This is a genomic window from Acinetobacter sp. CS-2, from assembly GCF_016599715.1.
Taxonomy (GTDB): domain Bacteria; phylum Pseudomonadota; class Gammaproteobacteria; order Pseudomonadales; family Moraxellaceae; genus Acinetobacter.
Window position 1 is genome coordinate 173,014 of sequence record NZ_CP067019.1, and the last position, 57,671, is coordinate 230,684.

At 43.2% G+C, this 57,671-nt stretch carries 52 protein-coding genes and 1 pseudogene (2 of these 53 only partly in view); 33 read left to right on the forward strand and 20 right to left on the reverse strand.

Annotated features, from left to right (window positions below):
• Together JFY49_RS00795 and JFY49_RS00800 are read left to right on the forward strand one after the other, a co-directional pair.
• On the forward strand, positions 1–99 hold the 3' end of the coding sequence (locus tag JFY49_RS00795; protein ID WP_200223470.1) for a pirin family protein. The gene continues 849 nt to the left of window position 1, outside the view; only the last 99 of its 948 coding nucleotides appear in the window; its start codon lies off the left edge, out of view; the stop codon is at positions 97–99.
• Between the two features lie 24 nt (positions 100–123).
• A complete protein-coding gene (locus JFY49_RS00800; protein WP_086196673.1) occupies positions 124–522 on the forward strand; it encodes an OsmC family protein in 399 nt (132 codons plus the stop codon).
• Positions 523–786: 264 nt separating this feature from the next.
• On the opposite strand, the gene JFY49_RS00805 is transcribed toward JFY49_RS00800, so the two are convergent.
• From JFY49_RS00805 to JFY49_RS00825, 5 genes are all read right to left on the reverse strand, one after another.
• Positions 787–924, reverse strand: a complete 138-nt coding sequence (locus JFY49_RS00805) for a hypothetical protein (RefSeq protein WP_158660382.1) — start codon at positions 922–924, stop codon at positions 787–789.
• A gap of 43 nt (positions 925–967) precedes the next feature.
• A complete protein-coding gene (locus tag JFY49_RS00810) occupies positions 968–1,417 on the reverse strand; it encodes a hypothetical protein (RefSeq protein ID WP_096901592.1) in 450 nt (149 codons plus the stop codon).
• On the reverse strand, positions 1,414–8,418 hold the full coding sequence (locus JFY49_RS00815; protein WP_200223471.1) for a hemagglutinin repeat-containing protein: 7,005 nt from the start codon (positions 8,416–8,418) through the stop codon (positions 1,414–1,416). Before JFY49_RS00815 ends, JFY49_RS00810 begins: the two co-directional genes overlap by 4 nt.
• A gap of 72 nt (positions 8,419–8,490) precedes the next feature.
• Positions 8,491–10,248 carry a ShlB/FhaC/HecB family hemolysin secretion/activation protein gene (locus JFY49_RS00820; RefSeq protein ID WP_200223472.1) on the reverse strand — a complete coding sequence of 586 codons (1,758 nt, stop codon included), beginning with the start codon at positions 10,246–10,248 and terminating at the stop codon, positions 8,491–8,493.
• 117 nt (positions 10,249–10,365) lie between these two features.
• A complete protein-coding gene (locus tag JFY49_RS00825) occupies positions 10,366–11,316 on the reverse strand; it encodes an Arc family DNA-binding protein (protein ID WP_200223473.1) in 951 nt (316 codons plus the stop codon).
• A 415-nt stretch (positions 11,317–11,731) separates the two neighbouring features.
• Here JFY49_RS00825 and istA point away from each other — a divergent pair, with 415 nt between their 5' ends.
• From istA to JFY49_RS00840, 3 genes are all read left to right on the forward strand, one after another.
• Complete coding sequence (gene istA / locus JFY49_RS00830) at positions 11,732–13,294, forward strand: IS21 family transposase (protein ID WP_200223474.1); 1,563 nt, start codon at positions 11,732–11,734, stop codon at positions 13,292–13,294.
• On the forward strand, positions 13,287–14,027 hold the full coding sequence (gene istB, locus JFY49_RS00835; protein ID WP_200223475.1) for an IS21-like element helper ATPase IstB: 741 nt from the start codon (positions 13,287–13,289) through the stop codon (positions 14,025–14,027). The genes istA and istB overlap by 8 nt, the downstream gene beginning before the upstream one ends.
• A 158-nt stretch (positions 14,028–14,185) precedes the next feature.
• Positions 14,186–14,833, forward strand: coding sequence for a glutathione S-transferase (locus tag JFY49_RS00840; RefSeq protein ID WP_200223477.1), 648 nt, complete (start codon positions 14,186–14,188; stop codon positions 14,831–14,833).
• Between the two features lie 45 nt (positions 14,834–14,878).
• Here the strand turns inward: JFY49_RS00840 and phoR are convergent, their stop codons facing one another.
• The 3 genes from phoR to JFY49_RS00855 form a co-directional block, all read right to left on the reverse strand.
• Positions 14,879–16,237, reverse strand: a complete 1,359-nt coding sequence (gene phoR, locus JFY49_RS00845) for a phosphate regulon sensor histidine kinase PhoR (protein ID WP_166169827.1) — start codon at positions 16,235–16,237, stop codon at positions 14,879–14,881.
• Positions 16,238–16,262: 25 nt separating this feature from the next.
• Positions 16,263–16,973, reverse strand: a complete 711-nt coding sequence (gene phoB, locus JFY49_RS00850) for a phosphate regulon transcriptional regulator PhoB (protein ID WP_086196670.1) — start codon at positions 16,971–16,973, stop codon at positions 16,263–16,265.
• A gap of 240 nt (positions 16,974–17,213) precedes the next feature.
• On the reverse strand, positions 17,214–17,903 hold the full coding sequence (locus JFY49_RS00855) for a TetR/AcrR family transcriptional regulator (RefSeq protein ID WP_200223478.1): 690 nt from the start codon (positions 17,901–17,903) through the stop codon (positions 17,214–17,216).
• A 236-nt stretch (positions 17,904–18,139) separates the two neighbouring features.
• Between JFY49_RS00855 and JFY49_RS00860 the strand changes: the two genes are divergently transcribed.
• From JFY49_RS00860 to JFY49_RS00910, 11 genes are all read left to right on the forward strand, one after another.
• Positions 18,140–18,988, forward strand: coding sequence for an SDR family NAD(P)-dependent oxidoreductase (locus JFY49_RS00860; protein ID WP_200223479.1), 849 nt, complete (start codon positions 18,140–18,142; stop codon positions 18,986–18,988).
• A 341-nt stretch (positions 18,989–19,329) separates the two neighbouring features.
• Positions 19,330–20,838 carry an amidohydrolase family protein gene (locus JFY49_RS00865; RefSeq protein WP_200223480.1) on the forward strand — a complete coding sequence of 503 codons (1,509 nt, stop codon included), beginning with the start codon at positions 19,330–19,332 and terminating at the stop codon, positions 20,836–20,838.
• A gap of 86 nt (positions 20,839–20,924) precedes the next feature.
• Complete coding sequence (locus JFY49_RS00870) at positions 20,925–22,403, forward strand: OprO/OprP family phosphate-selective porin (RefSeq protein ID WP_227609511.1); 1,479 nt, start codon at positions 20,925–20,927, stop codon at positions 22,401–22,403.
• A 26-nt stretch (positions 22,404–22,429) separates the two neighbouring features.
• Positions 22,430–23,485: an ABC transporter substrate-binding protein gene (locus JFY49_RS00875; protein ID WP_200223482.1), complete on the forward strand. Its 1,056-nt coding sequence runs from the start codon at positions 22,430–22,432 to the stop codon at positions 23,483–23,485.
• Positions 23,486–23,495: 10 nt separating this feature from the next.
• Complete coding sequence (locus tag JFY49_RS00880) at positions 23,496–24,068, forward strand: MFS transporter (RefSeq protein WP_200223483.1); 573 nt, start codon at positions 23,496–23,498, stop codon at positions 24,066–24,068.
• Positions 23,968–24,747 carry an MFS transporter gene (locus tag JFY49_RS00885; RefSeq protein WP_265092680.1) on the forward strand — a complete coding sequence of 260 codons (780 nt, stop codon included), beginning with the start codon at positions 23,968–23,970 and terminating at the stop codon, positions 24,745–24,747. The genes JFY49_RS00880 and JFY49_RS00885 overlap by 101 nt, the downstream gene beginning before the upstream one ends.
• Positions 24,744–25,586 carry an ABC transporter permease gene (locus JFY49_RS00890; RefSeq protein WP_180042896.1) on the forward strand — a complete coding sequence of 281 codons (843 nt, stop codon included), beginning with the start codon at positions 24,744–24,746 and terminating at the stop codon, positions 25,584–25,586. The genes JFY49_RS00885 and JFY49_RS00890 overlap by 4 nt, the downstream gene beginning before the upstream one ends.
• A gap of 3 nt (positions 25,587–25,589) precedes the next feature.
• Positions 25,590–26,420: an ABC transporter permease gene (locus JFY49_RS00895; RefSeq protein ID WP_180042897.1), complete on the forward strand. Its 831-nt coding sequence runs from the start codon at positions 25,590–25,592 to the stop codon at positions 26,418–26,420.
• Between the two features lie 11 nt (positions 26,421–26,431).
• Positions 26,432–27,463 carry an ABC transporter substrate-binding protein gene (locus JFY49_RS00900; RefSeq protein ID WP_227609513.1) on the forward strand — a complete coding sequence of 344 codons (1,032 nt, stop codon included), beginning with the start codon at positions 26,432–26,434 and terminating at the stop codon, positions 27,461–27,463.
• 2 nt (positions 27,464–27,465) lie between these two features.
• The gene (locus tag JFY49_RS00905; RefSeq protein WP_180042899.1) at positions 27,466–28,296 is read left to right on the forward strand and encodes an ABC transporter ATP-binding protein; all 831 of its coding nucleotides are present in this window, start codon (positions 27,466–27,468) and stop codon (positions 28,294–28,296) included.
• 27 nt (positions 28,297–28,323) lie between these two features.
• Positions 28,324–29,160, forward strand: coding sequence for an ABC transporter permease (locus tag JFY49_RS00910; protein ID WP_180042900.1), 837 nt, complete (start codon positions 28,324–28,326; stop codon positions 29,158–29,160).
• A 102-nt stretch (positions 29,161–29,262) separates the two neighbouring features.
• Here the strand turns inward: JFY49_RS00910 and JFY49_RS00915 are convergent, their stop codons facing one another.
• Positions 29,263–30,351, reverse strand: a complete 1,089-nt coding sequence (locus tag JFY49_RS00915; protein WP_180042901.1) for a sigma-54 interaction domain-containing protein — start codon at positions 30,349–30,351, stop codon at positions 29,263–29,265.
• 229 nt (positions 30,352–30,580) lie between these two features.
• On the opposite strand from JFY49_RS00915, the gene JFY49_RS00920 reads away from it, so the two are divergent.
• Both JFY49_RS00920 and JFY49_RS00925 read left to right on the forward strand, forming a co-directional pair.
• A complete protein-coding gene (locus JFY49_RS00920) occupies positions 30,581–30,796 on the forward strand; it encodes a TOBE domain-containing protein (protein ID WP_086176493.1) in 216 nt (71 codons plus the stop codon).
• A gap of 37 nt (positions 30,797–30,833) precedes the next feature.
• Positions 30,834–31,661 (forward strand): ABC transporter ATP-binding protein, encoded by an 828-nt coding sequence (locus JFY49_RS00925; RefSeq protein WP_200223485.1) that lies wholly within the window; start codon positions 30,834–30,836, stop codon positions 31,659–31,661.
• Between the two features lie 114 nt (positions 31,662–31,775).
• On the opposite strand, the gene JFY49_RS00930 is transcribed toward JFY49_RS00925, so the two are convergent.
• The 4 genes from JFY49_RS00930 to JFY49_RS00945 all read right to left on the reverse strand — a co-directional run bounded on the left by JFY49_RS00930 (position 31,776) and on the right by JFY49_RS00945 (position 37,613).
• Complete coding sequence (locus JFY49_RS00930; protein WP_200223486.1) at positions 31,776–33,137, reverse strand: LLM class flavin-dependent oxidoreductase; 1,362 nt, start codon at positions 33,135–33,137, stop codon at positions 31,776–31,778.
• 300 nt (positions 33,138–33,437) lie between these two features.
• Complete coding sequence (locus JFY49_RS00935; protein WP_200223487.1) at positions 33,438–34,805, reverse strand: LLM class flavin-dependent oxidoreductase; 1,368 nt, start codon at positions 34,803–34,805, stop codon at positions 33,438–33,440.
• A 164-nt stretch (positions 34,806–34,969) separates the two neighbouring features.
• Complete coding sequence (locus JFY49_RS00940) at positions 34,970–36,340, reverse strand: MATE family efflux transporter (protein WP_200223488.1); 1,371 nt, start codon at positions 36,338–36,340, stop codon at positions 34,970–34,972.
• A gap of 118 nt (positions 36,341–36,458) precedes the next feature.
• On the reverse strand, positions 36,459–37,613 hold the full coding sequence (locus tag JFY49_RS00945; RefSeq protein WP_200223490.1) for a methionine aminotransferase: 1,155 nt from the start codon (positions 37,611–37,613) through the stop codon (positions 36,459–36,461).
• Between the two features lie 223 nt (positions 37,614–37,836).
• Between JFY49_RS00945 and JFY49_RS00950 the strand changes: the two genes are divergently transcribed.
• Positions 37,837–40,701, forward strand: a complete 2,865-nt coding sequence (locus JFY49_RS00950) for a type VI secretion system Vgr family protein (protein ID WP_200224776.1) — start codon at positions 37,837–37,839, stop codon at positions 40,699–40,701.
• Positions 40,702–40,824: 123 nt separating this feature from the next.
• Positions 40,825–41,757 carry an IS5-like element IS17 family transposase gene (locus tag JFY49_RS00955; protein ID WP_200223492.1) on the forward strand — a complete coding sequence of 311 codons (933 nt, stop codon included), beginning with the start codon at positions 40,825–40,827 and terminating at the stop codon, positions 41,755–41,757.
• A gap of 178 nt (positions 41,758–41,935) precedes the next feature.
• On the opposite strand, the gene JFY49_RS00960 is transcribed toward JFY49_RS00955, so the two are convergent.
• Positions 41,936–42,856: a Dyp-type peroxidase gene (locus JFY49_RS00960; protein WP_166171981.1), complete on the reverse strand. Its 921-nt coding sequence runs from the start codon at positions 42,854–42,856 to the stop codon at positions 41,936–41,938.
• A 162-nt stretch (positions 42,857–43,018) separates the two neighbouring features.
• On the opposite strand from JFY49_RS00960, the gene JFY49_RS00965 reads away from it, so the two are divergent.
• Complete coding sequence (locus JFY49_RS00965) at positions 43,019–43,639, forward strand: LysE family transporter (protein ID WP_166171983.1); 621 nt, start codon at positions 43,019–43,021, stop codon at positions 43,637–43,639.
• Between the two features lie 12 nt (positions 43,640–43,651).
• Here JFY49_RS00965 and JFY49_RS17725 read toward each other — a convergent pair.
• From JFY49_RS17725 to JFY49_RS00990, 5 genes and pseudogenes are all read right to left on the reverse strand, one after another.
• Positions 43,652–44,163: pseudogene (locus tag JFY49_RS17725) on the reverse strand (DinB family protein).
• A gap of 96 nt (positions 44,164–44,259) precedes the next feature.
• Positions 44,260–44,742 carry a DUF523 domain-containing protein gene (locus JFY49_RS00975; RefSeq protein WP_200223493.1) on the reverse strand — a complete coding sequence of 161 codons (483 nt, stop codon included), beginning with the start codon at positions 44,740–44,742 and terminating at the stop codon, positions 44,260–44,262.
• 4 nt (positions 44,743–44,746) lie between these two features.
• Entirely contained in the window at positions 44,747–45,547 is an 801-nt protein-coding gene (gene znuB / locus JFY49_RS00980) for a zinc ABC transporter permease subunit ZnuB (RefSeq protein ID WP_166171987.1), read from the reverse strand.
• A 3-nt stretch (positions 45,548–45,550) separates the two neighbouring features.
• A complete protein-coding gene (gene znuC, locus JFY49_RS00985) occupies positions 45,551–46,342 on the reverse strand; it encodes a zinc ABC transporter ATP-binding protein ZnuC (protein WP_166171989.1) in 792 nt (263 codons plus the stop codon).
• Positions 46,315–46,812 (reverse strand): transcriptional repressor, encoded by a 498-nt coding sequence (locus tag JFY49_RS00990; protein ID WP_086196644.1) that lies wholly within the window; start codon positions 46,810–46,812, stop codon positions 46,315–46,317. The genes znuC and JFY49_RS00990 overlap by 28 nt, the downstream gene beginning before the upstream one ends.
• Before the next feature lie 139 nt (positions 46,813–46,951).
• On the opposite strand from JFY49_RS00990, the gene JFY49_RS00995 reads away from it, so the two are divergent.
• From JFY49_RS00995 to JFY49_RS01040, 10 genes are all read left to right on the forward strand, one after another.
• Entirely contained in the window at positions 46,952–47,791 is an 840-nt protein-coding gene (locus JFY49_RS00995; RefSeq protein WP_200223495.1) for a metal ABC transporter solute-binding protein, Zn/Mn family, read from the forward strand.
• Positions 47,792–47,961: 170 nt separating this feature from the next.
• Positions 47,962–48,354, forward strand: coding sequence for an ATP synthase subunit I (locus JFY49_RS01000; RefSeq protein WP_092820019.1), 393 nt, complete (start codon positions 47,962–47,964; stop codon positions 48,352–48,354).
• Between the two features lie 111 nt (positions 48,355–48,465).
• Positions 48,466–49,341: a F0F1 ATP synthase subunit A gene (atpB, locus tag JFY49_RS01005; protein WP_086176476.1), complete on the forward strand. Its 876-nt coding sequence runs from the start codon at positions 48,466–48,468 to the stop codon at positions 49,339–49,341.
• A gap of 82 nt (positions 49,342–49,423) precedes the next feature.
• Positions 49,424–49,669, forward strand: coding sequence for a F0F1 ATP synthase subunit C (gene atpE, locus JFY49_RS01010; RefSeq protein ID WP_000424060.1), 246 nt, complete (start codon positions 49,424–49,426; stop codon positions 49,667–49,669).
• Positions 49,670–49,707: 38 nt separating this feature from the next.
• The gene (locus tag JFY49_RS01015) at positions 49,708–50,178 is read left to right on the forward strand and encodes a F0F1 ATP synthase subunit B (RefSeq protein WP_086196641.1); all 471 of its coding nucleotides are present in this window, start codon (positions 49,708–49,710) and stop codon (positions 50,176–50,178) included.
• Positions 50,179–50,190: 12 nt separating this feature from the next.
• Positions 50,191–50,727 (forward strand): F0F1 ATP synthase subunit delta, encoded by a 537-nt coding sequence (locus JFY49_RS01020; protein WP_166171993.1) that lies wholly within the window; start codon positions 50,191–50,193, stop codon positions 50,725–50,727.
• A gap of 63 nt (positions 50,728–50,790) precedes the next feature.
• Positions 50,791–52,335, forward strand: a complete 1,545-nt coding sequence (atpA, locus tag JFY49_RS01025; protein WP_086196639.1) for a F0F1 ATP synthase subunit alpha — start codon at positions 50,791–50,793, stop codon at positions 52,333–52,335.
• Between the two features lie 88 nt (positions 52,336–52,423).
• Entirely contained in the window at positions 52,424–53,293 is an 870-nt protein-coding gene (atpG, locus tag JFY49_RS01030) for a F0F1 ATP synthase subunit gamma (protein WP_086196638.1), read from the forward strand.
• A 29-nt stretch (positions 53,294–53,322) separates the two neighbouring features.
• Positions 53,323–54,717 carry a F0F1 ATP synthase subunit beta gene (gene atpD / locus JFY49_RS01035; RefSeq protein WP_086196637.1) on the forward strand — a complete coding sequence of 465 codons (1,395 nt, stop codon included), beginning with the start codon at positions 53,323–53,325 and terminating at the stop codon, positions 54,715–54,717.
• A gap of 26 nt (positions 54,718–54,743) precedes the next feature.
• Entirely contained in the window at positions 54,744–55,163 is a 420-nt protein-coding gene (locus JFY49_RS01040; RefSeq protein WP_086196636.1) for a F0F1 ATP synthase subunit epsilon, read from the forward strand.
• Positions 55,164–55,283: 120 nt separating this feature from the next.
• On the opposite strand, the gene JFY49_RS01045 is transcribed toward JFY49_RS01040, so the two are convergent.
• On the reverse strand, positions 55,284–56,222 hold the full coding sequence (locus JFY49_RS01045; protein WP_200223496.1) for a hypothetical protein: 939 nt from the start codon (positions 56,220–56,222) through the stop codon (positions 55,284–55,286).
• 361 nt (positions 56,223–56,583) lie between these two features.
• Here JFY49_RS01045 and JFY49_RS01050 point away from each other — a divergent pair, with 361 nt between their 5' ends.
• Positions 56,584–56,886 (forward strand): hypothetical protein, encoded by a 303-nt coding sequence (locus JFY49_RS01050; RefSeq protein ID WP_200223497.1) that lies wholly within the window; start codon positions 56,584–56,586, stop codon positions 56,884–56,886.
• A gap of 379 nt (positions 56,887–57,265) precedes the next feature.
• Positions 57,266–57,671, forward strand: partial view of an alcohol dehydrogenase AdhP gene (gene adhP / locus JFY49_RS01055; protein ID WP_086196633.1) — the 5' end (the start) only. Its footprint extends 626 nt past the window's final position; the window shows 406 of its 1,032 coding nt (coding positions 1–406); its start codon is at positions 57,266–57,268; its stop codon lies off the right edge, out of view.

Below are 57,671 nucleotides of genomic sequence, written 5' to 3' on the forward strand. Positions count from 1 at the left end.
TGGATGAATCAGGATAACCGTTTTGGCACCATTCCTGACTATCCGGGACCTCGCCTGGAAGCACCTGCATTCCCCAATAAAATGCGAGCCTCAAAATAACAATAAAATTCAGGAAGTTGGAATATGGAAATTATTGCAAATGCAGAAGTACAGAGCCTGGATGAACCTTGGTCAGGCGAAGTGAAAAGTGGCAAACACCAGTTTATGACGGATAAACCTGAATCATTGGGCGGGCAAGATCGGGGTCCTGCACCTTATGATTTTATTTGTTCCGGTCTGGTTTCCTGTACCATGATTACGCTGCGCATGTATGCCAGTCACAAAGGTCTGGAGCTCGGTCAATTTTCAGTAGAAGCTGATTTTAATAGCAATAAAGAAGGTAAAGAGTGGATTGAACGTCGTTTGTCCTTTGCTCAGCCATTATCGGATGAACTGAAACAAAAAATTTTAGACATTAGCAGTAAAACACCAGTCACCAAGACGCTGTTACGCAGTCTGGACATTAACACGGTTCTGCTTTAAATCCATGATCCAATAGCCATGACATTGTGTGCAAAGCAGAATGTTGCATATTCCTGCATAAACCTACCACCTATTCCTATTCGTTCCCTACCACTCATTCCTATTCCAAGTCGGCCACTTAGGGTTTATTCAGTAATAGAATTACAAGAAGAATGAACCTCATAAAAAGTATTCAAATGCCAATATTGCACAACAGCGCTACTTATATCATTTAGCGATGAACTGATTTACGATTACGTTCGATGATCGATTAAAAAATCGAACTTACACAAAATAATTTACAGGCTCTAAAATACGTTTAGTACTTTTAGCAGTATCAATAACAATACCACCACCTTTCTTCGCAACCGTTACCATCCCTGTACTAATCGCTGCTGAAAGACCATTGAGTGCTGTTGTCACCTCCTAATTTTGGTAGGTATTTAGCCTTATCGACTACAGCCCCTTAATTAATTACTTCAAGAAAATCATCTATTAAATTGAGTAAATCTAGACTTTTACATTTAGAAAAAATTACCTTATTTACAATGTTATCTTTGTATTCAAAAAAATGATCTTCATATAAAAACCAAGTAAAATAAATAGTATTATTATTCCTTGCTGCCCTTTTACTGAAATCATCAAAGGTTTCTTCTAAAGTGATTCTGTAATTCTCAGATAATAAACCTTTAGGATAGAAAAATTTTTTACAATTTTCATCATTTATCACATTGCTATAATAGTAATTATCATTTAGTAAGTTTTTTAGTGAATTTATAAAGCTAGTCACATAAGTAGGAGAGTCTAAAGTTCCTAGATACTCCCCCTCAATACATAAACGCAATGGGATGAAATTACTATTCTGATAATTTCCATCAAACTCTATAAAAACTTGATCGTTTCCAATTCTATTCATTTGCTATCTACCATTTTTATCAAGTCAGAAGGGACATCAGAAATCTTGATATTTCGTTCCTTTCCTGAGGACGTAATACCTTTTGTCGAACCATTCCAATGGAAATTGCCATTACCATCATCTTGAAACCTATGATAAATGACCTTCCCATCTTTATTTTCAATTGCCCATCTATTTTTTGGATCACTATCAATTTTTACACTGTTTTCCCATAATTTTACATGATTGTCAGGAATTATTGCTTTAGTAGAGTTATAAGGCATATTTCCATCTTTCAAGTCATGATGTCCTGGATTTTCATAATATTGTGTTTCAACATTAATAACTTTATCTTTAGTTGATGGCTTGGTGCCTTCGACTATGTAATTACCAATAGTATTATTACTTTCGTCCTTATGTATGCCTAAAATCTGATGTCCAGTTATGGAATTATTATCCCCTATTTCAAATCCAGATTTAGAAACTTCAAGTTCTGAATCTTTCCCCTTAACAACACCTTTACCTATTCCAGCACCTACAACTCCAGCCACAGCATTAATTAAATATTCTGCACCTTGTTTATTCTTTTCAATTTCATTTGCAAATTTCAATTCATCTAATTTATTTTCAGACGTAGAGTTTTCAATTTCTTTAACTTTCTCTGGATTAGTCCAATTATTAATCGTATTTGAATTGGTAAGATGAGCGGCGGCAGTTAATGATGTTGCTAGAGCATCAAATCCTTGAGCTATTTCAGCTCCTGCTACATTATCTAAAGCTAAAGACTTTCCTGTCTCAATTACTAAACGAACTGGACCTGAAATCATTAAACCTACCGCAAGTTGAACAGTACCTAAATCAACACCTAAATCATCGCTAATCTGTTTTATATTATTCCCTAAATCTGCAATATTGCTTAAAATAGTCATACCAACTGTTGTTTGAGTCGTAACTTTTGTCTCAAAGTCAGTCCCTTTTGCATAAATTGTTTCTTGTTCGCTTACGCCTATTTTAGGTTGTTTAAAAATCGTTTCTAAATCAACACCAGATTGAGCTAATGTATCTAATTGATTCTGAATCTCACTAAATTCTTTTGCTGCATAGAAAAAATCTAATTTAGAAAATAATGCTTCTACTTCTTTGGGCTCTATCCCTCGTTTGAGTAATTCACTTGCAACTTTGTCACCAACTACGCCCGTTTCTTTATATTCACTTGGTAAATTATAAAGCCTTGCCTGAATATTATTTAGCGTTTGTAAAGCCTTATCTTTGTACTCACCCTCTGGTAATGCTTTCGCTAAATTTTCAGCACTTTGACGGAAATTTTCAGGTAGATCCTTTTGCTGCTGAATAATCTCCGCACGGCCACTTTCTGTCAGTAAACGATGATCAACCGTCACAGAGCCATCCAGCATGCCTGTAGTTTGATCTCTAGTGATTTCTTGCGTGTTGTTAATGTCTCGATTGGTCGTATCGGTCGCATTTTTTACAGTACCTTGTCCCATCGTCGCTTTGGTCAGCTGTTCTGTTTCTTGTCCACTGCTGTTGAGGCCAATGGTCGTTGAACCTTTTGGTGCAGTAGATGCTTCTTTGGTCCCACCTTGTGGAATACCGATATTGGTCGAGACATTAAAGCCGCTGCTACTGTTGTAGTTGTGGTCCTCAAGATCTTTCAGCTCAAGTTCGCCCGAGTAATTTAACTTACCATGATCACTTAATGAACCATCAGTTTTCTTTGTCGCATTCGCAATCACACCACCAATATTAGTGACATTTTTCACACCCATTGCATCCAAGTCTGCATCGTTTTGTGCATTACCTATCAGCAACTTACTGGTGTCATTCACCCATGCACTGTCACTATTACCTTTAGCTTGGTTGTAGCTGGCCGTAATATTCTTTGAACCCGAACCATAACCGCCGCCAATAGAACCGCCTTTACTGCTATTGCTGCTGGATGCTGTATCCTGCAAGCTTTCTACATGAATTTCCTTAACTTGCAGGCTACCTCGATCAGCAATGCTCACCGTACCGCCTTGAACATTCAATTTATCAATAGCACCTTCAGTACGATTCAGTACAACTTCACTATTTACGTGGGTGAGGCTTTCGTTTTGTGATTGGCTGGTTTGCTTGCCTATTGAAGCACTGCCGCCACCGCCATAGGTATAGCTCACACTTTGGCTATTGGTTTTACTGCTGTTGTCCTGTTTACTATGCTCGACGCCTGCAGTCACATTCAGGTCTTTGCTGCCATCGAAGGTCGTAGTGCCTGCCGCATTCACGCGACTACCTTGAATATTGATGTCTTGACCTTCTGATTTAAGCTGAAGGTTGTTTAAATCTAAGTTGCTACCTTGCCATTGGCTTTGTTCTGTATTCGTGGTCGTCGTAGTTTCAATCCTTTCACCATTGGCACCAATAGTAAAGCCATAGGTTGCACTGCTTGCAGCCGCAGATGCGGCTGCTGCCCCTACAGCAATCTGTGCAGTTGCTACATTGGCCGTTGCCATTGCGACATTGGCTTTGCTGTCATCTAAGGCTCCTTTGGTAATTCGGCCCGCTGCATAGTCACGTTGTGCTTGGCTATACTCATCTTTAGCTTTAGATAAGGCTTTAGTTGCATCTGCAACAGCTTCTACCGCTAAGATTGCATCTAAATAGGCATTGCGAATGCCGACTTCTGTACTCACAGTTTCAGTATGGGTCTTTTCTTCTGTGGCGGTTTTATTTTCATAACCGCCTATGTTGAGATTTCCTCGACCATGATCAATGATCGTATCACCTGCAGCCGTGATATTTTGGCCGAGGAGATCTACACCTTCAGCACCTTGAATCATTAAGTTTTCAGTATTGATATTGCCTGACTTATGCGTTGTGGCTGTAGTTTTAACGGTATTCTCTGTATCTTCAAGTACAAAGCCGCCCACTCGAATGCTGTCTTTATTCAGCTTTACCCCAAGACCTTGTACCGTTTCTTTGCTGTTTGAGCTTACCGTTTTGTGTTGTTCTTCTGCTGCATCGAGCGTGACTTTTTTGCCCGCTAAGACCGTGTTCTGTGCATCAATGTTACTACTGGTCAGTGTCGTTTGACCTGCTGAGCCCACATAGACATTATTGGCACCAAGATCGGTCCCTGTTTGTGTTCTTTTCTCAGTCCGTGTGCTCGATGATTCTCCGATCGTGATCTTCGGTGCTTTTAATCCCGGAGCTAAAGCCTCAATACCTGCTAAGCCAACAGCAGTCACTTTCATTAAGTCTTTGGCAATGCCTCGATAGCCCTTTTGTGTTTCATCCCATTGCTGATCATTGGTTTCTAATGTCGTCAGACTGACATTTTCGGGCAGGGCATTACCATCTTTGGATTTTAAACTGCCATCCGCTTGGCGTTCGAATTGGGTATTGCCAATATAAATATTGTCTTGAGCTTGTATATCATTGGCTTGCAGCTCGATATTTTTACCGGCATTGATATCAACATTTTTGCCAGCTTTGAGCTGTGTTTGTGCAACGTCTTCGTCGATATATCCTGATTGACGGTTTTTAAATTGAATTGTATTTTTCTTGGCTGTTTCCGTGCTCTTCATGTCAGTATCAATATCTGACAAAAGTTTGACATTACCTTGGTTTGCCGTAATTTGAATGCTGTCTTTCGCACCTGCTTGCAGGTGTGTGGCTTGAATATCTCCTGTTTGGCTATTGATCAGGATATTGCCACCCGATTGGATGTCGGTTGCAATCGATTGACTGGTCGAAGATTGGATTTTTTTATCTGTTGTAGAGAAGCCACCTTTTTCTTGGGCGGCAAGCTGAGAACTGCGTTCATCTCGTCCATTTTCGCTCAAGACATTTTGTCTAGCATCAATCACTACATTGCCCGACGTACTCTTCAATGTGCCGACTTTAATCTGAGTATTGGCAACGCTTTGCAGAGAGATATTACCTTTCGCCTGAATCTGCGTCCCTACATCTCGACTCGAAGCATTCAGAATCTGATCCTTGTCACCTGCTGAGCTTAAATCACTGCGACTGACATTCACCGTAGAAAGATTCAGGTCTTGTCCCGCTTTGATGGTAACACTGCCTTGGCTTTGTAGATCTGATGCAGTCAGATTGATATTATTCTTGGCATTAGCAACCAGCTGACCATCCGCCTCTTGTACATACAGCCCAGCAACACGGCCAATGTTTTCAGCGCTAAATTCACTTAAACCGTGCTTATTTTCAGTTTTAATCGTCGTGGTGATGTTGTTAATGTCTCGGCCCGCATCAAGGGCAAGGGTTTGATTGGCGGTCATTGTCCCACCAATATTATTGATATCGGTGTGTGCTGTCGCAAAGACGTCTCGACCTTGTATTAAGCCGCCCACGTTATTCATGTTATTGGCTTCAAGATTCACCAATTGGCGTCCAGCAATGCTGCCTTGGTTGTTTAAATCCCCACTCAGTTTTAAATTGACCGTCTCGCCTGCAATCAAGGTACCTTTGTTGTTTAAATCTCCCGGCTGTACTGCAACATACACTTTCGGTACCAAGACTTGGATTTTTTCGCCATCAACGGTAATGGTTTCTGTCACCAGCCACACCATATCACTGGTCAATCGAGCAATCTGTGCTTCTGAAAGTTTCACCCCAACACTTAAATTAAGATCTTTGGCGGCACTCACCCCAGAATCCATCAAGGCTTTGAATTGATCCTCGAAGTTCGTATAACCATCTAAATAAACTTGACCCGTCAGTTGTGCAATTTGGTCATTGACCAGTTTTTGCTCGTAATAACCATCCCCTAAACGTTTTTGCATGTTTTGCGGGTCGGTCGCGAACATTTGCAGCATGTAATCACTGCCTAACCATTTTTTATAATTAGTAAAGGCATCGCTGCTTTCAATCAAAGGGCGGTTATTATTTTCTTTATTCACGCTGTATAAGGATTGCAGCGGTAAGCTGAGTTCTGAGGTATCACCATTTAATCCACCTTGATGAGCACCATCATATTTCACCACATCAAGTTTGATCGGTGTCACAATGTCCGCAGGATTATAGGCACGAACACCATTCCATTCGCTTTTTTTGCTGGTACCTAAAGAGTTCCATCCTACATAGTGATACTGCGATGTCCCATTTTTAATCACACGATGCTCACCCTCAGCATCAATATTATTCACCTCATTTTGTTCAATAGTGATGCCTTTCGCCGCTAGAATCTGACTCTTGTCATTGGTCAGGCTTTGGCCTTTTAGCGTCAGTGCACCGCCTGAAATAATCTCCGCAGGTGCACTGGAATCCACATAATGTTTAGTTTCGTACTGGTTATAGATATATCTGGTATAGTCTTCATATTTTTGACCGTCCAGATAAATGGTGTCATGACTGCCGTGACCTGTAATATGCGATGAATCAAGAATTTCAGCACTTCCAGCTCCTTGATAAGCGGTCACATCTTTGCGGGTTTCCGGTATTTCTTTAACACTTGAACTGAAGTGTAAATTTCGGTTGGTCAACGTATCCACACCTAGGTACATGTCACCCACAGATTGAATACGTGCACTGGCATTATCTAAGGATGCGGCAGAGCCTTCAGCCATATGGTTTACATTCAGTTGTCCACCAACGGTCAGCGTACCTTCACTGGCGATTAGGGCTTGTTCTCTATTTTCAATTTTTCCGCCTGCAATATCTAAGCGTTGACGTGCCGCAATCGTGCCTGCTTTGACACCTTCGCTGGTTTGTTGTTCCGCATTGAGAAGATGCGCGGTTTGTAGGGCAATATGGTCACCATAGATTTGACCTGTACCCACATTTTGAATGCCTTGACTGGCATCAATACGCGTCAAACCTTGGCTATTAATGAGGCCAGTATTATTGACGTTTTCAGCCTGAATGCGTTGATCGCCCAGACTTAATATCTTGCCAGTATTGTTTAAATCTTTTGCTTGAAGATTTAAACTCACTGGGGTGCTATCGACTTTATTTTCTGCAACGACTGCACCGCTATTTTGCAGCTCGCCATTGGCACTGATTTTAATATGCCCAGCTGAGGCAAACACTTGCCCCGCATTGTTAATCCCAACCCCTTGTTCGGTACTGATTAAACTGATTTTGCCCGCATACATCCCGCCTAAGCGACTGGTATCAATGGCAAACTGTGGTACAGTGCCTGCCGATCCCGAAGCAGCCTGTATCGCACCAGCCTGCGGATTGCCTTCAATATCATTTTGTCCGGCAACCACCGTTAATTCTTTAGCCCAAATCCCCGCATTGATCTGTGCAGCACGGCTGAGCAGTTGGGTATAGTCGGCTTTACCGGCATCCAAGCCCTGACCTGTGATGTTAATCACCCCGTCACGGACTTGATAACCCGTGACTTGTCCATTTTGAATATTCGGATTAGCGGTACTTAAAGTCACCCCACCTGCATTGATAAAACCGCCGCCATCGACATTAATCCCAGCTTGGTTGGCAATGATCACATCTGCTTTGCGTCCACCGACCTCTACATAGCCATTTAAGTGACTTGGATTGCTGCTGTTGACTTGATTGACAATGACTTTGGCTTCACCGCCTGCAAGCCACGGATTGGCTTGGATATAACCCCCAAGCTGCGTTTGGGTATTTTGGCGGCTGTTATTTAAAATGACACCATTCTGATTCACATCAAATTGCTGGTAGTGATTCACCGATACCCCAGCTTTGCTTGGGGTTTGAATATTCACCTGCGCTGTGCCATTGGCGCTGTTCAATATCGTTGGACGCTGATTGCCTGCCGCATTCGGGTCTGCAACAACATTACTGTGTGATACACCAATAGATGCACTGATCAGAGCAGTGCCTGTAATCAGCATCAATGAAAATGAAAGAACTTTTAAACCTAAACTTTTTTCAGAAGCAATGACTGCTGTTTCAAGATCAACCGCTTTATTATTCTGTGTTGAGGCTTGTCCTGCGGCTGAGACATTTTCTGCAACGGCAATCATCTCACCACGGGTTTGACTAAAAATCGTTTTATAACAGTTCTTATTCATTTCTCTTTTACCAATGCTTTAAATCTTTTCAAATGTCTTTAAGGACTCATTATTTTTTTTGAATGCTCAAAATCAAAATGAGTAATTCAGGCTAATCCCATAATTCATATCGTAATTTTGGAAGTGGTCAGGTTTCTGCAGCGGCTTGCCTACAAAAAAGTCATAATAAAAGCTACCACCTGCCTGTACTTGGCCTCTAAAACCCATGGCTGTGCCAATTAAGGTTTGGCCCAATAGCCATTCTGCTGATTGTCCATCGACATGACCCGCATCTAAAGCAATATAAAATTGGTGTGTGGGGAAAATAGACATGGCTAAATCATTGCGCCAGTAAAATCCACGGTCTGCTGCTAAGGTTAGGTCACCGTCAAAACCGCGTACCGTATACCTTCCACCAATAGAAAGCCGGTCTTGGATGGTCAGTGGCGTGCCGTTATATTGCGCTCTAAAGGCACTTGAGTAGCTATATTGCTGATTTTCAAATTGGAACGGAACATTCAGATTGGCATCCAGCGTCCAGATCTTCATCCGTGATGTACCTTCGTTCAGCGCTTCCTCAACTGCTGGTAATGAATCAAATGCACCTGTGCCGCGCTTATATCCTAGGCTCAAATCCAGCACTGCAGATTGAATATATTCACGATGGTCAAGATTGAATTGCCAACCTGCAACGTCTCTTCGTTGTACAGTCAACTCTGCATCATCAATATAGCTTTTTGATTCACGATGCCAACCTTTTAAGGTCGCTGAGGTTTTACGCTTGGCATCCCGATAAAGCAATCGGGTCAAACCTAAATCTTGAGTCTGACTTTCTCCATTATAGTTATAGACATTGTTTGTACCTGCAACAGCTTGGTCATAATTGTATCGACTCGCATTGGCACTGATCAGCCAGTTTTTATAAGGGACTGAATAATGAAGGGCGTAGTTATGGGTTCCGCTCTTCACTGTGGTTCCATTTTGATCCGTAATCTCTTGCTGATCTGCTAAGTTACGGCCCACAGTGACGTAAAATAAGTCACTTCTAAATAAAGGGTTATCCACTGAAACGGTGATGTTGCCTTGATATTTACCAGTTTGACGGCTCCCAGCATCATCAGCACTTAAGGTCACGCGAATTGGAATTTTTCGCTGTTTCCATTTGACGATCACATCACTTTGATTGGGCGCATCTGCAGGAATAATTTGAATATCAGCTTCCGCTGTAGGCAGCCTTTTTAAGTTTTCTAAGCCTTGTTCTAAATCTCGTAAATTGAGAATATCGCCACTCTTCATCGGAAAGATATTTTTGGCATATTGAATTCGGCCTGCTCGGGTATTTTCCTCATCACTTAAATCGAGTTTGATTTCTCGAACTAATCCTGGAATGACGGTAAGTTTTAATACGCCTGTGCTTAAGTTTTGAGGTGCAGCCAATATTCGTGTCGTAGTAAAGCCTCGGCCAATGATGATGTTCTGTGTTTGCGTCATCAACAGATTGATTCGCTGCTCACCCATGCATAAACCTGAAGTAAAACTTAAATCTTTTAACGCTTGTTGCACATCGTGATCAAACTGCTGACTCATTTCTCCATGAAGTTCAACTGTTTTAATTTCAAAACAATTCTGGTCTTCAATGTCTGTGAGTTTTACAGCTTCTTTTTTTTGAACAACCTCTAAATTTACATCACGTTCAGGTTGTATAATTTTTTCTAATTCTGCTTGGCGGTGCTGGTTTCGAATCAAACCATCTATCGCTGGGTCAAATGTTTCTGCAAATGTAAAAGGAGTAACAACAAAACCACCCAAAGAAAGCAAAATGCTTTTTAATACTATATTTTTTCTGAACATAAATTTATTGCATGCTAAATTTTGCGCAGAAATTAACAAAATCTCACCATATATTCAATGGTATTTTATTTTTCAATTTCTCCCATTAGATTTTACCCCTCAATAGACACTTAACTTTCAACTTTCATTCTGCAGGACACCCTCACTTGCCACATGTGTCGTTGATAGCCAATCTGACCATTGTTCCTGATATAACTGTGCCATATGAGCACTTGGCTGTTTTTTCCATATTTCTTCCCACCAAAAGGAGGTTTGGGTCGTGCGAAGAATAGATAAAGGATGAACATAAAGCTTGCGAAGCTGATTAAATTTTTCATCTTTGAGCAAATAGCTATACACAGCATTGCGGTGTGGGCTGTTATAAAGATAACACCATAAACGTGCAAAATTTTGCAACATTCTTCGCCCACCATCGCCAATGACTGTTGAGATATGAGCTCTTGTTTGCAGAACATCTACTCGCTCGTCTTTGTATTCACGAACGATCAGGAGTTCGCCTTCAGGGGAAATATTTCGAACGAAATGAATTTTCTTAACTTCGCTCATAAAAATTTCATGATCTGTGATTCCTTGAGTTAAAAATAATTCAGGAATATCTTGTTCTGGAATACCAGACGCATCAAATGATGAATTGGGGGTTGGATAACCATCTCCGTGAACCAGCCAGTCTTGATTGAGCTTTAAAAAATCTGCAATACTTCGAAGTTGAGAAAATGTAGGTTCTTGCTTTCCTTGCACCCAATCGAGGAAGATTTCAGCGGTGTCATAACCCAGCCGCTCTGCAATATGTGAATACTTAAGCTCTTTTGCATTTGAGTAATTAGACCACTGAATCGCATGAACCAATCGATCTGACAATTCCTTCTTGCGGTCCATGAGCTGGTATGGGCCTAAAATAGTTTGTTCACTTCCTTCGATTTCCAGCTTTTTAAAATTAAAGCTATTTTCTAAGCGGGCAACCACTTCAGCATTCATGGACCGCTTTGAATCCTGCGCTTCAGCCTCTATTTTTTGTTTTAGCTCTGTCGGTAATCTTAATTTTATTTGAGAATCGCTTAAAAGACTCATCTTAGAGTACCTCATTATATTGACAATAAACCACTATGGTTTATCATTGCTAAACCATAGTGGTTTATTTGAGGTCGATATGAACCCCAATACTGAATTTGCTCAATTAAAAATACGCATCCCTGTATCGCTGAGAAAGCAGCTGCAAGCAGAATCTAATGCCCAACAGCGATCTTTAAATGCTCAAGTTAACTTTATTTTAAAGAAGTTTATGCAATTCTCGGACAATGTACAAATGAAAGATTAGTACAGTCATCGGCAGAAAAAAATAAAGGCTCATGATGGTGCATGAGCCTTTAAGAGTTGTCTTAATTTTGCGGTCAAGACAAGATCATTGTATTGAACATTGATTCTTTTATCAATGTTCAATGAGTGGTTTCTGCCTCTTTAAGTGAACCAAAGAGGTCTATAATTTATGCGTATCGAAACCGATAAGATTCGGCAGGCAGTCAGACTGCTCAATTTAGAATACAGTCAAAGGGAAACGGCTAAACAAGTCAGTATTTCCAGAGATTCTGTTAAAGTGATTTATGAAAAGTTAAAACTTTTTCCAATCCACAATAGTGAACTTAATTTATTTACTAACCTTGAATTGCTCGACTATTTTGAAATCTCTAGGGTCGCTAACTACCCAACAAGAAAAATATATCCAGATTTTGAGTATGTGAATCAAGAACTAAAAAAACGTGATATGACCCTTGAATTACTTTGGCAAGAATATATTGCTCAATATGCAAAGGGGCTTTCTTATTCACGTTTTTGTGAAGTATTTAGAAATTTCCAAAAAAAACGGCATTCATCCATGCGCCAAAGTTTTAAAAGTGGTGAAGCGCTGTTAGTGGATTTTTGCGGTCGTACAATGGAAATCACATCGCCATTAGATGGATCAAAAAGTTATGTTCAGGTATTTGTAGGTGTTTTAGGGGCATCCGCGTATACGTTCGCTTATGCAGTTCCGAGCCAAAAAGTGGAACATTGGCTCGAATGTTTTATTCAGGCATTTAAGCATATCGGCGGTGTACCAGACACAATTATCACTGACAATTTAAAGTCAGCCGTGATCAAGAACAATAAGTCGGGTTTAGAGTTTCAGAAGGACTTTGAAGATTTTGCTGCGCATTACGATTTTGCGATTATGCCAACTCGACCCCGTCATCCAAAGGATAAAGGGCTAGCGGAAGTCAGTGTACAAATTGTTCAGCGTTCAGTTCTTGCATCTTTACGCAATCAAAAATTTTTCTCTATTGACGAACTCAACCAAGCAATCCAACAAAAAATGGATATCATAAACCGTAAAACGACTCGCCGATTTACCATTAGTCGTTATGAACAGTTCTTGGCTTTGGATGGCAAAGACCTCAATCCATTACCTCTTTACCCATATGAATTGTGTACTTGGAAACGTTCGGTGCGGGTAAGTGAGTTCTATCGCGTTGAGTATCAATCTAACCAATATTCTGTTCCCTATACATATGCGCATTTACAAGTTGATATCAAGATCATGCAATCCGCCATTCACGTTTTTTATGAACGTGAAAAAATAGCTGAGCATACGATCAATCAGGGGATCCATCAGGATATGTGTTTAGATGAGCATATGTCACCAGAGCATCTTGCGCAAAAAGGCCTATCCAAAGACGAAATCATTTTTTGGGCAGATCGTATGGGGTCACATACTTCACAGTATGTTAATCATATCCTCAGTCAAAAAAGAGACCTTGCCAAAAATATTAAATCATTAAATAAATTCAGAGAATGGATCGTAGATAAACAAAAATCACATTGTTTGGAAGGCGCTTGTCAATTTGCAATGGAACGCCAGATTTTTACGCTTAAGCGGCTTGAAAGCATTATCACGAATAATGCTTTCCTCATTCAGAAAACGTCAGACATTCAACCTCGTCCACCAACGCCACATCAAAATATTCGTGGTGCAGATTATTATTTGCAGCATTCAGGAGTAACGGCACATGCTTAAAAAGTCAGTAAAAGATAAGCTGGAACAGCTTAAGCTCAAAGGTTTTCTTCGATCAGCAGAAAGCTCACTGGATCAAATGATCAGTCAGGAGGCAAGTATTGAAGAGTTCTTAGATTATTGTCTAGATGCTGAATTGAATGATCGAATAAATCGGAGAATTGAACGGTTATTTTCTCAAGCCAAATTCCGATATCCAAATGCAAGATTAGAACATATCGACTATGCAGCGGAACGGCAAATTAAAAAAGCAGATATTCATCGCTATGCGAGCTGTGAATGGATTAATGATGGTCGCGGACTTATTATTTCAGGCTCAACGGGTGTAGGAAAATCATGGCTAGCTTGCGCTTTTGGAGCAGAGGCTTGTCATCGCAGTTACAGCACGATGTATTTTAATGCGATTAGCTTATTTGATGAAATTGCCAATGCAATCACTTTAGGTGAAATCAAAGACTTCAAGAAAAAAGTATGTACTGCAAAATTGCTTATTATTGATGATTTTGGTTTAGGTGGATTTAATCAATCATTAGCACCAGCTTTTCTTGAAATTATCGATAAGCAATCTCAGAGCGGTGGACTTTTAATTACAAGCCAAGTTCCTAAAAAATTATGGTTTGAGCAGTTTCAAGATCCTACCATTGCAGATGCAGTCATGGATCGGATTTTACATAGATCTTATGAACTTGAGATTTTAGGCCGGTCGTACAGAGAGAAAATCTTTTCTCAAAAATAAAAGCTTATTTTTTTTAATTTGAGTGGCCGACTTGGAATAGGAATGAGTGGTAGACCACGAACAAGAATGGGTGGCCGACTTATCCAGTAATTTGCACAGAATGTCATTTTTCCAGCCGATCGGTCATGATCAAAATATAAAAATAGAGGTCAAAAATAATGATTACACTGCACCATTTAGATCAATCGCGTTCTTTTCGAATTTTATGGGCTTTAGAAGAGCTGGCTCAAGATTATCAGGTCAAGTTTTATAAACGTTTACCAACATTTGCTGCACCGCCTGAATTAAAACTGGTTCATCCTTTGGCTAAAGCACCGATCTTGACTGATGAGGACCAGACGATTGTCGAATCGGCAGTGATTTTGCAGCATTTGCAAGAAAGTTATGATACAGCGCAGAAATTTAAGCCGAAGGCCAAAAAAGACCAGCAACAATACCGCTACTGGATGCACTATGCCGAAGGCTCCTTAATGCCGTTATTGCTGATGCAACTGGTGATGAACAATGTACCGAAACGTGTACCCTGGCTGATTAAGCCAGTGGCACATAAAATTACTTCCGGCGTGAAGGCGGGATTTATTCATCCGCGTTTAAAAGAGCATATTGCTTATCTGGAAGATTATTTATCCATGCATGAATATTTTGCCGGAACATTTTCTTTTGCCGATATTCAGATGTGGTTTCCACTCGATGCCATTCAATCCAGAACATCCGGTTCATATCCCAATATAACCAAATATCTGAAACGTCTTGAGGAACGGCCTGCTTTTCAGCGAGCCAGGTTCAAGGAACAAAGCCTGACTTAAAACAGGTAGGTGGCCTGTTTTAGATCAAGGTTAAAATAGGCAGGTCTAGCAGAGTTTGTACAGGCGTTCTTTAGGGAAAATGACTTTAAAAGTCGAGCCTTCATTCTCTTTGGATTCAATTTCCAGATGTGCGCCGTGTTGCATCAACACATGTTTGACAATGGCCAGACCTAAGCCAGTGCCACCGGTTTGACGGCTACGCGCACTATCCACACGATAGAAACGTTCGGTTAAACGTGGCAAATGTTTGGGGTCAATCCCGATGCCGGTATCTTGAACGGTAAAGATACCGTGTTCACCATCATCATGCCAACCCATCGTAATGGTTCCACCTTTAGGGGTGTACTTAATGGCATTGGTAATCAGGTTGCTAAAGGCACTGGCCAGCTCGGTCTCGGAACCGATCAGGTCACAATGACTGTCAATGTTGAGATTGAGCGCATGGTGATAGTCGACATTATAGGCTTGTGCATCATCAAACAGCTGGTTCATCAGACTTGGCATTTCAATAATCTGGTTTTTCGCGATTTTTTTGTCATTTTCTAAACGCGACAATAGCAATAAATCATTCACCAGGGCATTCATGCGCTTGGTTTGCGCCTGCATCTGGTCGAAGGCACGTTTCCAGCGCGGGTTTAAATCTTCCTGATCGGTAAAGGTTTCAATATAACCGCTGAGTACGGTAAGCGGGGTACGTAATTCATGGGAAATATTGTCGACAAAGTCTGTGCGCATCTGTTCCAGATTATGCATGCGGGTCACATCATAAGCCACCAGTAAGCGGCTTTCCCCACCAAAGCGGGTCATTTTGACTTGTACATAATGGTCTTCAAAGGCCGAAGATTTCATTTTCAGGCCATCGGGTGCTTCGTCAATATGGTTAAAATATTCAATAAAACTGGGCTGGCGCAGAATGGTTAAAATATTGCGACCGCGATCTAGCGGTTGAATACCCAGGAGTTTTTCTGCAGCCGGATTCCACCATTCAATCTGGTGCAGATCATCAATCAGTACCACCGCTTCAGCCAGCGCCACCAGTGAAGATTGCGCCCGATCAATCAGGCCGACCATTTCTGCCTGAACAATACGCTCCTGACGCTGCGAACGATAGACATTAAACAGCAAGGCTCCCCAGATGCCATTTAAACTGGGTGGCACATCATAAGGACGGTTGGAAATCCATTCATTGACCAGATACAGTGAACGCAATTGCAAGGCAAAAAACACCGTAAGGGCGATGAGAATAAAAATCCAGAAATACCCAATCCCTAAACCGATTAAACCTGCGATCAGCAATAAAAAGGCGAGCAGACGTAAATCTTGCTTGGCAAAAGTCCATAAACTGCTGTAACGGAACTGTTTATGTTCTCGCGCAATTTCCGGGACGGGGTAGGGTTCATACATAAAATATAGTTGACCTAAATGACGACTAACCTAAAGCGACATCTGCGCGGGTAGAAAAACGGTAACCTGTACCACGAACCGTTTGTACATAACGGTCTGCACCAAACGGTTCCAGCACTTTACGCAAACGACGGATATGTACGTCAATGGTACGATCTTCAATATATACGTTACCACCCCAGACCTGATCCAGCAATTGAGCACGGGTATAGGCACGTTCCGGATGCGTCATAAAAAAGGCCAATAAACGGTATTCCGTGGGTCCCATTTCTAAAATATTCTGACCATGACTGACCCGCTGGCTGACAGGGTCGAGTACCAGACCATTAGCATCAATGGTTTTTTCACCGTTTAAGGCATTGGCACGGCGTAACACGGCCTTAATGCGGGAAACCAGTTCCCGGGTAGAAAAGGGTTTGGTCATGTAGTCATCTGCACCGGCATCCAGACCTTGTACTTTATGGTCTTCTTCAGCGCGGGCAGTGAGCATGATCACGGGAATTTCTGATAGGGTTTCATCGCGTTTCAGACGGCGGCACAGATCTACACCGCTGACACCACCCGGTAACATCCAGTCGAGTAGAATAAGCACAGGGCGTTGATCCACAATCATTTGATGGGCCTGTTTGGCATCTTCAGCCTGTAGGCATTGGAAGCCCGCCATATCCAGCGAGGTATGGATCATTTCCCGGATCGGGAGCTCATCATCGACGATTAATATATAGTCATCTTTCACAGCGCAATACCCTATTTCACGTAAACGGTGGACCGTTTTATATTTATGACAGGCTTATTACAAAGATTAATTATGACAGTATCATTGCAGAATAGGTAGTTCGACTGAATTTAGCAAAAAAATTGTCACAATTTAAAATAAGATACAATCAAGAATTTAAAATAAATCAGTTAGATAAATATATTAAATTCAAGGTGTTGAGTATTTTTTGACAGTTTGGTGACTAGGGCTGTGCTGGAATCATATTTTTTCTTTTTTCGAAAAAGTATCAAGCAGTGATAAAAAAACGATACTGCAAGAAGACAGTACCTCCTCTATGGATAGCTTGAAACCACTGACTACCCAGCGGATGGCGATTTGCGTGACATAGCCATTTAGGCCAGTCGAAATCATCGAAATTTCACGTTCAGAGCGGTTAATGTTCGGCATCATCAGCATCACAAAGGCATGAATCATGCGGTCAAAACGCGACATGGTTTCATGGATGGTGGCCTGGTTATGCAGCTCCTGAACCAGCATGGCATCAATATAAATAATCCGTGCCATACCCGGATTGTCTTTCAAGGTGGTGAGCAGGGCGGTTAAACCGGCTTCGATCATTTTCCGCGGATCGGTCGAGGCCTGCATAATCGCCTGCGTAACATTGTGCTGCAACTGATCAATCAGCTTTAAAAAGATGGTCTGAAACAGTTCATCACTTTTCTTAAAAGATTCATAGAAATAGCGTTCAGTCAGTTTGGCTTCCGTACAAATATCCTTGACTGTGACTGCAAAAAAACCATGTGTACCATAGGCTTCAATTCCGGCTTCAATCAGTTTTTCTCGACGTGCCTGTTTACGTTCGCTTAAAGACATCCCTTTAAATTGACGTTCTTTGGTTTTTGACGGTTTATTTTGATTTTCTTCGAAATTTTTGTGCTGTTCAGTCATAGATGTGGTGTGCCGAATGAAATCGAGATTTTGCCTTATATTAACAATAATTTATCTTTAGACCTATGTTTAAAACAAAGCCGCAGCTTTGCCAGTACAGGGATCAATAGACGATATATTATATTGACAATGGTTATTGTCAAAATTATATTGGATGGATGAACTGCAATCTTCCAGACAGAAAAACAATCGAGATGTTTAGATGGATGAGGCAGCAAGCTGAATAAGGATAGCTCATGAAAAATTTTAAAAATAAAGTCGCAGCCATTACTGGGGCAGGGTCGGGTATTGGGCAGCAATTGGCCGTACTTTTGGCCAAGCAAGGCTGTCATTTGTCTTTAAGTGATGTCAATGAACAGGGTTTGGCGAAAACAGTTGAACTGGTCAAAGACAGTCATGTCCGTGTGACAATAAAAAAAGTCAATGTGGCCAAACTGGAAGAAGTGCGCGCCTGGGCTGCTGAAACTGTTCAGGATCATGGTTCAGTCAACATGATTTTTAACAATGCCGGTGTGGCATTGGGTTCAACCGTGGAAGGGGCGAGTTACGAAGAACTGGAATGGATTGTGAATATTAATTTCTGGGGCGTGGTGTATGGCACCAAGGAGTTCTTGCCTTTAATCAAACAATCGGGTGAAGGGCATATTATCAATATTTCCAGTCTGTTTGGTCTAACCGCACAGCCTACCCAGTCTGCCTATAACGCCACCAAATTTGCGGTACGTGGTTTTACCGAATCCTTGCGGCAGGAACTGGACCTGGAAAACTGTGGCGTGAGTGCACTCTGTGTGCATCCGGGTGGTATTCGGACCAATATTGCCAATGCGGCAAAAATGAATGACAGTATACGGTCTTTAGGCATGCATCCGGAAAAATCAGCCAGGTCTTTTAATAAATTATTACGTTGCCCGCCTGAAGAAGCTGCCCGCCAAATTTTGGAAGCGGTGAAAAAAGACAAGCGCCGTCTACTGATTGGCAACGACGCCAAAACCCTGGATTTAATCCAGCGCATTTTGCCGACCGGTTATCAGCGTGTTACAGCATTTGCCACCAAGTTTAGCAATAAAAACAAAAAATCGGCTTAAAATACGGCTTTTAAAAAACCCGCAAATTGCGGGTTTTTTTATGTGCTGAAATGCAGCTTTTCAAATCCTCTCCAAAGTATGCTTTTTTAAGTTTTAACCCGTCAATTAAAGTGATAGGAGAGACTCAGAAATAATTTGATATCTAAAAATAAGAAATAAAAATAAAAAAACCAGCTGAATTTAAATAAGCAAGTGTTGGAATATCAACACACATATCGCGTTAAAACCAACATTTCTGGTTGGGATAATTGTAATAAATTTAATTAAAACAATAACTTAAAATGTTGGCATGCTTGTTGTAATAACAGGGAGGTGTAATGATAAGAAATTAGGTAAATCTCATGACAATTTTAAAAGATTTAAAGGCAAAACAATCGCGTGCTGCTCAAGTACGTTCTCAACTTGATTATCCAGTGATTGATACGGACATTCATACCAATGCCTACAGTCCTGCACTTGAAGACTATATTGCGCAGTACGGGGGGGCACGTGTGGTGGATGTGTTCCGTAGCCATTTAAAAAGTAACGGTTTAAATGCTTTGGCGGCAGAGTGGTACAACGCCAGCCCGGAAGAACGTCAAAACCGTCGTTTGTTCCGCCCGCCATTTTGGGCACTTCCTTCAGAAAATACCTATGACTTGGCCACGGTTGCCTTACCGGGCTTATTGTATGAGCGTTTAGAAGAACTCGGAACAGACTATGCTGTGTTGTATCCAAACCTGGCTTTGTTCCCAATCAATTCATCCAATGACGATTTACGTTTGTCTTTAACCCGTGCGATTAACCATTTCCATGCGGACATTTATAAACCCTATGCCGACCGTTTAACCCCAGTGGCTGCGATTCCACTGAATACCCCACAAGAAGGCATTGAAGAGCTTGAATTTGCCCAAAAGCTCGGTCTAAAAACAGCGTTAATTCCGGGAGCAGTACGTCGTCCAATTCAAGCCGTTGCAGAGAAATATCCTGAAGATAGCGATCTGCGTCGTTATGCTTACTGGTTGGATTTCTTCGGTATCGACAGTGAATATGACTACGACCCGTTCTGGCAAAAGAGCGTGGATTTGGGCATTAACCTGTCGACCCATTCGGGCAGCCAAAGCTGGGTGGCACGCAACTCGCCAAGCAACTACATGTTTAACCACATTAACCACTTTGCCGATGCCTCTGAAGCCTTGGCCAAAGCCCTGTTCTTTGGTGGCGTGACTGAGCGTATTCCACAGCTTCGTATTGCCTTGCTAGAAGCAGGCGCAGCATGGGGTCAAAACGTGTTGACGCATCTGGTTGACCGTTTTGAAAAACGCGGTAATGAGCATGTGCAACAGTACAACCCTGAACGTCTCAACCGTGAATTGGCAATAGAGCTTTATCGTCAATATGGCCATACCTTGTATCAAGGTCGCGAACTGAATGAGCAGGAAATCATTGAAAGCTTGTTTGGTGTGGCATCGACTTCACGTTTCCAGGCGCAAAAACCTGAAGAAATCAATGATTTTGCCTTGGCCAAAATCCAGACCAAACAGGACATCTGGGACCGTTGGGTACCGAATTTCTACTTTGGCAATGAAGCAGACGACCGCACCATCGTGGGTGCATTGAATCCCAAAGGTAATCCATTTGGTCAAAAAATTAATGCCCTGTATTCATCCGATTCCGGCCATTGGGATGTGCCTGAATTAACCGAGTCCTTGGCAGAAACTTGGGACTTGGTGCAAGAAGGCGCCATTACGGCAGAAGACTTCAAGTCCTTGGTGTTCACCAACCCATACCAGTTCTATACCGCGAACAATCCGGACTTCTTCAAAGGTACGCAGGTTGAAGCCAAATTAAATAAATCTAGCGCAGCTTAATCCTCATCGTTTCGAGTCGCGTCCGCTTACGTCCGTAAGCGGACCTTAGGGTTTTTATTTTCAATTTTTGATATTTGGGATTTTTTGTGGGTAAACAACATTTATTGGCTGTATCAGTCGCTTTGGTTTTACAAGGGTTTTCCCTCACCGCCCAAGCCAATGATGACACGCAAGCTGAATTACAACAGCTCAAAGCACAAATTGCACAACTGCAAAAACGTTTTGTGCAACTTGAGCAAAAACATACGACGCAAACGGTGTCTGAAGACGGCGAGGGCATTGATGCTGAAGATCCAGATGCAGATGTGAATCTTGTACGTGAAGTCAATGCAGACGATATCGATGGCTTAAAGGGCGATATTGAAAACTTTAAGTATGATGAATCTCGTCGCTACGAGCGGCAAACCGTCAAGTCTACACGTGACACCACCTTGTACGGTACGGTGCAGGTACGTACCTCTTATCAAGATGAAAGCACCAGCGCAGGCAATCCTGCACCTTCAGGTGATCGCTACTCGACCTTTGATATTCCAACCGCACTGCTTGGAGTACGAGGCAACTTATTCCGTGATTATAACGAGGGCAAAAACCTCGAGTACCAACTGTCATTTAGCTATTCAAAACAGCCAAGTACAGCGGGCAATAACAGTAACTTTAACCTGCAAGACGCTTTCTTGCGCTACAACGTATTCTCCACCAATTCAGGCTTAGAAGAGCCACGTTTAAACGTGACTTTAGGTCAGCAGCTCATTCCATTTGGTTTGGAAGCACAGTCACCTGAAGATTTACGTCCGACCATTACCCAAGCGATTGCACCGGTGCAATTGGGTCTGACAGCACGTCAAAACGGGTTGATCGTTCGGGGTGATGTCAAACCATATGTTGACTACGGCGCGAACTACCGTGCACCACTTTTGGAATATGCACTTGGCGTGACCAATGGTAATGGCATTAACAAAACGGATGACAATGATGGCAAAGACTTCTTGGCACGTGTGGCATATACCTTGCCTGTGGACTATGCCAGCATTTTCCGTGAATTAAAGTTTGGTGCGTCGTATCTGAAAGGTAAAGCCAATGTCAAAAATGCGGGGGGACTACTCTCTGATAATGCCAAGCGTGACATCTTAGGTTTCGATATTTATTACAACCACGCACCGTTTGGCGTGACCTATGAATATATTCAAGCCAGAACAGAACAGGCAACCGCGAGCAACCAGTTGGTGGATACCACTGCTGAAGGGCATACCTTCACTGCGTTTTATACTGTCGGTGACCAGTTCTATAACAGTATCAAATCCAACGCCAAATTTGATGACTTCTGGCCGAAGTCGATTCAGGGCTATTACCGCTATGACAACTACAACCCGAACAAAGATCAGGACGTGGTCAATGTAGTGGGTAACGGTTTTGGTGAATACACCAGACATTCACTGGGTTTGAACTTCTTCTTTGCGCAAACCACCAAGTTCCAGCTGGCGCTGAACAATACCCAATATAAACATGAAACTGCGACTCAAAAGGACTTCAACGAAGTCGTTGGTCAATTCCAATACACCTTCTAATTTTTGTCTTTAGGAATATTGATGTTATGAAATTTCTCTCTAAAAAAATCACAGCAAGTTTACTGGCGCTGTCAGCATTAGGTCTGAGTCTCAATGTCGTGGCGGCAACGCCAAAAGAAATCCGTATTTCGGTGTCATCGGCAGGTGAGGGTGGGCGTCCTAAAATTGGCGGTGGTTTTATTGCAACTGCCCATGCACGCGGTGTACTCGAACAAGAATTTAAAAAAGACGGCATTAAAGTGACCTGGCTATTTTTTCCGGGTGCAGGACCTGCAACCAACGAAGCCTTAGCCAATGGCAAGGTTGACTTTGCAACCCAAGGTGATTTGCCCTCTATCGTGGGTCGTGCATCGGGTTTAAAAACGAAATTGTTATTCGGTACAGCACGTCTAGGCCCTGTGTATTTTGTGGTGCCGTCGGATTCTTCTGCTAAAAGATTGGCCGACTTAAAGGGCAAGAAAATTGCCAACTTTAAGGGTACCAATGGTCAGTTGGTGTTGGCACGTTTATTTAAAAGCCAAAACCTGAATGAAAAAGATTTCCGTGTCATTAACCAAGATACCTATTCATCGCGTACTGCAATCGCTACAGGAGATATTGATGGCACGATTACCACGCCGTGGAGTTTAGAGGCGCGTGGCGTTGCCAAACGTTTGATCACCTCGAAAGATCCGAAAGTATCAGCACTTTCCGCGTTCTGGGTATCAGAAGCCTTTGAAAAACAATATCCAGAGGTTGTACAGCGTGTAGTCACCACTCTGGTTAAACAGGCGCACTGGAGCAGCCAGGAAGCCAACCGTAATGCGCAGTACAAGCTCTGGGCACAAAGTGGTATTCCATATATTGACTATAAAAAAGACTGGGATGGTTGGGATCTGAAAAAACGTATCAGCCCACTGATCGATGATTTCCATGTTGCACAGTACACCGATGCGGTCAAACTGTCTAAAGAAGCACGTCTGATTCGCCGTGATGTCGACGTGAAAACGTGGTACCAACCGAAATATCTCAACAATGCACTCAAAGAACTGAAACTTGAAAACTATTGGCAGCCCTTGAATGCCAATGGCAAGCCAAAGTAAGGACGCTCTGATGTCATCGGTTGAATCAAATCTGGTCTCTACGCCACTGTCGATGAAGTTCATGAGTAGCTTCATTCTACTGAGCGTATTGGCAGGCTTAGGGATGGGCGTATTTCGCGTCCTGACTTCCCTGTACGGGGTAGAGCTCAACGCGTCTGGTCTACAGCTCGGACTAATTTCTGCAGCACAAAGTATTGGTATTTTGCTGATGGCTTTGCCGATTGGCGTATTGGTGAAACGCCTCGGTTCTTTGAAGGTATTTACCATCGGGAGCCTAGTGGGCGCTAGCCTGTTCATGGTCGGTTCACTGTTTCATAACGCATGGGCATTAGTCCTGATTACGGCATTGGTCAGCGCCAATGCGTTTTGTTTCGATCAACACTGTTTTCTTAACGCATCTGCGTCGTTTAGGGGCATCCAAAGCCGGGTGGTTTCGTGGGTCACATATGATGGGCTTTTTCTTGATTGCACCATCACTGGGGGTGTTTTTTATCTCAACTGTGGGTTACCAAAAATCATTTTGGTGTGTGGCGGTACTTTTTTTGATTGCACTGATGCTGGCACCGATTTGCTTCGAGCGTAAAACTCAGGATGAACGCAATGCCCAACCTAAATTTAAGTTCAAAGAAGTGCTTGAACCCTTACAGCTGATCAAGAGTCATCAACCCTTACGCACTGTCTGTTTACTGGAAATTTTAATCAGCATCGCGACCAATACCTTTGGTTTCTTCATAGTGGTGATTGCGATTCAAAACTTTGCTTTTGCTGAGCATTCAGCGGTAATGCTTTTGACGGTACAGGGCATTGTCTTTGTCGGCTCATTATTTGGTTTGGGCGGTTTAGCGGAATGGTTGGGTTATCAGAAGTTTTATCTGATTGGATTGAGCTGTGTCAGTGGAGCATTGTTTGCCTTGGCATTACTCAAAGAAGCGATGGGACTTTGGCCTGCGAGTGCGCTATTGGGACTCGGACTTGGCGTACTGCATATTGCAAATTTCATGTCCTTTGCCAAAGTGGGTGAAGCGACGGAGATGACCAAGGTATCGCCAATTTTAGCCTTGGTTGGCCCTACAGGCGGTCTCTTAGGCGGGGTGATCGGCATGGTGTTTGGTTCAAGTGTAGGTCTGCAATGGTTATTCTTACCGATTGCAATCGCCTTTGCGGGTATGACCATTTACATCTATTTCAGTCAACGATTTTTAACTTTTATTCAAAGTGATACATCACATACAACACAGCAACTCGAGGGGTCAAAATCATGAGTATCAATCAGATTGAACACCGTAGTTTTGCATTGCAAAACTTACCTAAGCTCCTTTTAGCAGTCAAACAACTGCTTAAAAATGGAGGGCTGCTGTGTTGTGGTTTTGCTCTTCCTCTGGCGGTCTTGGCACTTTGGTATGTGGCGACTGAACAGCAGTGGCTTCCAGAGCAGATCTTGCCTGCACCGCAATTGGTGTGGACCACCACCGTAGAACTTTGGCAAATGGGTGATTTGCAAAGCAACTTTTGGGTCAGTGCTCAACGCATTTTTTGGAGTGTCAGTTTAGGTGCAAGTGTTGGCCTTGTACTCGGTATATGGTTTGCATTGTCTGCAAAGGCTCGCCATTTGGTGTATCCCAGTATTCAACTGTTGGCGCAGTTTCCAATTTTGGCGTGGATTCCACTGCTGATGATTTTCTTAGGCATTGATGAGGCACTCAAAATCGTGGCGATCTCACTGGCTGTGATTGCACCCGTCTTAATCGCAACGTTTAAAGGGATTGAACAAGTTCCTCAGCGTCTCATTGAAGTGGCAAAAGTCTATCAATTTAGCAAATGGCGAACTTTAACGCAGGTCATTGCACCTGCAAGTGCTCCCGCCATTATCAGTGGTTTACGCCAAGGTGTGATGCAGGCCTGGTTGGCTTTGGTCTTTGTTGAACTGCTTGCGAGCAGTGAAGGTATTGGCTTTTTGATGGTCTGGGGCCGTCAGTTGATGCAGCTGGATATTGTATTTATGGGCATCATTTTTATTGGTTTAACGGGTTATGTCCTCGACAGCATTCTGGCCGTGATTGAACGTATCGCTCGTTTTTATGCAACACGCGTGAGGGCTTAACAGATGGCTGAACTCATTTTAGAAGAACATAAATCAAGCTCGGTCGAGACCACAAGACCTAAGAACAACAGGTTTTGGCGACCGAACAGCTTGCACGTACAGGCCTTGATATTACCTGTTGCCTTTTTAGTGCTGTGGAGCATTGCCTCGTATTTCGACTGGGTCAATCCAAAACTGATTCCATCGCCATGGGATGTGGGGGTGACAGCGGTAGAGACGCTGAGCCAGGCACAATTCTGGCAAGGTGTAGCAGCCAGTTTAAGCCGTAACTTTTCTGGCTATGCCATAGGGGCGAGTTTAGGTGTGGCTTTTGGTGTATTGCTCGGCACATCGCATTTCGCACAGTGGTTTTTAGCACCGAGTTTCCATGTTCTGCGTCAAGTGTCGTTATTTGCATGGTTACCGTTAATTTCTACCTTTTTAGGCTACGGCAATTTTGCCAAGTTGTTATTTATCGGTTTGTCGGTGTTCTACCCAGTGGCATTACATAGCTTAGAGGGTGTACGTAATATTTCAGATAAATACCGTGAAGTGGCACAGGTCTATCAATTTCCCAAAAGTTATACCTACCGTAAATTGATTTTCCCGGGTGCAAGTCCACAGATCTTTGTTGGTCTACAGCTGGGCTTGATTTTTGCGTGGTTGGCGACCATTGGTTCGGAGTTTTTATTGGCCAACTATGGCGTTGGACTGGGCAATCTGGTGATTCGTGGTCGTGAACAATTTAACGTGCCCCTGATTTTACTTGGCATGTTGATAATTGGCGCCGTCGGATTGGTGCTCAATCGCATATTACAACACATCGAAAAACGTGTGCTGGTATGGCAGAAATAGGAGAACAGAAGATGAAAAAAGTATCAGGATGGATCAAAAACATTTCGATTGCACTGATGGCTGGGTTGACTCTGTCTGCATGTAATATCAGTCGCGTACCCGATGTGTCTCAACCTGTGGCAGAACTGCGTTATCAAAGTACTGCAGGCTTGGTGAATTTACCTGAGCTGGCACAAGACCTCGGTTATTTGGACAACATTAAACTGAGTTATGTTGGTACGGTGCAAGGCGGCCCTCAAGACTTGCTGACCTTGGTGGCAGGCGATGTCGATTTCGCATCCGCATTTAATGGTGCTGTGGTCAAAGTGATTGCAGCCGATCTGGATGTGGTGCCTGTAGTGGCATCGTATGGCTGTGATCATAAGCAGTCGGCGGGCTTTTATGTACTCGAAGATAGTCCGATTCGTACCGCAAAAGACTTCATTGGCAAAAAAGTCGCAATGAATACCTTTGGTGCACATCATGACTTTGTACTTCGCGATTGGTTAGAACAAAACGGCCTTACCCCGAAAGAAATTTCAGAAGTCGAATTCATTATGTTGCCCCCTATTACCTCAGAACAAGCACTACGCAATGGGCAAATTGATGTGGCGGTATTGACCAGTATTACTGAGCAACGCGCCTTACAAAACGGTGGTGTGCGTAAGATTTTTGCCGATGTCGATATGTATGGCGAATTTACCGCGGGCAGTTATTCGATGCGTAAAGACTTTGTTGAGCAACATCCAGAAGTGACCAAAAGTTTTGTGGAAGGTGTCGCGAAGGCACACCACTGGTTGCAGACCACCCCCATTGAAGAAGTTCGCGCCCGCTTCGAACGCATCATTGAAGCGCGTGGACGCAACGAAAATCTTGCCCTTATTCCTTATTTCAAAGGCTATGGCGTAAACACTACAGGTGGCGTGCAAAAGGCAGAAGACTTTGCACCATGGATTCGATTTATGGAAAAAGACCAAAAGTTGAAACCTGGACAGCTAAATGCGCAGACCATTTTCAGTAACCGCTTTAACCCATATGCCCAAAATACAGTACAAGGATTATAACAATGACTATTGCCCTTAAAATGGACCATGTCCGTAAAGAATTTCCGGCCAAAACCACAGGCAAAGAGCCGGCTGCACCATTTGTCGCAGTGGAAAATGTCACGCTGGATATTCAGCAAGGTGAATTTGTCTCGATTGTGGGGCCAAGTGGCTGCGGTAAATCGACCTTGTTAGATTTGATCGCGGGGCTGACTCGTCCAAGCTCAGGACAGATTTTGCTGAGTGGTAAAGAAATTACCAAGCCAGGTTTGGACCGTGGCATTGTGTTCCAGCAATATGCCCTCTATCCCTGGCTGACGGCTCTAGAAAATATTGAATTTGGTCTGGAAGCCAAAGGCGTAGACAAGAAGACTCGCCGTGAAAAATCGAAATATTACTTAGAATTGGTCGGGTTATCTGGTTTTGAAAACCATTATCCCAACGAGCTTTCAGGCGGGATGAAACAGCGTGTAGCAATTGCACGAAGTCTGGCTTATGAACCTGAAATTTTATTGATGGATGAGCCTTTTGCCGCACTGGATGCACAGACGCGAGAAACCCTACAAGAGGAACTTCTTAATATTTGGCGTAGCTCGAATGCCACCATCATTTTTATTACCCACAGTATCGATGAAGCGATTTACTTGAGCCAACGTGTCGCGATCATGACCTCACGTCCTGGGCGAATTAAAGAGGTGATCGAGATTCCGCAAAGCTTGCGCCTGCAAAATGCAGACGTCCGTTCAACCGCTGAATATGGACAATTGCGTCATCGCATTTGGTCACAGCTGAGTGAGGAAGTGATTAAGGCACAGGCACTAGAAAAATCGAAACAACTCAAGCAAAGCGCTTAAACAAATATAAGAAAGAGGAATAACATCATGGCATCTGCAAAAAATCAGGCATTGGCCTATCCCAACACGGGCTTTGCTACAAAAAAAGCCAATCTTCAACTGGGTTGGTTAAGTTCAGGCTTCAAACGTTCAATTGCAATTGTATTGTTCTTTGCACTTTGGGAAATCCTGCCACGCATTGGTGTGGTGAGTGCGGCATTTCTACCGCCATTAAGTCAAGTATTCCAAACAGGGTGGGAGCTCTATCAATCGGGTCAACTCAGCCGCCACCTAGCCGTATCATTGCAACGTTCCGCGATAGGCTTTAGCCTCGCGATTCTATTGGCCATTCCTTTAGGTTTGGTGATCGGCTGGTATAAACTGGTGGCAGAAACCTTAAATCCACTATTAGAGCTGTTCCGAAACACAACTGCACTCGCCCTCATGCCGGTATTTATTCTATTTTTAGGGATTGGTGAACTCTCTAAAGTGAGTTTGTTGGTCTATGCCTGCACCTGGCCGATTCTATTGAACACCATTTCAGGTGTGCAAAATGTCGATCCATTACTCATTAAATCTGCACGCACCATGGGTTTACCCCCTCATCAACTGTTCAGAAAAGTCATTTTGCCAGCGGCAGTTCCGACCATTTTTGTGGGCATCCGTTTGGCAGGTGCAATCTCAATTTTAGCGTTGGTGGCTGTTGAAATGTTCGGTTCGAAAGCAGGCTTGGGCTACTTGATTATCTATTCCCAATATAGCTTTGAAATTCCACAAATGTTTGTTGGAATTTTAATTATGACGGTACTTGGACTTACATTTAACTATGGATTATTGGCCGTTGAAAAACATTTTACAAAATGGAAGAAAAATCCAGTCGAATAAAATCCTTAAAATAAAGACACCCAGTTTAAAATGGGTGTTTTTATTTCTGATTCAAACAAATAAAATAATAACTTTAAACCAATATAATAAAATTCATTAAATTTAAATCAACCCATATTTTAATAAACGCGTGCGAATGACATTACGGGTCACGCCTAATAATTTTGCAGTATGTACCTGGTTGTACTGGCAGTACTCATAGGCACTGCGAATAAATTTTTCTTCAATCAGCTCATTGATATTGGTCTGCTTAAACTGTTCCGAAGACTGAAAAATACTTTGAAATGTCTGTTCCAAAAGTTGTCCTGCATCCTGAAGATCCTTAATCGTTCCATTCACCGCAGAAATTGAAGCAAAGCTAAAAGGTTCAGCTTTCTGGGCAGCCGACTGAATACTGGAAAACGTAATATCTTCCGGTTCAATCACGCCATTTTTACTGACTAAAACGGCATGGTGAATGGTGTTTTCCAGCTCGCGGATATTGCCGGGCCAGGGGTGCAAACTCAGTTTCTTAAGCGCCAGTTGGCTGAGGCGCAATGGGGTCGCATGCGGGTCGGTCTGGTAGACCTGAATAAAGTGTTTGGTTAGCGGCAGAATGTCATCGCGACGCTCTGAAAGCCTTGGAATTTTGAGTAAGGCCACATGCAGGCGATAGAATAAATCCTCCCTGAAACGTCCGTCCTGCACGGCTTTTTCCAGATCGACATTGGTCGCGGCAATAATGCGCACATTGATCGGAATCGGCTTGAGTGAACCGATGCGCACAATCTCGCGTTCCTGTAACACCCGTAATAATTTGACCTGCATGGACAGCGATAAATCGCCAATTTCATCCAGAAACAGGGTGCCATTATGCGCCGCCTCAAACCAGCCCACACGGGTATTAATGGCACCGGTAAAAGCGCCTTTTTCGTGTCCAAAAAGTTCACTTTCGACTAATGATTCGGTGAAAGCGCCACAGTTCACCGCCACAAACGGGCCTTTGGCACGATGGCTGAGCTGATGAATCTGCCGGGCGACCAGTTCTTTGCCCGTACCGGTGTCGCCAATAATCAACGCATTGGCTTCACTTGGCGCAATCTGTTCAATACGGGCAAGCAGCGCCTGTGATAAAGGATCTTCAAATACCGTCGCCGTTGCACGCTTATGCTTCAGGGCAGAGGGTACATTGGGGTGGGTTAAAATAGACATGAGATTCTTATACTTGTTGAAAATGTTAATCATCATGAAATATTTAAAATGGAATGATAAATAATATATCGGTATTTGATTATCGCTTTCAGATATAAATTAAAGCTGGGATTCTTTATCTGTTTAAAAGATAAAAAAAATAGGGATAACTAAAGGATAAATCAAGATAAAGCAAATCAATAATCTGTTTTATATTAGAGATCTCTAAATAACAAAAGGCAGAATTAAAATGGCAATTACTTCAGTAAATGTACGTAACCAGTTTAAAGGCATTATTCAAGAAGTATTAGAAGGTGACGTTGTTTCAGAAATAAATGTGGAAACCAAAGCCGGTCTGTTTACTTCAATTATCAGTACCCGTTCAGTCAAAGACCTAGACCTTAAAGTCGGTTCTGAAGTTGTGGTGTTGATCAAATCGACGGAAGTGTCCCTGGCGAAGCTTTAATTCGCCAGTGCCTCAAGCTTTACAGGAGAATTGAGAGATGACACAGCAAGCAACAGGCCATGTATCTATTCAGCAGCTCAGCAAAACCTATCCGACACAAAACAATGACGCTTTAACTGTGCTGGACGATATTAATTTAGACATCCAGCCGGGTGAATTTATCAGTATTGTCGGCAGCAGTGGCTGCGGCAAGTCCACACTGTTACGCTTATTGGTAGGACTGGAAAATAGCTATCAAGGCCAGATCCAGGTGGATGGCAAAAAGATTTTTGGCACCAGTTTACAGCGCGGGATCGTGTTTCAGGACCACCGTCTTTTTCCCTGGTTAAGCGTGCGTGAAAATGTGCGTATTGCACTGCATCAGAGTAAGCTGACACGGGCTGAAGAAGACAAACTGATTGATGAACATCTGCAATTGGTCAATCTGACCAGTTTTGCCAATGCCTATCCATCCCAGCTTTCAGGCGGCATGAACCAGCGTGTGGCGATTGCCCGCAGTTTGGTCAATCGTCCGGAAATTTTATTTCTGGATGAGCCTTTTGGCGCACTGGATGCCTTAACCCGTCAGAACCTGCAAGACGAATTACAGCGGATTTGGCAGGCAGAAAAAATCACTATGGTGATTGTGACCCATGACGTTGAAGAAGCAGTATTTTTAGGGGATCGTGTGGTGGTGATGCAGCCGCATCCGGGTCGGATTAAACGTATTGTTGATATCCCGGTTGCCCATCCGCGTAAACGTGAAGATGTACGTTTGCACAATATTAAAAATGACATTTTGACGGATTTTAGCGATCCGTTAAAAGACCAGTTACACCGTAATAAACCGGCAGCGAAGTTTTCAGATTATCAATTTGCCTGGTAATGCTATGTCCTGTTTTATCCAAAAGCCTGCGTAAAGTAGGTTTTTTAATGTCTGCTTAAAATAGCCAGAGATAAAAAATCCCTCACGAATGAGGGATATTCAATTGCTTTTCAATCAAGATGCTTTGACTTGTTGACCTGCCAGCACATACTGGTTTTCTGGACGTTTCAAACCTAAATTTTCGCGTAAGGTTTTGCCTTCATATTCGGTCCGGAACAGGCCACGGCGTTGCAGTTCCGGCACAATAAATTCCACAAAGTCATTTAAGCCGGCTGGGGTAGTCGGCGGTAAAATGTTAAAGCCATCCGCTGCTTCATTTTCAAACCAGTTCTGTAGCTGATCGACCACCTGTTCCGGTGTACCCACCAGCGTCCAGTGCCCACGTGCCGAGGCAATATATTCATACAGCTGGCGAATACTGAAATTGTGCTTACGCGCAATATCAATCATCATCTGCTGGCGGCTGGAGAAATTAATATCGGCATCTTCAAGTTTAGGGAAGGGGGCATCCAGGTCATATTTCTCCAGGTTAATTCCACCGGATAAACCTGACAGTAAACTTAAGCCAACTTTGGGATGAATCAGGCTGTTTAATAACTGGTATTTTTCTTGTGCTTCCTGTTCAGTTTTCGCAACAAAAATGGATACGCCCGGCATGATTTTCAAGTCATCGGCATGACGGCCATATTTCAACAGACGGCTTTTTACATCGCGGTAAAATTCCTGTGCATCGCTCAGACTTTGCTGCGCGGTGAAAATCACTTCGGCATATTTACCTGCCAGTTCACGGCCATCTTCCGACTGACCTGCCTGTACAATCACCGGGTAACCTTGTGGTGGACGAGAGACATTTAAGGCGCCATCAACTTTAAAGTATTTTCCTTGATGTTTGGGTTCGTGGAATTTGCTGACATCAAAAAATTGGCCGCTTTCCTTATTGTAAAGGAATGCATCATCCTCCCAGGAATCCCAGAGTTTTTGTGTCACTTCAATGAATTCATCAGCACGTTCATAGCGTGTTTTCGGATCAGGATGCTTTTCCAGTCCGAAGTTACGCGCGGTATCAGCTGAAGCTGTGGTTACGACATTCCAGGCAGCCCGACCTTTGGAAATATGATCCAGCGAGGCATATTTACGCGCTAAAATGTAGGGATCTTCATAAGTGGTCGATGCGGTGGCAATAAAACCGATATTTTGGGTCACTGCTGAAAGGGCTGCAAATAAGGTCACCGGTTCAAAACCGACCGCCTTGTCGCCTAAACCCCGTTGGCCTTCTTTTGCATTACCCCAACTGACCGATAAACCATCGGCAAGGAAATAGGCGTCAAATAAGCCTTTTTCTGCTGTTCGTGCCAGTTCAATTGCATAATCAATATTTAAATGATCTTGCGGACGCGATTCAGGATGACGCCAGCCGGCAGCATGTTGCGATGTTGTGGGAATAAAGGCACCGAGTTTAATTTGACGCTTAGACATTGTTCTATCCTATGAAGTGTATTTTTCTCAATAGTGTCTATTTCAAGATGCATGCCATTTTAAAAATATAATTAAAACAATAATATAAAATACATAATATTTTTATGTGTTTAATGTTCAGCAGTAAAAAAGTTGCTTTGTTGCAAATGCAACAGTAGAAAAAATGCAGTACTTATATGAAATAAGGTCGATCTTCAAAAAAGAATACTTTGGGGCAAAGTAGTGATGAGAAAGATTAAAATGAGGTGAATTTCAAAATACATAAAAAATGCCCCGAAGGGCATTTGGGTAGTTCTTGAATTAAGAGGCCTGCGCTTGTTTTTGCGCCAGTACATACTGATTTTCCGGACGTTTCAGTCCCAAGTTTTCACGAAGGGTGCTACCTTCATATTCAGTACGGAACAGGCCACGGCGCTGCAGTTCTGGCACAATCAGGTTGACAAAATCATTTAAACCGGCAGGCGTGCTTGGTGGCAGAATATTAAAGCCATCTGCAGCTTCATTTTCAAACCATTCTTGTAGTTGGTTCACAATCTGCTCAGGAGTACCCACCAGCGTCCAGTGGCCACGTGCAGAGGCTACATATTCATACAGTTGGCGGATGGTAAAGTTATGCTTGCGGGCAATATCAATCATCATCTGCTGGCGACTGCCAAAATTGATCAAGCTTTCATCCAGTTCAGGGAAAGGCTCATCGATGTCATATTGTTCCAGATCGATTCCGCCGGCCAAACCGGAAAGCAGACCCAGACCGACTTGTGGATGAATAAGACTGTTTAACAGATCGTATTTTTCCTGTGCTTCTTCTGCCGTTTTTGCCACAAAAATCGAAACACCCGGCATGATTTTCAGGTCATCCGGATGACGGCCATATTTAGCTAAACGACCTTTCACATCACGGTAAAATTCCTGTGCATCGGCTAAATTCTGCTGTGCAGTAAAAATCACTTCGGCATATTTTCCAGCCAGCTCACGGCCATCTTCCGACTGACCTGCCTGTACAATCACCGGATAGCCCTGTGGCGGGCGCGGTACGTTTAATGCTCCTTGCACTTCAAAATATTTGCCCTTGTGCTGAGGTTCATGAAATTTTTCTGGCTGGAAAAACTGTCCAGAGACTTTGTCATATACAAAGGCATCATCTTCCCAGGAATCCCAGAGTTTCTGTGCAACCTCAATAAATTCATGTGCACGTGCATAGCGGCTTTTTGCATCTGGATGTTCGGACAGGCCAAAATTGCGCGCGACTTGTTTAGAGGCTGTGGTGACTACATTCCATGCCGCACGTCCTTTGGAAATATGATCCAGTGAGGCGTATTTGCGTGCCAGCGTATATGGGTGCTCATAGGTGGTCGATGCAGTAGCGACAAAACCAATATTTTTCGTCACTGCAGACAGGGCAGCGAATAGGGTGACTGGTTCAAAGCCAGTATCTTTATCGCCCAGACCCCAGCCTTTGCTGGTGGCGGAACCCCAGTCGCCGCGTACAGCTAAAGTGTCCGCCAAAAAGTAGGCATCAAATAAACCACGTTCTGCCGTTTTGACCAGCTCAATGGCATAGTCAATATTTAAATGATTCTGCGGACGTGAGTCCGGATGACGCCAGCCGGCAGCATGCTGAGAAGTGGTTGGAATAAAAGCACCAAGACGGATTTTACGTTCAGCCATGAGAAAAACCTTGTGTTTTTTATGTTGTCAGCTGGTTATAACAAGGAATTTTCAGGCTTAAAAATACGATAAAATTAAATCCATATAAAAAATATGGATTAAGCAGGAAAAACGCCAATCACAAGTTTTTTGCTTGGATTTATTTCGCTGTTAAAGGCTGAATATTACACCAGTGCCTTAATGGTCTTTTTCTTCCACACGAATTGGTAATACATGCCTTGCATGATGCACAGGATGACAAAGGCTAGGGCATAGGCATACCAGATGCCTTGCAAGCCCCACCATCGGCTGAACAGGTAGGCACAGGGCACTTCAATCAATAAAATCGCAGCAATATTAATCAGCATCGGTAGGGTCACGGTACCGCTGGCACGCATGATGGAAGCAAAAATTGCACTGGCACCAAAGAACAGGATGGACCACAGCACAATAAATAACAGCTGCTGTCCCAGTACCACCACCGTCGGGTCGGTGATAAACAGCGCCATCAGATATTTCGAGAACAGATAGGCTAGAGCCACCAATCCACCGGTAATCACGATATTCATAGCGAGTGCAGTATGGGTCACTTTATTGAGCAGATCCGATTTTTCTGCACCAATCGCCTGTGCTGCAAAAATGGAGGCGGCAATGGAAATAGACAGGGCGGGAAACTGGATGTAATTCAAGACCTGATTGACTGCCCCATAGGCTGCAGTGGCATGTGAACCATAATGGTTGACCAGCCCGACAATCACCAGTCCGGCAACTGAGGTGGTGACCATTTGAACGCCGGTAGGAATACCTAAACGTAGAATAATTATACTCATTTCCGGGTGATGGCGAATGTGGCTGAGCAAATGACGGTCAGGCTTCAGCGGGTGACCTTTTTTATTCAGGTAAATGTACAAAAAGATCAGGACTGCCATATAACCGACAGCGGTCGCAATCGCTGGAGCAATAATGCCCATTTTCGGAAAACCAAAATATCCGCCAATCAGCACCGGGGTGATCAGGACCCCGATCAGAATGGTCATGGCAGAAGCAATTAGCGGGGTGGTACTGTCACCGACTCCACGCAAAATCGAGCTATAGATAATATAAACAAACAGTAAAGGACTGCCAGCCAGCATCCACTGTACATAAGGCAGCGATAGGGGCATCACCTCTGGGTCGGTACCTAGGGCCAACAGAATATTTTCGGCAAAAAACACCCCCAGCAGGGCAATGATACTACCGCCAATGAGGGTCATGAACAGGGTAGACCCCACCACATAGCGCACTTTTTCAATATTTTTTGCTCCCCAAGCCTGTCCAACCAATACCGTTGCACCTGTGGAAAGCCCAATCACAAAAGCCAGCAGGCAGAACAGAATTGGAAAGAATACCGCCACCGCTGCAATGGCATTCACCCCCATCATTTGCCCGACAAAAATGGTATTTATGGTTCCGGACAGGTTTTGCAGAATATTGGTCGCAATCAATGGCCACAGAAAAATCAGAAATGTTTTCCAAAGTTTTTGCTGGTTGAACAAGGAGTGATGATGAGGAGGCATGGAACGTCCTGTAACTATTTTTTATCTTTTGATTCTCATTACTAACCCTACCTGAGTTAGCTTAAACAAGCCTTAGTTTTTCCGTAACCAAGGCCAAATTTGATTGCAAATGATGAACTTAAACAGCCGATAAAATGGCGGTAGCCTGCTCTAAAGTTTCATCTTTTTTGGCAAAACAGAAACGGATTAAACGTAAGTTTTCCGGTGGCTGCTGATAAAACACAGAGATTGGAATGGCAACAATGCCATGCTGTTCAGCCAAGAATTTACACATCTCGACATCATCCAGATCGGGACGGATAGTACTGTAATTCAGGTTCTGGAAATAGGTGCCTTGTGAAGGGGTAAAATGAAAGCGTGAGTTACGCAGGCCTGAATTAAACAGGTCACGCTTTTCCTGATAAAAATCTGCAAGCCCTTCAATATGTTCGGGATGCTGCTGCATAAATGTGGCCAGCGCCATTTGTATTGGTGTCACCCCGCAGAAACTGGCGAACTGATAGACCTGTCTGAATATTTTCATCAGTTCAGGTGAGGCAATACAATATCCGGTTTTCCAGCCGGTGACATGGAAAGTTTTACCAAAGGAACCGACTACGATGCTGCGGTCACGTAATTCAGGGAATGACAGCGCCGAATAGTGCTTTTGACCGTCATAAATCAGGTGCTCATAAACTTCGTCGGATAGGACAATGATATTTTTATCGCGAATCAGTTCAATTAAATTTAACCAGTCCTGACCTGACCAGATAGCACCGCTCGGATTATGCGGAGTATTCACAATAATCATCCGGGTCTTATTGTTAATGGCATCTTTCACCCGGTTCCAGTCTACGGAAAATTCGGGTGCAGCCAGAGCAATATGAATGGCTTTGCCACCCACTAATTTAACGCTGGGTCCATAACTATCATAACAGGGGTCGAAAATAATGACTTCATCACCGGCATGAATCAGGGCCTGAATGGCAACAAAAATGGCAATCGTGGCTCCGGGGGTAATGGTGATTTCAGTCAGCGGATCAATCACCAATTGATCGCGTTGTAAAAATTGCTGGGCTACCTGTTCCCGCAGTGAAATCAAACCATCACTGGGTGCATATTGGTTAAAACCATCTAGAGCAGCTTGGCTTAAGGCTTTAAGCAGCGCGGGTGGAGCAGCAAAGTCGGGAAAACCCTGAGAGAGATTTAAGGCATTCAGGCGATGTGCCATCGCGGTCATCACGCTGAAAATAGTGACACCCTGTGCCGGTAGTTTGGAATGAATCTCAAGCATGACCCGAACTCTTCAATATTCTTATGCTGTTCAGTGTAACAGCAAGCGCAGCACAGCAAAATAAAAGGATAGGCTTAAGCTCTGTACATTTTTATCTAATTTCATCCATTTAAATGAATTACGCTGATGGAGAAATTTAACAAAAAACCTACTGGACGAAAAAAACAACATTTCCTAGAATGCGTCTCAAATTAAAATAAAGCCATAACAACAATAAATGAACATGTTTAAAAATATCCATACTGTAATGGACAGTGTGGGCTTAAGTTTGCAAAAGCGCGCCCTGCACATCCAGTTTTCCAATGAGTTGCTGAATGCTCAGGTCTTTATTCAACGTATTGAAGGGCAGCACCGCATCAATCAGGGCCTAAAAGCTGAACTGATATGTCTGTCGACACATGCCTATATTCCGCTCAAACAATTTATTGGCGGACAGGTGGCTGTGGATCAGGTGACGGATTCAGGCGAGTTATCCCGAATCACGGGCATCGTGACAGGTGCCAGCCAAGGTCAAAGTGATGGTGCACTGACCCTGTATAAACTGACCCTTGAAGATGCAACGGCACTGTGGCACAAGCGCCGTAACAGCCGCGTGTTTATGAACAAAAGCGTGCGTGAGATTAGCGAAATCCTGTTTAAGGAATGGCAAGCTAAAAGTGCGCTATTTTCCGCAAGTTTAAGCTTGAATACTCAAGGCCTGAGCCGAGAATATGATGTGCGGCCTTTTGTGATGCAATCCAATGAAACCGATTATGAATTTTTAACCCGACTGTGGCGCAGCGAAGGCATTAATTGGCTGATTGATGAAGCCGAGCATGTCGTTGCCAGCTCGGCAGCAGGCATTCAAGCGCAAAAATTATGTTTGATTGATGAGAATCATCAGTTTAATGCCTTAAAAAGAAGATCGGTGCGCTTTCATCGCAGCCATGCCGCAGAAGCGTTTGACAGCATCACCAGTTTTATTGCCAAACGCGCTTTGCAATCGACCGCCGTTCAGGCTCAGCGATGGCAAGCCAGTCTGCTGTCTCAGGATCAACCCTATTCCCAGTTGAGCAAGCATCAGCATAGTGATGTACAGGACAATGCAAGTTTAAGTCTGGAACAGGCCTGGAGCATTAGCCCCGCATGGACACCTGACTTAACGGGTACGGATCAAAGTACTGTCTCAAACAACCAGCAACTGGAAAAACTGAACCGGCAACTGAGCCAGTACCAAGACTTGCAGGCCAAATATTTTACTGCCCAGAGCAGTGTACGTGATGCTCATGTGGGCTACTGGTTTGAATTGCTCGGCCATCCTGAAATTGACCAGCATTCAGGTTCAGACAAAGAATTCCTGATTTTAGGTAAATCTTTTTATAACCAGAATAATTTGCCAAAAGACATCCATCGGCAAGTCGATAGCTTGTTGAGTTTAAGCCGTTGGCAGCAGCAGGGTGAGGAACGACAGGGAGATGAGCTGTATCTGGTGCGCCGCAATATTGCCGTAGTACCTGAATATCATCCCCTAAATCACCGACCGGTTGCGTATCCGCAACGAGCCAAAGTGGTCGGTCCGGAAGGGGAAAGTATTTATGTCGATCAGTGGGGGCGAATTAAAGTCCGCTTTTTGTTTACCCGTGACGAGGATCATGGACATGATGGCGGAGCCGGCAGCAATGACAATGATAGCGATTCAGCTTGGGTGGATGTCCTGACCCCGTGGGCAGGTGAAGGTTATGGTGTGCGTTTTCATCCGCGGATTGGTGAAATTGTGGTGATTGATTTCTTTGAGGGGGATGTGGACCGGCCTTTTGTGGTGGGGCGGATTCATGAAGCGGAACGCCATCAGACCATGTTTGATGGCAAAGGTAAGTTACCGGAGACCAAAAAGCTCAGTGGTATCCGCTCGCAGGAAGTTGGTAGTTCGGGTTTTAACCAATTGCGTTTTGATGATACCTCTGGACAGATCAGTAGCCAGTTACAGAGTAGCCATGGCGCAAGTCAGCTGAATTTGGGACATCTTAGCCATCCCAAAGCTGCTGAGGCCAGTGAGGGTCGTGGTGAAGGTTTTGAGTTAAGAACAGATCACTGGGGTGCTGTTCGGGCGGGTGAAGGTTTGCTCATTTCCACACATAAACAAGATAGCGCGGCAGGTCATCATTTAGAGGTGAATCAGGCCAAACGTCAGCTTGAAAATAGTTTCAATCATTCAAAAGCACTCAACGACATAGCGAAAAATCAGCAAACGGATGCACTCACCATTTTAGACAATTTAAAGCATTTTCTAGAACGGATGGAACATAAGGATAAAGCTAAAGTAAATGCCTTTAAACAGGCCTTGATGATTCTGGCAGCGCCAAGCTCCATCGCCTGTGTCACCCATGAAGATTTACATTTCTCTGCTGATGGGCAGATCAGTCAAACTGCTGGAGATGCAATTAATTTCTCAACGCAAAAGTCATTCATTGGCCATGCTCAAGACAAGATCAGCCTGTTTGCAGCGCAGCAGGGCTTTAGTGCATATGCGGCGAAAGGCAAAGTCGAGCTTCAAGCACAGGATGATGCTATTGAAGCCATAGCCCGTAAGGTCATTAAGCTGATTTCGACTGAAGACCAGATTGAAATCACCAGCCCGAAAGAAATTGTACTGACAGCGGGTGGTTCACAGTTAAAGATCAATGCAGAAGGTATTTTTACGACTACGGCTGGCAAGTTTGAGAGTAAGGCGGGACAACATAGTTTTGTAGGAGGAGGGAAGGTAGTTATGCCTCAGATCAGTTTACCAATGCTTGAAACGCCTTATAGTAATCAGCTGGATTACAGCTGGAATCATTTTTCAGAGGGTGAAAAGGAAATTTTTATTGTTGATCAATCAGATGGAAAATTAATTAAAAATATTAAAAATGAGCTGGATAGTGAAAAAAATATGAGTTCCTTCAGGTTCTATACGCCACAACAAACAGAATTTACCGCCTTGGGATTTAATTCTTTAAATACTTATTTAAGTCAGGATATATCAAACGATAATAGTGATGAGCTGATAGAAGAAACAGAAGAAGAAATTTTAGAAGATGATGACGTTTACACAGAAGAGGATTTTGATTAATGAGTCATCTAATCACAATTTTTTCTAAATTCTATGATAAATCAGGTCAACGAATTATTAATCTAAATGGGCTTTGTTGCACAAACCTATCTGTAAAGGCTTTTTCAGCGATATAATTTTCAAATGAAGAAGCCTACACACAAAATCTACCGCACAACCAATTGGCCCGCATATAACCGAGCACTCATGAGTCGCGGAAATATTGCCATTTGGTTTGATCCTGCTACGCAATGGTATGCTCCATCAAAAGGCAAACAAGGGCGAAATCGAACCTACTCCGACGCAGCTATCCAATGCTGCTTAATGATTAAATCCTTATTCCGTCTATCTTTACGTATGGTCACTGGCTTTGTGCAAAGTCTGATTAAACTTTGCGGATTAAATTGGACCGCACCAGATTACAGTACGCTTTGTAGAAGACAAAAGCATATTGATATTGCAATCAGCTACCAAAAAAGTAGCGATGGGCTGCATCTACTCGTAGACTCTACAGGCATGAAGTTTCTAGGTGAGGGCGAATGGAAACGCAAGAAACATGGAGCTGAATATCGTCGCCAATGGCGTAAACTACATATTGGTATAGATGCCAAAACCCTACAAATACGCGCTATTCAGCTCACAACCAATAATGTCAGTGATTCACAGGTGCTTGGTGATTTACTTAATCAGATTCCACAAGATGAGCAGATTGACTCTGTTTATACCGATGGAGTTTATGACACCAAGCAATGCCGTCAGGTCATTGCAGATCGGCAAGCACATGCGGTGATTCCACCTAGAAAAAATGCGAAACCATGGAAAGATACAAAGAGTAGCTCGCTAGAGCGAAATGAATTACTTCGAACAGTTAAACGTTTAGGCAGGACATTATGGAAAAAATGGTCAGGCTATCATCGCCGCAGTTTGGTGGAAACCAAGATGCATTGCATCAAATTATTAGGCGATAAATTAATGGCAAGAAGCTTTCCTAGTCAGGTGAATGAAATTCATGCACGTGTAGCAGTCCTCAACAGATTTACGGAATTAGGTCGACCACTTACCCAAGTTACGCCTTAAATTTGGCTCAATTAGGGGCGCTTTGCATTTCAAATCTTTGTGCAACAAAGCCGTATGTAATTAATTCTTTTGCCTCCTTATGGAACTATGGTGTGCTTTGAGGGGTTTAAGAAAATTCTGACTATTTGATTTTTTCTTATATAAAAAAGTAGCTACAAAGGTAGCTACTTTGAAATTTTTATCCTTCCAAAACTTCTTCCAGCAATTCTTCACTCGGTGCAAAGTAATAAGCCCCGTCCATTGGTGTCACAAAGTGAAGCAAACGGTCATGAATACCATCGCCAGCTGTACCAAACATATGTTCCAGCATATGATCGATAATGTTTAAGTTTTTGGTATAAGCAATAAAGAATAAACCTTGGTCACCTCGACCTTCACCATAAGGAAGGGAATGGCGTAAAATTTCCATTTCTTCACCTTTCTCATCCTCAATCACCACACGGGCAATGTGGGCATCTTTAGGCTTCACCTCATCATCCAGTTCAATCGACTCTAACTTGGTTCGACCCATCACATTTTCTTGTGCATCGACTTTTAATTTTTTCCATTTTTCCAGGTTATGTGCATAGCGCTGCGCAAAGACAAAAGAGCCATCAGCAAAAATTCCGGCATCTTCATCGAGTAAAGCGACTTCGGCACGATCATCGGGGAATTGCGGATTTTCAGTGCCATCTATGAAACCAGTCATGTCACGTCCATCGAAATAACGGAAGCATACCCGTTCATCCAGTACTTCAACTTTATCTTGAATGTCTTCAAAGAATGACTGGCTTAAGGCAAAGCAGATGTCGGCGCGAGCACTGGCAATATGAATCAGCAGATCAGCAGGGACAACAGGCATCTGGAATGAACCTTGAATTGGTTGTAACTGCTTAAAGCCGGCAGGAGTTTGATGATAAAGTCTTGCCCAAAGCTCTGGACCAAAAGCGACGCCTGTTTTAATCTGTGCATTCGGATGCTGGGTGATTAAACGGTCACGGGTGCTAAATAAATCTGCAAGTTTTTCTTTTAACTCTTCAATCGTTAAGTCTTTTAAACGTAAAACAATAAATCGGGCATGATCTGAAGGTAACGGTAAAATTACAGATTGGGCAGTCATACATGGCTCCTAACAATTTTTATAAAATACGTGTCTGGCTTTATTGTGCCTCATCACTGCTTGAGTGAATAGTCCAAGGCTTGAGTTTGCACTTCGATTTTTAAGCCCTTTAAAAGATGAAAAGTCATATAATAAGCCGGTCTTTTTATCTTCTTGTATTTTATGTCTTACCAAGTTTGGCTTGCCTATATGCTGGCATGCTGGGTCATCAGTATTTCTCCTGGAGCAGGTGCAATTGCTTCGATGTCGAGCGGTTTAAATTATGGTTTTCGACGTGGATACTGGAATGCTTTAGGTTTACAGCTGGCACTTTTAGTGCAAATCGGGATTGTGGCAGCTGGGGTAGGGGTACTATTTGCCACGACACCTTGGGCTTTTTTGGTTGTGAAATGGTTTGGCGTGGCGTATCTCTTGTATTTGGCATACCTGCAATGGACAGCACCCGCACAGGCCATTGAGATTCAACAGGAACAACCGACTAAATCGATTCCTAAATTAGTCTTATATGGCTTCTTGGTCAATATGAGCAACCCGAAAGCGATTGTGTTTTTACTTGCCGTGTTGCCACAGTTTCTGGATTTGTCTAAACCACAATGGATTCAGTATCTGATTATGGCAGTCACCATGGTGACGATTGATCTAATCGTGATGGCGGGCTATACCGGCTTGGCCGCCAAAGTTTTACGATTACTAAAATCGCCGAAACAGCAGAAATATATGAACCGGACCTTTGCGGTATTGTTTGCCTGTGCAGCAACGTTATTAAGTTTGGTACATCAATAAAATGAGAATGGATTAAGTCGCAGCCTGTTGTTCTTCCATCAGCATAAATAGCATATCCAGTTCCGGTGAAGCATAACCCAGAGCCGTCATTGCAGCCGTGATTTGTCCGCGATGATGGGTAGCATGATTGAACACATGCATCAGTGTCGCTGCATAAGGTAGGCTCATGTCTTGGCTCCGTGTATTCCGGTAATGCAGCACGCCATCTAAAGCTTCCTGGTTTAGCTCTTGTATCAAATCTGCCACTGCCCAGCACTTTGAAGCAGCCGTTCTAATAATCGATGACGGTCGGTCTCAATCACACTGTTTAAGGCGATAGCGGGTGATTCCCCTTTAGAAAAACGAGAAAACCAAAGTTCATGTTCAGCAACAAGCAAGTGGTTCAGTGTGCCCAAAATACTTTTTAAGAACAGACCACAATCTTTCAAAAAATCTTCATCAGAAACAGCGTGTAGAGATATGCTTAAGCGATGGGTGGCCCAAAGATGATAACGTGCCCATAGTTCGAAGGTGTGAATATTCATTGGGAAACTTATTTTGTTTTTTATTTGAACAGTATAAAAGCCGTTTGAAGCTTTGGCTAGAATAAAAAACTATTGCCTGGATAAAGTTGAAATGTATCAGCGTTTAGTCAGTTTTAAAGCCTGAAGGAATTCATGTTCAGTTAATACCACAATACCCTGTTTCCTAAACAGCGCGGCGGTTACGCCTTCACCCTGAATTTTATGTCCTGTAAATGTTCCATCATAAATCAAGTCACTGCCACAGGATGGACTATTTGCTTTCAGGATGGCATGAGTAACCTGATGTTCTTGCGCCAAGGCTAAGGCTGCATAAGCTCCTTGAATAAAGGCATCAGAAACATTCATGCCTTCTCGATCTATTACAGTCGCATGATTGTTCAGAACATCTCTACCTGATGCATTCTGAATTTCAGCAGGCGGGCGAGGGGTAGGCAGTCCGCCACTGATCTCAGGACATAAACTCACATATTGATCAGGTATTAAATCTGAAACTAATTCCCTGACTAAACAATCTTGTCCATCGTAACGAACTTTTTGTCCAAGCAGACAAGCACTAATAAAGTATCCCTTGCCGGTCATCACCTTAGCTCAGCTTCTTGAACTTTTGTACGGTAAAAATCACCGCAAATAAAATTGCCATAGTCAGGACAATGGTCAGGCCGGTAGAGGTATCGAGTCCTGCGCTGGACCATAGCCCGACACTAATCCCGATTTGTGCAATCACAAAAGCCCAAACCACCATCTGTTTCGGCGAGTTTGCCAACAAACGCGCTGTTAATGCCGGAATCACCAGTAAAGCGCCCATCAACAATGAACCGACCGCACGCAAAGCCAATACGGTAAACAGGGCCAGCAGTAGCATAAACACCAGACGTTGCCATTTGGCATTCACGCCTTCACTCACTGCCATATCTGGGTCAATCGCAATCTGAATCTGTGCTTGCCAGTTTTTATACAACACAGCTAAAGCCGCAATAATGACCAGGGCAAACATCGGCAAGTCTGACCAGGAAATTTGCAGCAGATCGCCAAACAAATAGCTGAGCAGTTCAGGTCTTAAACTTGGAATATGTTGAATAAACAGTAAGCCTGAGCAGAGCAGGGTAGCTGAACATAAAGCCAATAAAGCATCATTGGGCAGGCGAGGGTCATGCAGTGCCCATAAAATAGCCACCAATAGAAAAGCCAAAAAGCTCACGCCCAACCATAAAGGCAGGCTTAAAGCACCTGCAATCGCCACGCCCAATAAAGTGCCATGTGCCATGGTGTCGGCAAAAAAAGACATCCGTCGCCATAACATCAGACAGCCCAGCGGAGCCGTCAGAAACACCAACAGGGTTCCCATGGTCCATGCAGGTAACAAGAGTTGTAACCATTCCATCATGGCTTAAGCTTCCGGTTCAGGGTGAATATGTGGACGAGGATCATGCTGACACGGAGTCGCACTGTCACCATGCGCACAGTGATCATGATGATGCTGATAGAACACGCGGTTGGTACCGAAAATGGCCTGATATTCAGGGTGCTGTTGCACATTTTCCGGCAAGCCGCTACAGCAGATGTGCTTGTTTAAACACACGACCCGATGCGTACCTTGCATGACCCATTGCAGGTCGTGTGAGACCATCAACACGGCACAGCCATATTTGATCGGCAGGCTTCTGACATATTCATACAGTTCAGCCTCGGACTGAATATCCAGACCTTGCATCGGTTCATCTAGTACTAGTACATCAGGCAAACGCAGTAAAGCCCGTGCCAGTAATACCCGTTGCCGTTCACCACCTGAAAGTTGCTGAACCTTACAATCCTGTAATTTGGTAATGCCGGTATCACGAATAATTTCTGCCTTGATATCTGCATCGCAGTGTTCTAAAGCCAATAAATCCCGCACCCGCAAAGGCAGGCTATGCGATGGACTAAACTTTTGCGGCACATAGGAAAATTTGAGTTTTTTATGGCTATGAATTTTTCCTGAATTGGCTTTCACAATGCCTAAAAGCACTTTAATCAGGGTAGATTTTCCCGCGCCATTCGGACCGATCAGGGTGACAATTTCTCGCTCGTGTAAAGCGAAATCCACATTTTTTAAAATGTCACGGTCATCAATCCGCACACTGATTTTATTCAGGGCAATTAGGGGATTGACTGTTACTGTTTGTTGCGACACTGCTGACATATCCCGGAAATTTCAATAATACTGTGATGTGCAGTAAATTGATCTGATGCTGAAAGTTCATCTAATTGTTTTAATAGCCCCTGAGCAGAGGCTTCTTTAACATTTTTGCATTCGGTACAAATTAAAAATGCTGCCTGATGTCCTTCGCGCGGATGACAACATGGAATATAGGCATTAATCGAAGTTAAACGATGGATTAAACCTTTTTCCAGTAAAAAGTCCAAAGTGCGATATACCGTTGGTGGTGCAGCAGGACGGTCAGATTCACTCTTGATTTTAGCCAGTAAATCATAGGCACCCATAGGACCGCTGGCATTTAAAATCAGTTCCAGCACTTCTTTACGTAATGGGGTTAAGCGTGCGCCAGTCGTTGCACAGAGACTTTCTGCTTCAGCAAGGCGTGTTGCTATATTATGATGGTCATGTACGCCATGTAATGCATTGTGATGTTCGTGCGAACATAAGCTCATAGCCAACCTCAAGTGCGAAATTTATAAAAACAAATGGACATTAAATCTTAACATGAAGCGATACCTGTTTCGATAAACATAGGTATTTTTGTCGATTTGTTATATTATAACACTTATTGAGTATTTGGTGATTTTCTTCATGTCCCGTTTCTTTGCATTTTGTGCACTGGCCCTCTTCAGTAGCTTTGGTTGGACACAGAGTCTGGTGGTTTCTACGCATCCCATTTATCTTATTGCTCAGGAAGTGACTCAGGGCGTGGAGAAGCCTGTGCTCTTACTAGGGGATCAGTCTGGACATGACATTACCCTGACGCCAGCGCATCGCAAAGCCATTCTTGATGCCTCACTGGTGATCTGGCTGGGTAAGGCACATGAAGCTCCATTGAATAAGCTGTTGTCTGATAATCCCAAAGCGATTTCGATTTTAGAGTCCGGTATTGTGCAAACCCTGCCGCAGCGTACTACCCGTGGTGTGGCGTTGAACAATACGGTCGATACACATGTGTGGCTGGATCCCAACAATGCCGTACGTATCGGCTTTTTTATTGCAGCCCTGCGTTCACAACAGTTACCCGAACATAAAGACGCTTACTGGGCCAATGCCAAACGCTTTGCTCAAGAGATGCTGCTGAGTGCACAACAATACAATAGCCAGACTACAGCCAAACCTTACTGGGCATATCATGATGCCTATCAGTATCTGGAACGTGCTTTAAACCTGAAATTTTCCGGTGCATTGACCGATGATCCCCATGTGGCACCTACACTGGCTCAAATTAAATATTTAAATGACAGCCGTCCAAGTCGCAGTATGTGCCTTTTGGCAGAAGGTCATGCCAGCAAAAACCAGTACCAAAAATTGAATCCGGTGACCTTCCAGGCGGTCGATGAAAGCATGGGCAGGGAAGGGGACTTTGTGCTGGCGTGGAAGAAACTGGCCGATCAAACATATAAATGTGTACAAAATGCACGGAAATGATGCAAAAATTAAGCAACAATTGATGAGTTGAAAAGCGATTTATGTAATTAAAAAATCCGACTTAGGTCGGGAAAAGATTGCATGTTCAGGGGTGTAACTCTATAATGCCTGCGATTAAAAACGATCATCAGCTAAACTTGTCAAGCATGAATGCTGTGAGTGAATAAATAATGAGCCGAACTAGTCGCATGATTGATCGACGATTAGCGAAAGCTTTAGTCATCTTACAAGCATGCATGATTCCTGTTTCAGCCTTGATAGCGTGGGTCGTGAAAGACTCAACTGCAGCTTACAGTGCCGCACTTGGTGCGTTGGTGTGTTGGCTTGCAAGTTGTTATTTTTCTTGGCAATCGTTTCGAGCCGCAGGTGCGCGAGCTTCAAAACAGGTTCTTTCGAACATGTATAGAGGCTTGATGGGCAAGTTTGCAATTGTGATTGTTGGTTTCATTTTAATTTTAAGCACTGTCAAACCGTTGTCAGCGGTGGCATTGTTTTGTGGATTTATACTTGTTCAGACGATGACGTGGGTCGCACCTTTTTGGGCGTCACGACTCCGGAAATAAGTTTAAACACAACAAAAAATTGAAAAGTTTTTTAGGAGAAGAACGAGATATCAGGCAGCACGCGATGTTCGTTCTCTCTATTTAGTATTTGACATTGACCAGGTGTGATTTATGGCTGCTGAAGAACATGCCCTTACTTCGACCGAGTACATCAAGCATCACTTGACCAATTTAACCTATGGCAAAATGCCTGATGGTTCTTGGAAATTGGCTGAGACTGCTGATGAAGCTCAACAGATGGGGTTCACTGCTATTCACTTGGATTCAATGGGTTGGTCTATCACTCTCGGTGTGGTTTTCTGTTTGTTGTTCTGGTTAGTAGCGAAAGCTGCAAACGCTGGTGTTCCTACCAAGTTCCAGTCTGCAATCGAAATGATCATCGAGTTTGTTGACTCAAGTGTCCGCGACACTTTCCATGGCAAATCACGCTTAATTGCGCCTTTAGCCCTCACAATTTTTGTGTGGATTTTCCTGATGAATGCGATGGATTTACTTCCAGTGGATTTCATCCCGCATCTTGCAGGAATTATTGGTTCAAACGTATTTGGTATGGACCCGCATCACGTTTACTTCAAGATTGTTCCATCTACTGACCCTAACGTTACCCTTGGTATGTCATTGTCGGTATTTGTGCTTATCTTGTTCTATAGCATTCGTGAAAAGGGCATCGGCGGTTTCGTCGGCGAGTTAGCACTCAACCCATTTAACCCAAGTAACCCAGTTGCAAAAGCGTTGCTCATTCCAGTGAACTTGATTCTGGAACTCGTAACATTCCTTGCACGTCCAGTTTCATTGGCTCTACGACTTTTCGGTAACATGTATGCAGGTGAGTTAATTTTCATCCTCATCGCATTATTACCGTTCTGGATCCAGTGGGCGTTGTCTGTGCCTTGGGCGATCTTCCACATTCTTGTTATTACGTTACAAGCATTCATTTTCATGATGCTGACTATCGTATACTTGAGTATGGCTAGCGAAAAACATTAATGGTATTGCCTGACTGTCAAAGGATGGTTGGGCTTAATTTTTTACTTTAATTTGGTATATACCTAACCTCTGAGGAATTATCATGGAACTCACTTTAGGTCTAGTTGCAATTGCATCTGCTATCTTGATCGCTTTTGGTGCTTTAGGTACTGCGATTGGTTTTGGTCTTTTAGGCGGCCGTTTCCTTGAAGCTGTAGCTCGTCAACCAGAATTGGCTCCACAACTTCAAACTCGTATGTTCTTAATCGCGGGTCTTCTTGATGCTGTGCCTATGATCGGTGTTGGTATTGGCTTGTTCTTCATCTTCGCTAATCCATTTGTAGGTTAATCAGCTTAATTCCTAAATTAAACCATTGAGGAATAGCAATGAATATCAACCTCACATTGATTGGCCAAGCGATTGCATTTGCGATTTTCGTCGCATTCTGCATGAAGTTTGTATGGCCACCACTAATCAATGCGATTAGTGAGCGTCAGCGTAAAATCGCTGATGGCTTAAACGCTGCTGAAAAAGCAAAAGCTGACCTTGCCGATGCGCAAGCTCAAGTGAAAGCTGAATTAGACGCAGCTAAAGCACAAGCGGCTCAATTGATCGAACAAGCGAACCGTCGCGGTGCGCAATTGGTAGAAGAAGCGCGTACTCAAGCAGCTGCTGAAGGTGAGCGTATTCGTCAACAAGCGAAAGAAGCTGTTGATACTGAAATCAATGCTGCTCGCGAAGAATTACGTCAACAAGTTGCTGCTCTTGCAGTGATTGGTGCAGAAAAAATTCTGACCCAGCAAGTTGACGCAGAAGCTCACAATGCCATGCTGACTCAGCTGGCTGCTAAACTTTAAGAGAGGCGGATTATGGCTGAACTCTTGACGTTGGCACGCCCATACGCTAAAGCAGCATTTGCTTACGCTTCTGAGCAAGGTGCAACTGACGCTTGGTCAAATGCATTAACTTTGCTCAGTGCTGCGGTGCAAGACGAAGCATTTTCAGCTTACTTAAATCGCCCTGAGCTTACTCCTGCAGAGCAGGTAAGTGTTTTTGCTAAAGTTTTAGGTGAAGATCAAACCGCAGCAGTGTCAAACTTTTTGACATTGCTTGCTGAAAATGACCGTTTGACTCTTCTTCCTGAAATTGAAACAGAATACGAACAGCTCAAATCACAGAATAACAACACTGTGGATGTTGTGATTGAATCAGCATTCCCATTGTCTTCTACACAAGAACAACTACTTGCAGATGCGTTGAAAAAACGCTTTAACGCTGCGGTAAATGTTTCTGTAGAAGTTAAACCAGAATTAATTGCTGGTGTAGTTATTCGTGCAGGCGACCAAGTGATAGATGATTCTGCGCTTAACAAGCTTGAAAAAATGCGGACTCGTCTTCTTGCGTAATTATTTATAAAAAATTACTGCGTAAAAGAAGACTGAACTTTAAAAAGATTGAGGTATAGCGCAATGCAACAACTGAATCCATCCGAGATCAGTGCGCTCATTAAACAGCGTATCGGCGATCTGGACACCAGCGCGACCGCTAAGAACGAAGGGACCATTGTTATGGTTTCCGACGGTATTGTGCGTATTCACGGCCTTGCTGATGCAATGTACGGTGAAATGATCGAATTCGACGGCGGCTTATTTGGTATGGCACTGAACCTAGAACAGGATTCAGTGGGTGCCGTTGTCTTAGGTAACTACTTAAGCCTTCAAGAAGGTCAAAAAGCGCGTTGCACAGGTCGTGTATTAGAAGTTCCGGTTGGTCCAGAACTTTTAGGCCGTGTAGTAGATGCTTTGGGTAACCCGATTGATGGTAAAGGCCCTATTGATGCAAAACTTACTGATGCTGTTGAAAAAGTAGCACCAGGTGTAATTTGGCGTCAATCAGTGGATGAACCTGTACAAACTGGTTATAAATCAGTAGATACAATGATCCCTGTAGGCCGTGGTCAACGTGAGTTGATCATTGGTGACCGTCAAACTGGTAAAACAGCAATGGCGATCGATGCGATCATCGCTCAGAAAAACTCTGGCATTAAATGTGTATACGTAGCTATTGGTCAAAAACAATCGACTATTGCTAACGTAGTACGCAAGCTTGAAGAAACTGGCGCTATGGCGTACACAACTGTTGTAGCTGCAGCTGCAGCTGATCCTGCAGCAATGCAGTATCTAGCTCCTTATGCTGGCTGTACAATGGGTGAGTACTTCCGTGACCGCGGTGAAGACGCGCTTATCATTTATGATGACTTGTCTAAACAAGCTGTTGCTTACCGTCAAATTTCATTGCTTTTACGTCGTCCACCAGGTCGTGAAGCATATCCTGGTGACGTATTCTATTTACACAGCCGTTTACTTGAACGTGCTTCTCGTGTATCTGCTGACTACGTTGAGAAATTCACTAACGGTGAAGTTAAAGGCCAAACTGGTTCATTAACTGCATTGCCGATTATTGAAACTCAAGCCGGTGACGTATCTGCATTCGTACCAACCAACGTAATTTCGATTACTGATGGTCAGATCTTCCTTGAAACATCATTGTTCAACGCAGGTATCCGTCCTGCTGTGAACGCGGGTATATCTGTATCTCGTGTTGGTGGTTCTGCTCAAACCAAGATCATCAAGAAATTGTCTGGTGGTATCCGTACCGCTTTGGCGCAATATCGTGAATTGGCAGCGTTTGCTCAGTTCGCTTCTGACCTTGACGAAGCAACTCGTAAGCAACTTGAACATGGTCAACGTGTAACTGAGTTAATGAAGCAAAAACAATATGCTCCTTACTCAATTGCTGACCAGGCTGTTTCAATTTATGCATCTAACGAAGGCTACATGGCTGACGTTGAAGTGAAGAAAATCGTTGCATTTGATGCTGCGTTAATTGCTTACTTCCGTTCAGAACACGCTGCAGTAATGCAAAAAATTGACGAGACTGGTGCTTGGGACAAAGATATCGAAGCTGAATTCAAAGCTGGTATTGAAAAGTTCAAAGCGACTCAAACTTACTAATTTAGCAACTTGCTAGATTAGTGTTGGTTTGGTTCACGGAATCAACCTTCGAGGGCTCGAAAGAGCCTTCGAATACTAGGTTAAGCGTATGGCAAATTTAAAAGAAATTCGCGCCAAAGTAGCTAGTATCAAAAGCACGCAGAAAATTACTCGCGCGATGCAGATGGTAGCAGCTTCTAAGATGCGTCGTGCGCAAGAGCGCATGGCTCAAGGCCGTCCGTATGCCGAAAATATGCACCGTGTAATTGCTCACTTGGTCCAAGCGAATCCTGAATACAAACACCGTTATATGGTTGAACGCCCAGTTAAGCGCGTTGGCTATATCATTGTGTCATCAGATCGCGGCCTTGCTGGTGGCTTGAACATTAACCTGTTCAAGAAAGTGGTAAAACACGTTCAACAGCAACAAGAGCAGTCAATTGAAGTTCAATTTGCTTTAATTGGTCAAAAAGCGGTTTCGTTTTTTAAAAACTACGGCGGTAAAGTGCTTGGTGCAACTACAAACGTAGGTGATGCACCAAGTCTTGAACAGTTAACTGGTTCTGTACAGGTGATGTTGGACGCTTACGATAAAGGCGAGTTAGATCGTATTTATCTGGTGTCAAACGGCTTTGTCAATGCCATGACTCAAAACCAAAAGATCGAACAGCTCGTTCCTTTAGCAGCTGCTGAAGAAAGCGAAGGTCTGAACCGTCAATACGGTTGGGACTATATCTATGAACCAGAAGCTGAAGAGCTTTTAAATGGTTTATTGGTTCGTTACATCGAGTCTATGGTTTATCAAGGCGTGATTGAAAACATCGCGTGTGAACAGTCTGCACGTATGGTTGCAATGAAAGCTGCAACGGATAACGCGGGCGAGCTGATCAAGAGCCTACAACTTATTTATAACAAGCTGCGTCAAGCCGCGATTACTCAGGAAATTTCTGAGATCGTTGGTGGTGCCGCTGCCGTTTAACATTATTAGTTTGAATTGAGGAGACAGCAATGAGTAGCGGTCGTATCATTCAGATCATCGGCGCGGTTATCGACGTCGAGTTTGAACGTAACAGCGTTCCTAAGATCTATGACGCTCTCCACGTTGATGGCACTGAAACTACATTAGAAGTTCAGCAACAACTTGGTGATGGCGTAGTTCGTACTATTGCAATGGGTTCTACTGAAGGCCTTAAGCGTGGTTTGAACGTAACTAACACTGGCGCGCCTATCTCTGTACCTGTAGGTACTGCATGTTTAGGTCGTATCATGGACGTTCTTGGTCGCCCTATCGACGAAGCCGGTCCAGTTGCCACTGAAGAACGTTTGCCGATTCACCGTCAAGCACCTTCTTATGCTGAACAAGCAGCATCTACTGACCTTTTAGAAACTGGTATTAAAGTAATTGACTTACTTTGCCCGTTCGCTAAAGGTGGTAAAGTTGGTCTGTTCGGTGGTGCCGGTGTTGGTAAAACTGTAAACATGATGGAGTTGATCAACAACATCGCTAAAGCGCACTCAGGTTTATCTGTGTTTGCTGGTGTTGGTGAGCGTACTCGTGAAGGTAACGACTTCTATCACGAGATGAAAGACTCTAACGTACTTGACAAAGTAGCGATGGTTTACGGTCAGATGAACGAGCCACCGGGTAACCGTTTACGCGTAGCGTTGACTGGTTTGACTATGGCTGAGTACTTCCGTGACGAGAAAGACGAAAACGGTAAAGGCCGTGACGTACTATTGTTCGTAGACAACATCTACCGTTATACACTGGCAGGTACTGAAGTATCAGCACTTCTAGGTCGTATGCCATCTGCAGTAGGTTACCAACCGACTCTTGCAGAAGAGATGGGTGTTCTTCAAGAACGTATTACATCGACTAAGTCTGGTTCTATTACGTCAATCCAAGCGGTATACGTACCTGCCGATGACTTAACAGATCCATCGCCTGCTACTACCTTCGCTCACTTGGACGCAACTGTAGTATTGAGCCGTGACATCGCATCTTCTGGTATTTACCCAGCGATCGATCCACTTGACTCTACTTCACGTCAGTTAGATCCATTAGTTGTAGGTGCTGAGCATTACGAAATTGCTCGTTCAGTTCAAAACGTTCTTCAACGTTATAAAGAATTGAAAGACATCATCGCGATTCTTGGTATGGACGAATTGGCTGAAGAAGACAAACTTACTGTATACCGTGCACGTAAGATCCAACGTTTCTTCTCTCAACCGTTCCACGTAGCTGAAGTGTTTACTGGTGCTCCTGGTAAACTTGTACCGCTTAAAGAAACAATTCGTGGCTTTAAAGGTCTTCTAGCTGGTGAATACGATCACATCCCAGAACAAGCGTTCTATATGGTTGGTGGTATTGACGAAGTGATTGCTAAAGCCGAGAAACTTTAATTAGCTACCTAATTTAGGAGATTCTCATGGCGACTATGCAATGTGATGTTGTAAGTGTTAAAGAGTCTTTGTACTCAGGCACTGTAACTATGCTAATTGCTAAAGGTGCTGGTGGTGAGTTGGGTATTATGCCCGGCCATGCTCCGCTAGTAACTTTACTCAAGCCGGGCGCAATCCGCGTTCTGCTTGAAAATGGTACAGAAGAGTTAATCTATGTATCTGGTGGTGTACTTGAAGTTCAACCGCACGTTGTTACAGTACTTGCAGACACTGCAGTACGTGCTGACAACCTTGATGAAGCAGCAATTATTGAAGCTCGTAAACAAGCTGAACAATTGCTAGCAAATCAAAAGAGCGACTTGGACTCTGCTGCTGCGCTTGCTGCTCTTGCAGAAACTGCTGCACAGCTGGAAACCATCCGCAAAATCAAAAACCGCGCTCAATAAGACACGGTTTAAGATTGAAAAACCACCCGATAAGGGTGGTTTTTTTATTTTTAAATTCTTTTTACTTCCCCAAGAGATTATTCTTGCTTAAAAAGCAGAGTGAATTTTCTATATTTAATTCTATTTTTCTTTAAAGAAAGCCTGTCTGAGCTGAGCTAACAACAGATCACTCACTTTGTCATCTTGTGTCTTAATCAGTTGCTTTAATTTTTCAGCTTTGGGTGTATCTTCCGGAACGATAATTTCTTCTCTGGATTGATCAGCATATGAAATAGGTTGTGGGTTTGCTGTGGCTAGATTGGATGAAGCGGGATATTCAACATGCCAAAGCTGAGTTGAAAGCGCCATGATGTATTTATATTCATCCGTATCTGGCTGAAAACGTTTATACAGTTGCAAATCTTGTAATGCTTCTAAACGATTACCTGGGGCAGTGGAGGAAGGATTTTTCCCTTCGACAATGATCGGGTGAATTTCATGTTGCATCAAATGGTAGTCAAGCCAGTCACCAAGCAGGTTGTGGTCAATATCTGCAACATAATCGCTGTTTTGCTGGACCAACTGTTGTAGCCGTTGCAATACGCTCATTTCTTGTTGTTGAAGTGCGTAACGTGCTTCAGTGTCCAGTTGTTGCAATTCTTTCATGGGCAAATCTAAAAAACGTTGTTGCTGTTCAAAAGCATCAACAATATTGCTTTGATGGAGATTATTCCATTGCTGCAAGGCATGAATTTCCAGCTGTTGAATTTCTTTAAATGCTTTGCTTTTGTAGTGACTGAGCTTAATACGTTGAATATTTTGTTGATTAAGTTCAATTCGTTGTTTGATATATTCAACATAAGGACCAGTTTGCTTTGGGCTGACCGGTTGGATGACATCCACCAATAACAACTGCTGTTGTTGATTATGTTTGAGCCAGTCTTGAATCAGTTGCACATCTTTGAGGGGGTGAGAAAAAAATTGATTTAAGCGTGGGATAGCTTTTTCAGGCATGATGAAATGCAACACGCCATACGTCATGATTGTTAAACAGACCACCACTAGAATCATTTTTTTCATATTATAAAATTTTTTCTGTGTTTGCTATTTATACATATAATAGAAAAAATGAGGAGTGGCTAACGTTTTTTATAAAAAATATTAATTATATATAGTGAAAATGGAAAACAGAGCAGTGTTAATAAATGTTTAGCTTAAAAGCCTCTCATTCCCCCTTCATTCAAACTTGGTATCTCTACCTTTTTAGATTACCCATGCGCATGTTTTTACTTTAGGAAAATTGGCTTTTGCCGGGTTATTTCAAGCCAAACAATTTCTATTTCATTTTAACAGTGCAAAAATAATATCTAAAGTTGCATAGCTTATAAGCAGGTATTGGGTATAGATTAAAAGTATCTACTTTGAACGCTTATGGTTTTAGATGAACCTTATCGAACATGAACCGCACTTTTGGGAACTTTACCAAGAAGATATTTATTATTACCTTGGTATTGCAGTGGATATGAGCTCGGTCGTATCCTGCTGGGACTTGGTTTTAACGCAAGATGAAATCCTGGCTTATAAACAGTACGGTCGGAAGAGTATTGAGGAACTGACAAAGTCGATGGTTGCTTCTGTATATAAGGGTGATTTTTCTGCTATGGAAAGCCGTCTAGCCTCATCTAAAGAAAAACAAGCGATGCAGGCTGCTTTTAAACAATGGCGTGTACAGTCAAATCTATGAGTCGGTAAGAATGAACCTCGTTGCTAAGATGAAAAATCACCTTTAATAATTATGTTTACTCTCTATAAATCTTAGTAAAAATCTGAGTTAAATGCGACATGTCTAGTTCTTATCCGTTGCCCGAATCCCGACTTTAGCAAGATCGGCTATCCCTTGCTGTTATTTATAGTCTTACCAGGGATTTTTTTCAAATCGGCTTCAACTAAGAAACAATTATTTTAGAGCCGGCCCCCCCTTGTACTGCTGAACGGCAAGCACATCTAAAGTGATCAAATCCGATACAAATCCACTCATTTTGATGATTTATTGTTCGATATAGTAGAGCTGTGGCTCCTCTAACAAGAGTCTTCTCAGTATGCATAATATGGAGAACATCAATATGGCGAATACAATGAAAGCCGCGGTGGTTACGGCATTTAACCAGCCGCTGCAAATACAAGAGCTGGAAATTCCGAAAATCAGTCCGGGCAAAGTACTGGTGAAAATTATTGCAACAGGTGTTTGTCATACCGATCTGCATGCCATGCATGGGGATTGGCCGGTAAAACCGACTTTACCTTTTGTTCCAGGACATGAAGGCGTGGGTGAAGTCATTGAGGTCGGTGAGGGTGTAGAGCATTTAAAGGTCGGCGATATTGTCGGTGTTCCGTGGCTGTATTCTGCATGTGGTCATTGCGATCATTGCTATGCAGGCTGGGAAACCTTGTGCAAGAAGCAGCAAAATTCGGGTTATTCAGTGAATGGCAGTTTTGCTGAATATTGTCTGGCAGATGGTGACTACGTCG

Bases quoted from the DNA above. Each gene is read 5' to 3' on its own strand.
- JFY49_RS00800 (WP_086196673.1), top strand. From the start codon at position 124: ATGGAAATTATTGCAAATGCAGAAGTACAGAGCCTGGATGAACCTTGG.
- JFY49_RS00810 (WP_096901592.1), bottom strand. From the start codon at position 1,417: ATGAATAGAATTGGAAACGATCAAGTTTTTATAGAGTTTGATGGAAAT.
- JFY49_RS00815 (WP_200223471.1), bottom strand. From the start codon at position 8,418: ATGAATAAGAACTGTTATAAAACGATTTTTAGTCAAACCCGTGGTGAG.
- JFY49_RS00820 (WP_200223472.1), bottom strand. From the start codon at position 10,248: ATGTTCAGAAAAAATATAGTATTAAAAAGCATTTTGCTTTCTTTGGGT.
- JFY49_RS00825 (WP_200223473.1), bottom strand. From the start codon at position 11,316: ATGAGTCTTTTAAGCGATTCTCAAATAAAATTAAGATTACCGACAGAG.
- istA (WP_200223474.1), top strand. From the start codon at position 11,732: ATGCGTATCGAAACCGATAAGATTCGGCAGGCAGTCAGACTGCTCAAT.
- istB (WP_200223475.1), top strand. From the start codon at position 13,287: ATGCTTAAAAAGTCAGTAAAAGATAAGCTGGAACAGCTTAAGCTCAAA.
- JFY49_RS00840 (WP_200223477.1), top strand. From the start codon at position 14,186: ATGATTACACTGCACCATTTAGATCAATCGCGTTCTTTTCGAATTTTA.
- phoR (WP_166169827.1), bottom strand. From the start codon at position 16,237: ATGTATGAACCCTACCCCGTCCCGGAAATTGCGCGAGAACATAAACAG.
- JFY49_RS00855 (WP_200223478.1), bottom strand. From the start codon at position 17,903: ATGACTGAACAGCACAAAAATTTCGAAGAAAATCAAAATAAACCGTCA.
- JFY49_RS00860 (WP_200223479.1), top strand. From the start codon at position 18,140: ATGAAAAATTTTAAAAATAAAGTCGCAGCCATTACTGGGGCAGGGTCG.
- JFY49_RS00865 (WP_200223480.1), top strand. From the start codon at position 19,330: ATGACAATTTTAAAAGATTTAAAGGCAAAACAATCGCGTGCTGCTCAA.
- JFY49_RS00875 (WP_200223482.1), top strand. From the start codon at position 22,430: ATGAAATTTCTCTCTAAAAAAATCACAGCAAGTTTACTGGCGCTGTCA.
- JFY49_RS00880 (WP_200223483.1), top strand. From the start codon at position 23,496: ATGTCATCGGTTGAATCAAATCTGGTCTCTACGCCACTGTCGATGAAG.
- JFY49_RS00890 (WP_180042896.1), top strand. From the start codon at position 24,744: ATGAGTATCAATCAGATTGAACACCGTAGTTTTGCATTGCAAAACTTA.
- JFY49_RS00895 (WP_180042897.1), top strand. From the start codon at position 25,590: ATGGCTGAACTCATTTTAGAAGAACATAAATCAAGCTCGGTCGAGACC.
- JFY49_RS00900 (WP_227609513.1), top strand. From the start codon at position 26,432: ATGAAAAAAGTATCAGGATGGATCAAAAACATTTCGATTGCACTGATG.
- JFY49_RS00905 (WP_180042899.1), top strand. From the start codon at position 27,466: ATGACTATTGCCCTTAAAATGGACCATGTCCGTAAAGAATTTCCGGCC.
- JFY49_RS00910 (WP_180042900.1), top strand. From the start codon at position 28,324: ATGGCATCTGCAAAAAATCAGGCATTGGCCTATCCCAACACGGGCTTT.
- JFY49_RS00915 (WP_180042901.1), bottom strand. From the start codon at position 30,351: ATGTCTATTTTAACCCACCCCAATGTACCCTCTGCCCTGAAGCATAAG.
- JFY49_RS00920 (WP_086176493.1), top strand. From the start codon at position 30,581: ATGGCAATTACTTCAGTAAATGTACGTAACCAGTTTAAAGGCATTATT.
- JFY49_RS00925 (WP_200223485.1), top strand. From the start codon at position 30,834: ATGACACAGCAAGCAACAGGCCATGTATCTATTCAGCAGCTCAGCAAA.
- JFY49_RS00930 (WP_200223486.1), bottom strand. From the start codon at position 33,137: ATGTCTAAGCGTCAAATTAAACTCGGTGCCTTTATTCCCACAACATCG.
- JFY49_RS00935 (WP_200223487.1), bottom strand. From the start codon at position 34,805: ATGGCTGAACGTAAAATCCGTCTTGGTGCTTTTATTCCAACCACTTCT.
- JFY49_RS00940 (WP_200223488.1), bottom strand. From the start codon at position 36,340: ATGCCTCCTCATCATCACTCCTTGTTCAACCAGCAAAAACTTTGGAAA.
- JFY49_RS00945 (WP_200223490.1), bottom strand. From the start codon at position 37,613: ATGCTTGAGATTCATTCCAAACTACCGGCACAGGGTGTCACTATTTTC.
- JFY49_RS00950 (WP_200224776.1), top strand. From the start codon at position 37,837: ATGTTTAAAAATATCCATACTGTAATGGACAGTGTGGGCTTAAGTTTG.
- JFY49_RS00955 (WP_200223492.1), top strand. From the start codon at position 40,825: ATGAAGAAGCCTACACACAAAATCTACCGCACAACCAATTGGCCCGCA.
- JFY49_RS00960 (WP_166171981.1), bottom strand. From the start codon at position 42,856: ATGACTGCCCAATCTGTAATTTTACCGTTACCTTCAGATCATGCCCGA.
- JFY49_RS00965 (WP_166171983.1), top strand. From the start codon at position 43,019: ATGTCTTACCAAGTTTGGCTTGCCTATATGCTGGCATGCTGGGTCATC.
- JFY49_RS00975 (WP_200223493.1), bottom strand. From the start codon at position 44,742: ATGACCGGCAAGGGATACTTTATTAGTGCTTGTCTGCTTGGACAAAAA.
- znuB (WP_166171987.1), bottom strand. From the start codon at position 45,547: ATGATGGAATGGTTACAACTCTTGTTACCTGCATGGACCATGGGAACC.
- znuC (WP_166171989.1), bottom strand. From the start codon at position 46,342: ATGTCAGCAGTGTCGCAACAAACAGTAACAGTCAATCCCCTAATTGCC.
- JFY49_RS00990 (WP_086196644.1), bottom strand. From the start codon at position 46,812: ATGAGCTTATGTTCGCACGAACATCACAATGCATTACATGGCGTACAT.
- JFY49_RS00995 (WP_200223495.1), top strand. From the start codon at position 46,952: ATGTCCCGTTTCTTTGCATTTTGTGCACTGGCCCTCTTCAGTAGCTTT.
- JFY49_RS01000 (WP_092820019.1), top strand. From the start codon at position 47,962: ATGAGCCGAACTAGTCGCATGATTGATCGACGATTAGCGAAAGCTTTA.
- atpB (WP_086176476.1), top strand. From the start codon at position 48,466: ATGGCTGCTGAAGAACATGCCCTTACTTCGACCGAGTACATCAAGCAT.
- atpE (WP_000424060.1), top strand. From the start codon at position 49,424: ATGGAACTCACTTTAGGTCTAGTTGCAATTGCATCTGCTATCTTGATC.
- JFY49_RS01015 (WP_086196641.1), top strand. From the start codon at position 49,708: ATGAATATCAACCTCACATTGATTGGCCAAGCGATTGCATTTGCGATT.
- JFY49_RS01020 (WP_166171993.1), top strand. From the start codon at position 50,191: ATGGCTGAACTCTTGACGTTGGCACGCCCATACGCTAAAGCAGCATTT.
- atpA (WP_086196639.1), top strand. From the start codon at position 50,791: ATGCAACAACTGAATCCATCCGAGATCAGTGCGCTCATTAAACAGCGT.
- atpG (WP_086196638.1), top strand. From the start codon at position 52,424: ATGGCAAATTTAAAAGAAATTCGCGCCAAAGTAGCTAGTATCAAAAGC.
- atpD (WP_086196637.1), top strand. From the start codon at position 53,323: ATGAGTAGCGGTCGTATCATTCAGATCATCGGCGCGGTTATCGACGTC.
- JFY49_RS01040 (WP_086196636.1), top strand. From the start codon at position 54,744: ATGGCGACTATGCAATGTGATGTTGTAAGTGTTAAAGAGTCTTTGTAC.
- JFY49_RS01045 (WP_200223496.1), bottom strand. From the start codon at position 56,222: ATGAAAAAAATGATTCTAGTGGTGGTCTGTTTAACAATCATGACGTAT.
- JFY49_RS01050 (WP_200223497.1), top strand. From the start codon at position 56,584: ATGAACCTTATCGAACATGAACCGCACTTTTGGGAACTTTACCAAGAA.